Raw genomic sequence first — 57,148 nt, forward strand, 5'->3', positions numbered from 1 at the left:
TTCAGCAGACGAACCTCTACACCGAAATTGCGCACGCGCTCCTTGAACGTAAGATAATGCTGCTGTGCCAGTACAGTTGTCGGCGCCAGCACCGCCACCTGCTTGCCGTCAAGCACAGCCTTAAAGGCAGCACGCAGTGCCACCTCAGTCTTACCATAACCGACATCACCGCACAGCAAACGCTCCATAGGCTGCGGCTTTTCCATATCAGCCTTGATTTCCGCAATCGCCTTCAGCTGGTCAGGCGTTTCCTCATAGGGAAACGCTGCTTCAAAGTCCTTTTGCAGCTGGCAATCAGGCGAAAAAGCGTGACCTGGCATAATCTGCCGCTGAGCGTACAAACGCAGCAGCTCCTCAGCCAGCTCTGTAATCGCCTTCGCCGCCTTAGCTGTAGTACGCTTCCAATCTGTACCGCCCATTTTAGAAAGACGCGGTACACTGCCTTCACTGCCGACATATTTATGCAACATGCCAACCTGCTCCACTGGAACATACAGCTTATCATCACCGGCATAGGCCAAAAGCAGATAATCACGGTGGATACCGTCAAGAACAACGTTTTCTACGCCTATATAACGACCGATGCCATGTACCTTATGAACAACATAATCGCCTGCCTTAATATCTGAAAAATACTGCAGCTGCTGCCCCTGGTTTTTGGTATGCAGACGTTTGCGCTTTTGCATGCCGAAAATATCATTTTCCGTCAGCAGCAGCCATTCTTCATCCCAAAAACGGAAGCCATGGTCCAGATCACCATAAGTAACATTGACTACTCCCGGCTCAAAGCTCTTTTGGGCAAAATGTCCCTTCAGCCCATAGTTATGCAGATTATCAGCAAAGCCGCGAGCCTTAACGCTGCTGGAAAGCATAATCAACGGTGTAATTCCCTCTGCCAGCCAGCTCTGCAAATCTTCTACCAGCAAGTTTGTATTTTTATTATAGGGAGCTACTGCACGTACAGGTATATTCAACGTCGGCAGCTGCTGTAAATAGCTGTGTCCTAACGCCGATACCAGCATCACTCCATTAACAGCCAATCGTTCTATAATCTCCTGCTTGCCGAAAAGCTCGGCAGAATGCAGCTTATTTTCCTTATCAAGCTTTTCCAGCATGCTGAAAACATGCACCGGCTCGTCAACAACTACCAGCGTATCAGCAGCACAGTATTCGAAAATATCAGCATCATAGCTGAAGCTTTCATCCACCTTCAGCGGTGCAATCTTAACGCTGCGGAGAGTCTGCAGACTGCGCTGTGTATCAACATCAAAGCTGCGCATAGCGTCAAGCTCATTGTCAAACCATTCGATGCGTATAGGTGCGCTGGCGTTAATGGGGTACACATCCAGAATATCGCCGCGTAAGCAGAACTGTCCTAATGCATCAACCTGCTCCGTACGCTCATAACCCAAATCCAGCAACGTAGCTGCTACAGAGCGCTGTTCATATACCTCGCCTACAGCAAGCTGCAGCGCCTTACCGGACATACCGCTCGGACGCAGCTGCTTTTGCTGCAGCGCCTCCGCTGTGATAAAGACAATACCGCGCTCCTCGCCACTCAAAAAGCGTAGTGCGGCAGCACGTCCTGCCTGCAGCTCCAGGCTCTGCGTATCCGCCTGCACACGCGGTAAGCTTACAGGATAAAGCTCCTGCATCGGTAACTCAGGGTACAGATAGTTCAGCTCGCGCCTGTAGGCACGGATTTCTTCGCGTGATGCAGTAATAAAGGCCATACTTCCCTTGCTGCCTGCCAGCTTGTCGATGGCAGCCAAAAAGACCGGCTTGCTGCTTCCAGCCAACCCGGTTAAAATACAGGCCTGTTTTTTCTTTTGATATTCGGCAACCTGCTGTACTTCCTTAACAGCGGCAACCTTATTGACTAATAAATTTTCCATAGGCAATCTAATTGATAAATAGGGCTGTTACAAACGTAACAGCCCTATAACCGGTTTTAAAATTAAAGCTTAACAGCAAGCACCTTGCGGTCCAGGCTGTGAATAGCATCAACAAAACGTACAGTGCCGGTTTTATAACGGGCAGAAATAGTATGGGTACGTACACCATCGCCGAAGTAACGCAGACCATTCAACATGTTGCAGTTGGTAATAGCGGTAGCAGTAAACATGCAGTCATCGCCTTTTACCAGGTCATCCAGAGTCAGCACCTTATTAACATCGGTAATACCCATTTGCAGGCAACGTTGAGCTTGAGCTTCATCTTCGGGAACCAGACGAGCTTGCATATCGCCGCCCAGGCATTTAACAGCAGCAGCACCCAGAACGCCTTCCGGAGCGCCACCCTTACCAACGTACATATGCACGCCGCTGCCTTCGATACAGCATTCAACAATCGGGTTAACGTCGCCGTCAGTAATCAGGGAGATACGTGCGCCAGCCTTGCGGATTTCGTCCATCAGACCATAATGACGCTCGCGGTCCAGCAGAACTACGTTCAGGTCGCTTACTTTACGGTCCATAGCCTTAGCAACACGTGCCAGGTTTTCGCTCATCGGAGCATTGATATCGATGCAGCCTTTAGCACGGGGGCCGACAGCGATTTTATCCATGTACATATCAGGAGCATGCAGCAGGCAGCCACGCGGAGCGATAGCAATAACTGCGATAGCGCCGTTTTGTCCTTTAGCAACCAGGTTGGTACCCTCAATCGGGTCAACAGCAATATCAACCTCAGGTCCGCCAGCACCTACTTCTTCGCCGATATACAGCATCGGTGCTTCATCCATTTCGCCTTCGCCGATAACAACGGTACCTTTAATGTTTACGGTATCAAAGGCTGCACGCATAGCGTCAACAGCCAGGCCGTCAGCACCATTCTTATCGCCTCTGCCTACAAGATGACCGCAGGCAATAGCTGCCGCCTCGGTTACACGTACAAATTCCAAAGAAAGCTCTCTGTTCATTCTTCACAACACTCCTTAATATAATTTCATATGGTAATAGCACTGCTTGTGCAGCGCAAGAGAATTAACTCTATGTCCAACCTTTATTATGACACGTTTATTCTGATTAATCAATCTAAATTTTATTTATAGCAGAAGCATCAGGCAAACCTGCCACGGTAAAATGAAGACGATATACAGTAAAAACAGGCTGAATACTACGGTTACGCCCGCGCGAAAGGCATCGACAAGATATACAGCCTCCAGCGACCGCACCAGAAGATACAGCATCCACAGACAGCCGACGAGGAACAAGAAGCCTAAAAGCGGTAAGCCGTTCAGTCCCATCCTGCCTGCCAGCAATGCACCCGGCGTGAGCAGCAGAAACGGCAGCGTTGTATATCCCAAAAGACAGATGAGCCCGACAGGGTCGCCTGCCAGCGCACCGAAGGTTTCCATAATGCCGTGCAGCAAAAAGCCGTAAAGCGTTAAAGCTGTTCCCGCAATCAGCACCGTAGCAATAATAATGCCGAAGCGCACCTCCAGCGGCGAATCCAGCAGCCAGCAGTTTGTTGCTACGCCAAAAAAGCTAAAGCTGAGGGTAAAGTAAAAAGCACTGCGCCAAAGAGACGGCTGCTTAGCAATCGCAGCCATGCCTGCACCAGGCTCAAAAAGTACCTCAAAGGTTTTGCGCCTCATAGCTCATCACCTCGTCATACCGCCAGCCGGAGCACTGCTTTGCTGCAGACTGCCCGTCAGCTGGTTCACAAGCTCCGCTTTAATCAGCTCCGCAACATGAGCGCTAAGCAAAAATTCCCAAGGCTGTTGTTTTTCCTTAACCTTAACTGGCGGCAAGCCGTCAGCACCAGGCTTAATTTTTCCCAATTCACCTGCAGCAGCCAGTGCATCATAATAATCGCCGATTTCATCTACCAGGCCTAGGTTTTTAGCCTGCAGACCGGTATAAACACGACCGTCAGCCAAGGTTTTCACCTTGCTTTCTTCCATTTTACGACCAACAGCAACCGTTGTCACAAACTGCTCGTAAATTTCGTTGACAATGTTCTGCAAAATAGCCTGTTCTTCAGGCGTCATCGGTCTGTCGCTGCTCATGATATCCTTATAGGGCCCGCTTTTAATCTTGTTGCTGGTGATGCCGATTTTTTTGAACAGCTCTTCCGTATTCATATACGGCATATAAACACCAATACTGCCGGTAAGTGTAGTAGCATTAGCATAAACCTTATCGCTGGCGCAGGCTGCAATCCAATAAGCAGCACTCGCACCGGTATTACCCATAGTTGCCACAATCGGCTTTTTGGTTTTCTCCTTAAAGCGCTTCAGTTCACGTCCAACCTCTTCAGCAGCCGTAGCACTGCCGCCGCCGCTATCAATACGCAGCACCAACGCCTTTACGCTGTCGTCAGCAGCTGCCTCGCGAATCTGCTTCATAATACTTCCGCTTGTTATACCTTCAGCCTGGCTGAAAATATTATCCCTGCTGCCAGCACCGCTTGCAATCGTACCGGAAATATTAATTACAGCTACGCGGTCAGGCACAGTAACGGATTTCTCATTGTTGTTATTGCCCTTGAGCAATGAAACAACAAAGCTCAGCACAGCCAAAAGCAGCACTGCGCTGATAAAAATTTTCTTAAGCATTTAGTCACTCTCCTCCCTAATAAACTTATCGTCTGACACAAGCAAGAACTCCCCTCAGGCGAATGACTTACGGCAATTGCGCCTAAGGTGCCAAAGGGGAGTATTCTTATTTTGTCACAGCTGAGCCCAAAGCAGCATAGCGACTTCACCTAGAGAAAAGCTGAAGCACCTGACATTTTAAGCTCAACCTTTATTGATGGTGCTTTACAGCTGCACCTACAAAATCTCTGAACAACGGATGTGGATTTGTCGGACGTGATTTGAATTCCGGATGGAACTGCGCACCGAGGAACCACGGATGCTCGCTCTCAGGCAATTCCACAATCTCTACCAGGCGACCATTAGGCAGTGTGCCGCCAAGAACTAAGCCCTTGTCCACAATTTTCTCACGGAAAGCATTATTAAACTCATAGCGATGACGATGACGTTCGTAAATCAGCTCTGCATTGTAAGCCTTGCTGGTCAGCGTATCGGGATAAACCTTACACGGATACAGTCCCAGACGCATAGTACCGCCCAAATCCTCAACATCAATCTGTTCAGGCATCAGGTCGATAACAGGATGCGCACTGTTCGGATTGAACTCCGAGCTGTTGGCATCAGCCATACCGCAAACGTGACGCGCAAATTCAATTACTGCACACTGCATGCCCAGGCAGATACCGAAGAACGGAATCTTGTGCTCACGTGCATATTGAATAGCTTTAATCTTGCCTTCGATACCACGGTTGCCGAAGCCGCCAGGTACCAGAATGCCGTCAACGCCGGCCATCACCTTATCCATATCCGTATCATCTGCTTCAATTTCTTCTGCATTTACCCAATGGATATCAAGCTCGGTTTCATTGGCAACTGCTGCATGACGCAAGGATTCCGTAATAGAAATATAAGCATCCTGCAAAGCAACATATTTGCCGACTACGGCGATAGTTACCTTCTTGTTATATTTTTTCAGAATGCGGGCCACCATATCATGCCAGCCCTGCATATCCTTCGGCTTGTCCTCCATTGCCAGCTTGCGCAAAACAATGGTATCAAGTCCCTGTTCCTCCATGAGCATCGGTACTTCGTAAATGCTTCTTGCAGTAAGGTTTTGGATAACTGCATCCGGATCTACGTCACAGAACATAGCCATTTTCTCACGCATTTCCTTGGAAATAGGCTTTTCACTGCGGCAAACCAGGATATCCGGTGAAATACCGATACTGCGCAGCTCTTTGACGCTATGCTGAGTCGGTTTGGTTTTCAGCTCACCGGCTGCGGAAATATAAGGCACCAGCGTAACGTGAATATAAAGCACATCGTTCTTGCCGACATCCTTTTTTACCTGACGGATGGCTTCCAAAAACGGCAGGCTTTCAATATCACCTACAGTGCCGCCAATTTCCGTAATAACAAAGTCGGCATTATCCTGTTGGCCTACGCGGAAAACACGCTCTTTGATTTCATTTGTGATATGCGGAATGACCTGTACGGTACCACCAAGATAATCGCCACGGCGTTCTTTATTTATTACACTCTGGTAAATCTTGCCTGTGGTCGTATTGGAGTTTTTGGACAGGTTGATATCAATAAAGCGTTCGTAATGTCCCAAGTCAAGATCAGTTTCCGCACCGTCGTCAGTAACAAAAACCTCGCCATGCTGATACGGGCTCATTGTGCCCGGGTCAATATTGATATACGGGTCGAACTTCTGGATAGTAACCCTATAGCCGCGGCTTTTCAGCAAACGTCCCAGGGACGCAGCAGTGATGCCCTTGCCCAAAGAAGAAACAACGCCGCCTGTCACAAAAATGTACTTAGTATTAGTAGTCATGATTTTTAACCCCCTCAGATTTCATAAAATGCTACAAAAATATTAAATTGTATCTAAACTCACTGCAGGCGGCAAAGCCCAAGGACTCTGCCACCTGCAAAAGAATTTCTTAAATTACATTCTTTCCGGAGCAGAAACGCCCAGAATGCCCAAAGCATGACGGATGGTGTGACCAACTGCCTTCACCAAAGCAATGCGGGCTTGTTGTAAATCTGTATCTACGCCCAGAATACGGCATTGGTTATAGAAGGAGTGGAACAAAGTTGCCAGCTCGTAGGTATAGGTTGCCACATGATGTACAGCGCGTTCGCGGGCTGCACGGGCAAGCAGTTCCGGATATTCGCCCAGCTTTTTAACCAGCGCCAGCTCTTCGGGAGCCTGCAGAGTATCCAGCTTCAGCTCATCAAGAGCTACAGCCTCAATGCCTGCTTCGGCAAGCTGACGGGCAATGCTGCAGATACGCGCATGTGCATATTGGATATAGTAAACCGGGTTCTCGTTGGATTTTTCGGTAGCCAGAGTCATATCAAAATCCAGCTGGCTGTCTAAGGAGCGCATGCAGAAGAAGTAACGTGCCGCATCAACGCCAACCTCATCCATCAGCTCGCGCAGAGTGATGGTTTCGCCGGTACGCTTGGACAGCTTAACGATATCGCCGTTGCGGTACAGGCGTACCATTTGCAGCAGCAGCACCTCCAGCTTATCGGCATCAAAGCCCAAAGCACTTACAGCAGCCTTCACGCGGGCAATATAGCCGTGGTGGTCAGCGCCCCACAGGTTGATGATGCGGTCGAAGCCGCGCTCGAATTTGTTGCGGTGATATGCAATATCGGCAGCAAAGTAGGTGGAAACGCCGTTGTCACGGATAACAACGCGGTCCTTATCATCGCCGTAAGCAGTGGAATTAAACCATTTTGCGCCGTCCTTTTCATAAACGCAACCTTTTTCCTCAAGGAATTTGCAGGCCTCGCGGATTTTGTCGGCATCATGCAATGATTGCTCGCTAAACCATACATCGAAGGTTACGCCAAAGGCTTCCAGATCCTCTTTCAGGCCTGCCAGCTTTTCTTTATAAGCAATTTCCAGGAATTTTGCCAGACGCTCTTTTTCCTCTAAAGCAACGAATTCCTTGCCATAGATACGGATAATGCGCTGAGCGGTTTCAATGATATCATAGCCATGGTAGCCGTTTTCCGGGAAAGGAATGCCGGTCGGCATTTCGTCCAGCTGCTTAACAGTAAGGTCAGCAGGAACGCCGCCCATTTCCTCCAGCTTCAACAGCTGCAGGTAACGTGCATTGACAGAAGCTGCCAGATTGTTCATCTGATTGCCGGCATCATTGATATAGTATTCGCTTTCAACATCATAACCTGCAGCACGCAACAGGTTAACCATAGCACTGCCGACTGCGGCACCGCGGGCATGGCCTACATGCAGCGGGCCGGTGGGGTTAGCGCTTACATATTCAACCTGAACGCGGCCCAAGCCGTTAGCAGGCAGGTTGCCGTAGTTTTCACCGGCAGCCAGAATGCCTGCCAGCAAATCAGCGGTCCAGTTTTGTTTCAGATAGAAATTGATGAAGCCGGGACCGGCAATTTCCATTTTATCTACGGAAGCACAGTCCAGATTATCAACAACAGCCTGTGCAATCTGACGCGGTGCACAATGCAGGCTGCGGGCAGACTGCATAGCAAAGTTGGTTGCAAAATCGCCGAATTCCTTTTGCGGCGGAACCTCCAGCATAACCTCGGGCAAAGTACCCGGTTTCAAAGTGCCATTATCGACAGCTTTTTGCGCTGCATCTTTAATGGCAGCGGCTAATAAATCCTTTATATCCAAAGCAAAATCTCTCCTTCTCTTTATTTATTGCTTATTTTGTTTCGTAAATAGGGTCATTAGTCAGTTCAACGCCCAGCTTTTTGAATACCTTGAAATCGCCCTCTGTCAGCATAACGGTAGAGTGAGCCTGACAGCCCTTCAGCTCCGGCAGCTTTTCCAGCGCCAGCTTAGCCAAACTGTCCGTTGCGGCACACATGGAAAGCGCTATCAGCACCTCATCCATATGCAGACGCGGATTGCTGCTGCCAAGGTAGCGTGTTTTCAGATTCTGAATCGGGTTAATATAGGTCGGCGAAATCAGGTGCATTTCATCCGCAATACCGCCAAGTTCCTTAATAGCGTTCAACAGCACGGCACTGGCAGGTCCCAGCAAATCCGTAGTTTTGCCGGTAACAATTCTGCCATCAGCAAGCTCCAGCGCAATAACAGCGCACTTGCGTTCTTCCGCAACCTGCTTGGCTACGGTAACAACGCGGCGGTCATTTACGCTGACCTTAGCCTGCTTCATCAGCAGCTCCAGCGTATAAACCTCCTGCTTGCTGGCCTCATCCAATGCCAGACGGTTCAGGGACTGATAATAGCGGCGGATAATTTCCTGACGGGAAGCCTCACAGCAGACCTCATCATCACAGATGCAGTTGCCTGCCATATTAACACCCATATCGGTAGGCGATTTGTACGGGCAATAGCCGTAAATACCTTCAAAGATTGCTGCAAGTACGGGATAAATTTCAACGTCACGATTATAATTTACCGTGGTTACGCCATAAGCCTCCAAATGGAAGGGGTCAATCATATTAACGTCCTGCAAATCTGCCGTAGCAGCCTCATAAGCCATGTTTACAGGATGCTTCAAAGGCAGATTCCAGATGGGGAAGGTTTCGAATTTAGCATAACCGGCCTTAATGCCGCGTTTGTTTTCATGATACAGCTGCGACAGACAGGTAGCCATCTTGCCGCTGCCAGGACCGGGAGCAGTTACAACTACCAGCGGACGTGTAGTTTCTACATAATCGTTCTGTCCATAGCCCGCATCGCTGACAATATGCTCCACATTATGCGGATAGCCTTCAATCGGATAATGGTAATAAACCTTGATATCCAAAGCCTCCAGCTTATTCTTGAAGCTTTCGATGGATTTCTGCCCCTTATATTGCGTAATAACAACGCTGCTGACATAAAGTCCCTTAGAACGGTAAACCTTTACCAGACGCAGTACGTCCAAATCGTAGGTCAGGCCTAAATCGTGACGCACCTTGTTATTTTCGATATCATCGGCATTGATGGAAATAATCATCTCTGCCTGATCCGCCAGCTGCAGGAGCATCTGCAGCTTACTGTCCGGAGCAAAGCCCGGCAGTACGCGGGAAGCATGGTAATCATCGAACAGCTTGCCGCCGAATTCCAAATAAAGCTTATCGCCGAATTTACTGATGCGCTCTCTGATATGCTCAGATTGCATGGTCAAATATTTTTGATTATCAAAACCTATTTTCATATTAAATTTCCTCAACCTCAATTAAAATCTTCATCTCGCCGTAAGGCTTCTCATCGTGATACAGTGTATATTCCATTTCCAGCTCCCACATGCCGTTGCGGAAATGGGTATATACATAGCTTGTTTCCGTCGTCAGAGGAATTTTCATATAAGGTGTCTGATAAAGGCTTTTATCTACATATCCACGGCGGAATTCCTGTCTGTGGTCTACGCTGCCGCTACGCATGACTATAACGTGCTCATCATCCCATTTCAGCGTTGTCTTGGTATTATCCAGACCGGACTGTTCATCCTCCTTATAGATTACGTAGTATTTGCCGCCTTTTTCCGTCATCATACCCGTATACTTTTGTTCAGAAGCCTGAGCCTCACTGCCCTCATCCTTCGTTGTACTCAAAATACGAATTTTTACCGGCTGCATAGTACGTGCCTCCATAAACAAGATAGAGCCTGCACCGTTTCGCCACACCATTATGATCGAAAGGTCGCAAGCCCTACAAGATTTTTGTCAATCTAATGCCATTAAACTTTTCTGCACTAAAAGACCTCTTATATTCTTCAATATTATATAACAGCTATAAAGCACAGTCAAGAAATAGCATAAGGAAGTGCGCCATTTCCCCTAGCAACAGATCTAAAAATTCAACCAAAAACGACAGAGTATACTGCCATAGTATAGCTCTGTCGTCAGTTTTTATCTGAAATTTTATTTTTTAGCTTCTTCCTTAGCTGCTTCTTTTTGTTGCGGGAGCATTACACTGAAATCATGCAACAAAGGCTTCTCGCCGTTCAGCTTAAAGAGATATACGAAGCGGGCAGCAGGTTTTTTCTCTGCAACAACCTGATACAGCAGCACGTCTGCACCATTGTGTTTTTCAACAACAAGCAGTTGATTGGTAGTCAGCTTACCAAAATCCTTAGCCAGCTGTGCCTGCAGGTTAGTATAAGCCTTTTCATCCCAGTTCTTTTGCATATCCTCTGTCATCATAGAGGTAATGGCCTTATAATTGCCGCCACTGATAAACTTAGCTGCAATTGCCTCCTCGGAGTCCAGCACCTTGCCGTTAGATGCGCTGCAAACTGCGCTGAAAGCCAACATCATAACCATTGTAACCAGCATTAATATTTTTTTCATGGAAATCTCTCCTCCCATATGCTTAATATGTGTTTAATTATAGTCTTTCGCGCCTGCAAGTGCAAGCACCGCCATAAAAACTTTACAATCTTATTTGCATTGTTTCACAAAGCCAAAGCAATTACAGATTTTTATTCTTCCACTCCGTCAGCTGACTGCTGAAGGCTTCCCACTGCTGCGGCAACGCTTCCAGCGCCGCATCAGCCTTGGCCTGTTCCCAACCGCTGAACAAGGCCGCCTCATAACGCAGCTCCTTAATCTTGGGATTCGCCGCCACCAGACGTTCCACCATCAACGTGTTGATATAATCATCATGCAGCAGTCCCAGCATATCCTGCAGATACTTCAGACTGCGCAAGAGGCGTGCTTCCGGAGCCAGCTCCGGCACGCTCTGCAGCGCATAGCGGAAGCGCTTGAGCTTGATGCGGATGCGATGCAGCTGCTCCATATTATGCAGGTCAGGATATTTTTCCGGCAGCTCCAGCAGCTTATCATACCAATTACCGAAACGACGCGATAAAAACTCGGCCAATGCAGGCTCCTTTTCAGGCGCAGGCGCACTATACAGCCATAAAAGCAACTGAGCCAGCTCCAGCGTCAGGCGGTTCAGTCTCAGTCCGCGCAGTGCTTTAGCTGCCGCCGTACCGCGCAACTGCGTCAATAGCGCCGTAAGCTGCGGCAACACTACCTCCGCCTGCTCCCGGCTACGCTGCAGGCGCGCGCAGATCTGTAGTGCCACATCATACTCCCGCACATCACCCAAAAGGTTGGTGCGTGCCTTCAGCACTCCCTGCCAATGCACCGCCTCCTCCTCAGGCAGCAGCGGCTTGCACAGCGTCAGCAGCGAGCGCAAGCGCCTGAGCTTGACGCGCAGCTGACGCATCAGGCTGCGTTCCGGGCCGCGGCTCAAAACCTCCTGCCACAGCTTGCTTACATAATAAACCTGCCACGGAAGATGGCAATACAAAAGACTCATAGCACTGTCCGCATCGTAGGCTGCCAGCTGCTTTTGGTCAAAGCAGCCTCGCAGCTGGTCAAGACGCTGTGAAAAGTCCGGCTCTTCCAACACAAATTTTGTTTTGGAAGCCAGCAGCTTCTGCAGCAGGCCGTCAACAGCTTTTGCCGCTTCTGCATTATGACATTCAAATTCAATAATAATATCCGCTATCGCCAACAGCTTGTCGCTAACCAGCAGTGTACCCCAGGCACAATACAAGCGCACACCGTCAATATTTTCCGGCGTAAAACGCGTCAGGCGATATTTGTACATATCATTATCATTAAAATATTTTTCTTTGATTTTTACCTTGACGGTACTGCCAGGCAGCAGCCTTTTCGCAAGATTAAGCAGCTGCGCCTGGTTTTTTACTTCCAGCCCATGCAGACACAGCTTTTGTTTCATGTCATCTACCTCCCGGACCTTAACGCTTATTTATGCGCTTATTTGTTCTTCGGTACAATTTCCAGCCAATAATTATCGGGATCGGTAATAAAGTAAATTCCCATAGCAGGATTTTCATAGCAAATGCAGCCCATTTCCTTATGCTTAGCATGCGCAGCTTCGTAATCATCTACCAAAAATGCCAGATGGAATTCATTTTCGCCCAAATTATAAGCCTCCTTGCGGTCACGCAGCCAGGTAAGCTCCAACAGATGCGGAGTTTTGCCGTCCGTCAGATATACCAGCATAAAGCTGCCGTCCGCAGCCTCCTTGCGGTGGTCTTCCTTCAGCCCCAAAGCCTCTTCGTAAAACTTCAGGCTTTTTTCCAAATCCAATACGTTAAAGTTATTATGTGCAAAAGTAAATTCCATAATGTACACCTCTCAGTGAATTATATATTTTAAAAAAACACTACCTGCTTCAAAAGCAGTGCAGCTAAAGCAATACCTGCTGCCAGCTTTCCCATAATCGCTAAAAAGCGCATCTTTGCTGCCGTCCAGGCCAAATGCATAGCATCAGCAGAAATACCTGTACGCGCCAGCTCATAGGCAAACGCAGCCGCAAAGGCACCTGCCATACCGCCGAGCAACGAGCCTAATATCGGAAAAATCAATGTACCGAGCAGAGTGCCGGCAAAGCTTCCCAAGGCAATGAAAATAACCGCGAACCAAGACACTTTACTGCGTTTGATGCCGAAAAGGCCGACGCAGAACTCCCAAAATTCACCCAAGGCATAAATGAGCACCATAGCAGACAGCAGTCTGCCGTTAAAATAAAGTACCTCATCAAAAAAAGCAAACATCAACGATGTCAGTAAAAGCAAAGTATTTCCCGGAAGGTCGAATATTGTCAGTATCGGTCCCGATATAGCTATGAAGATTGCAAATGTACGCTCAACCAGCAGTTCCATAACATGCCTCCGTCTATTTATATTGTATTAATTATACCACATCCATAAACATACAAGTTTACTAAAGTGTCACGAGAATTAGAAATAAATGTAAAATCGTTGTGCGGTATCGCAGAAAATGCTAAAATTAGTTATGCTGAAAAACTCTTAACCAAGGAGGTTCCCTCGTGAACGATATATTGCTTACTCTTAAACCCTGGTACCCTTCCATAAGTGCCTTTCTTTTCTTTACCGTTGTCCGCTACATCTATAAAAACTTTTTCATCCGCCTTTTACGCCGTCTGAATAACAAGGTATCCTTCGGCTACGGCGAGGATTTTCTTAACGCCTTTGAAACACCTATCAACATTGCACTCTTTATTATCGCATTCTATGCGGCAATCAACCTGTCGCCGTTGGCATCAGTACACGATTTCAGCTTTACCGATCGCATTCTGCGCACAATCATTGTCACCAACTTTTTTTGGGGCCTGTATAACCTGATTAATACAACGCACGGCGTTTTCTTCGATTTGCTGGAAAGATTCGGTATCCAGACCGATGAAGCTATCGCCAACATTCTAGCGACTGTTTTCCGTATGATTATTATCATGCTGGGCTTTGTAACCGTAGCCCGCGAATGGAATTACGATATCAGCGCCTTTATCGCCTCCCTCAGTATCGGCTCTTTGGCTGTTGCATTTGCAGCCAAGGATGCGTTGGCCAATGTTTTCGGCAGTATGATAATCCTGCTCGACAAGCCCTTTAAAATCGGCGACTGGATTAAAGCCAACGGCATCGAGGGCATCGTTGAAAGCGTTTCCTTCCGCAGCACCTGTATCCGCACCTTTCCGCAGGAGCTTGTTTATATTCCGAACTCTCTCCTCAGCAACACGCCGATTACCAACTATACGTTGCGCGAACGCCGCCGCATCGACTTTACGCTTGGCCTGACCTACGGTACAACGGCTGCCCAAATCGAGGAATTTATCTTCAAGCTGAAAAATTATCTGGAGGATCTCACGCTTATTGACGAAAATGATGTACGCGTTCATTTTCTCACCTATAACAGCAGTAGCCTTGATATCCGTGTTGTCTGCTACGCCAAAACAGGCAAGCACCTCGAATACCTCAACATTATGCAGGAAATCAACCTGCATACCTTGGAGCTGCTGGAAGAAGTGGGCGTAAGCTGCGCCTTCCCCAGCACCAGTCTTTATTTTGAAACTCCGCTGCAGGAAAATGTTACCGAACAGCCTGCCAAAGCACACGCCGAAGCTGATAAGCCAAAAGATAACAGCACCTCTGCCGGCTGCTAATTCACTATTATTTTGCAGAAAAATTTTGCAAACTGAGTTATAATAAAATAAAGAATAATTTTCCATTTTATCTCAGTTTACATTGACAGGAGGCTGCCTATGACTAACAACATTAAGCAAGCGATTATTATCGGCGGCGGTCCCGCCGGAGTAAGTGCCGCTCTTTATCTGGCGCGCGCCGGTCAAAAGGTATGCATCATTGAAAACGGACCCGGCGCACTGGCCAAGGCACATAAAATCGACAACTATTACGGCATTGCCGCTTCCGGAGCCAAGCTCTATGCAGCAGGACTGGAACAGGCACGCTCGCTGGGCGTAGAAATTTTGCAGGATGAGGTTCTCGGCGTTGAATACACTGACCGCTTCACACTTAGCTTAAAGAATACGGCCGAGCAGCTGCAGCCAGAAGCACTTATTCTGGCTACCGGCAGCAAGAATATTACGCTCAACCTTCCCGGACTTATCGAGCTGGAGGGCAAGGGCATAAGCTACTGCGCCGTCTGCGACGGCTTCTTCTTCCGCAAAAAGCGGGTGGCGGTTTTAGGCAACGGTGCCTACGCTCTGCATGAGGCAGCTTATCTTAAACAGCTGGCAGGCAGCGTCACCATCCTGACCAACGGACAAAGCGGCGACACAGCCAAGGCTGCAGGCTTTGAGGTAACCACCTCTGTGCTGCAGGCAGTAGAAGGCAACGGCAAGCTCAGCAGCATCCGCTTTACCGACGGCAGCACGCTTGCCGTCGACGGCTTGTTCATCGCTCTTGGCACAGCAGACAGCACCGATATGGCGCGCAAGCTCGGCGCAGAGCTGAACGGACGCTTCATCCGTATCGACGGCGACGGAGCGACTAACATCCCCGGACTTTTCGCTGCCGGCGACTGCACGGGAGGCTTGATGCAGGTGGCTAAGGCAGTACACGAGGGCGCACGTGCCGGCCTGACAGCGTTAAAGTTTTTGCGCCAACATAAGACAGAAGAAAAATAACTAAAATTTTTACCGAAACACCTAAGGAGTGATAATTATGGCATTAGAAATTACTACAGCAAACTTTGAGCAGGAGGTTACCAATTCTACCCAAACAGTTCTCGTTGATTTTTGGGCATCCTGGTGCGGCCCCTGCCGTATGCAAGCTCCGATTTTGGAAGCCTTTGCCGAGGAGCACAGCGATATCAAGATTACAAAATGCAACGTTGATGATAACCCGGAGCTGGCAGAAAAATTTGCTATTATGAGCATCCCCAGCCTGCTTGTTTTCAAAAGCGGCAAGCTGGTAAAATCCGCAGTCGGCCTGCACGATAAGGAAGCGCTGGCAGCACTGGTAAAATAATTTCTTGACGAAAAAATCCCGGTTATGGTTTTTGAATAAGCCATGCCGGGATTTTCTTTGTTTTTAAGCATAAAAAGAACTCCCTACGAAGCACTGCATGAACAGAGCACATAGAGAGTTCTTTATTTTTCTTTTTGCCATGCCGCTTACGCAGCACGGCTTATTTTTTAATTAAGCAAGAATTTTATTCCTTGCCTGCCAGCTTTTTGTAGCCGTCCAGACGAGTCATAGCGTCCTTCTCGGTCTTTTCGAACAATGCTTCCGCAGTATCCGGGAACATCTTTTGCAGAGAGCTGAAACGAACCTCGCCCATGAGGAAGTCACGGAAGTTTGCGGTAGGCTCTTTGCTGTCCAGAATGAACGGATTCTTGCCTTGCTCCTTCAGTTCCGGATTGAAGCGGTAGGTTGCCCAGTAACCGCAGTCAACAGCACGTTTTTCTTCGAGCTGGCTGCAGCCCATGCCAACCTTCAGGCCGTGGTTGATGCAAGGTGCGTAAGCAATAATCAGGGACGGGCCGTCATAAGCCTCTGCTTCGGCAATAGCCTTAAGAGTCTGGTTCTTGTCGGCGCCCATAGCAACCTGCGCAACATATACATAGCCGTAGCTCATAGCCATCATGCCAAGGTCTTTCTTCTTGGTCTTTTTGCCGCTGGCAGCAAATTTAGCGATTGCCGCAGTCGGAGTAGATTTGGAGGATTGACCGCCGGTGTTGGAATATACCTCGGTATCGAATACCATAACATTGACATTCTCGCCGGATGCCAGTACATGGTCCAGACCGCCGTAGCCGATATCATAAGCCCAGCCGTCGCCGCCGAAGATCCAGTGGCTGCGTTTAACAAAGAATTGCTTCTCGTCATACAGAGCAGCGCATTTATCGCAGTTGTCTTTGTATTTTTCCAGTACAGCAGTCAGCGCTTCGGCACGCTCACGGGTGCCTTCGCTGTCGTTGACATGCTCCAGCCAATCGGTCAGCGCAGCCTTGAGATCCTCAGGCAGCTCGCCTTCCAGCATAGCTTTTACCATGTCTTCTACACGCTCACGGGATTGTTTAACGCCCAGGAACATACCTAAGCCATATTCAGCGTTATCCTCGAACAGGGAGTTTGCCCAGCTCGGACCATGACCCTTGCAGTTTTTGGTGTACGGCATGGACGGAGCGGATGCACCCCAGATAGAGGTACAACCGGTTGCATTGGCAATCATCATACGGTCGCCAACCAGCTGGGTTACGAGCTTAGCATACGGAGTTTCGCCGCAGCCTGCGCACGCACCGCTGAACTCAAGCAGCGGCTGCTCGAACTGAATACCCTTCATGGTCTTCTTGTTGAGCGGATTTGCCTTCGGAGCAACCTCCTTCTGGCTGTATTCCCATGCAGCAGCTTTATCAAGCTGAGTATCGAGCGGTTTCATAACGAGAGCTTTGGCTTTCGGAGCCGGGCATACCTGAGCGCAGTTGCCGCAGCCGGTGCAATCCAGCGGGGATATGCTCATGCTGAACATCAGGCCTTTAGCGCCGATAGCAGGCTTGCTAGGCAGAGTTGCCGGAGCCTTGGCAGCTTCTTCCTCGGTCATGAGAACCGGACGGATAGCAGCATGCGGGCAAACGAAGGCGCACTGGTTACATTGGATACAGGTGTCCATCTGCCATTCCGGTACGTCGATAGCGATGCCGCGTTTTTCGTAAGCAGCAGTACCGCTCGGGAAGGTGCCGTCTGCATAATCAGCAAAAGCGCTTACCGGCAGCTTGTCGCCTTCCAGCTTGTTCATCGGAACGAGCAGCTTGTCAATGAACTCGTTGCCGGTTGCAGCTTCGGCAGCAGTATCGCCGGCCTCAGCCCAGCTTGTGGGAACATCAACGGCAACAATAGCATCAATGCCTTTGTCGATAGCAGCATTGTTCATGTCGACAATGTTCTGGCCCTTCTTGCCGTAGGAATGCTCAACAGCATCCTTCAGGTATTTCACAGCGTCAGCCAGAGGAATAATATCAGCCAGCTTGAAGAAAGCAGACTGCATAATCATGTTGATGCGGCCGCCCAGACCGATTTCCTGAGCAATCTTAACAGCATCAATGATGTAGAATTTGATATCGTTTTTAGCGATGTAGCGTTTGAGCTGACCGGGCAGCTGTGCGTCGAGCTCCTCAGCGCTCCAGTTGCAGTTCAGCAGGAAGGTGCCGCCTTTTTTCAGGCCTGCGGTTACATCATATTTATGAACATAGGACTGATTGTGTACTGCAACAAAATCGGCAGCATCAATCAGGTACGGTGCCATAATCGGGGTATGACCGAAGCGCAGATGGGAAACAGTTACGCCGCCGGATTTTTTACTGTCATAGGAGAAGTAGCCTTGAGCGTACATATCGGTGTGGTCACCGATGATTTTGATAGCACTCTTGTTGGCGCCGACAGTACCATCACTGCCCAGGCCCCAGAATTTGCAGCCCTTAGTGCCTGCTGGAGTTACGTCAATGCCTGCGACGCACGGCAGAGAGGTGTTGGTTACGTCATCAGTAATGCTGATGGTGAAGTTGTTTTTCGGTTCTGCACTTGCCAGATTATCGAACACAGCTACGATATCGCCTGGCAGCAGGTCTTTGGAGCCCAAGCCGTAACGGCCGCCGATAATCATAGGCTTGCGGTCGCTTGCATAGAAGGCAGCACGTACATCAAGATACAGCGGTTCGCCGAAAGCGCCCGGTTCTTTGGTGCGGTCCAATACAGCGATACGTTTTACGCTTTGCGGAATTGCGCCCATGAAGTGCTCGATGCTGAACGGACGATACAGGTGAACTACGAGTACGCCAACCTTTTTGCCCTCTGCGTTGAGCTTTTCAACAACAGTGCGGACAGTTTCGGAAGCAGAGCCCATGATGATGATGATATTTTCTGCATCCTCAGCGCCGTAATAGTTGAACAGATGATATTCACGGCCGGTCAGCTTACTGATTTCGCCCATGTAATTCTCTACGATTTCCGGCAGAGCATTGTAATAGGTGTTAACAGCCTCGCGAGTCTGGAAGTAAATATCCGGGTTTTGTGCGGTGCCGCGGATAACAGGATTATCCGGGTTCAGGCCGCGTTTACGGAATGCATCTACCGCATCCTTATCCAGCAGCTTTTCAAGATCAGCATAATCCATAACCTCAATCTTCTGGATTTCGTGGGAGGTACGGAAGCCGTCGAAGAAGTTCAGGAACGGTACACGGCCTTTGATAGCACTCAAATGTGCTACGCCTGCCAGATCCATAACCTCCTGTACGCTGCCTTCAGCCAGCAATGCAAAGCCGGTCTGACGGGTAGCCATAACGTCCTGATGGTCACCAAAGATAGACAGAGAGCTGGTTGCCAGTGCACGTGCTGAAACGTGGAAAACTGCGGGCAGCAGCTCGCCGGCCATTTTATACATATTAGGAATCATCAAAAGCAAGCCTTGAGATGCGGTGTAGGTAGTAGTCAGCGCACCTGCCTGCAGAGAGCCGTGAACCGCGCCGGAGGCACCTGCCTCGGACTGCATTTCCATCAGCTTAACGGTTTGCCCGAAAATGTTCTTTTTGCCTTGGGCAGCCCATTCATCGACAACCTCAGCCATCGGTGAGGACGGAGTAATAGGATAAATTGCAGCAACATCGGTAAATGCGTAGGAAATATACGCAGCAGCTGTGTTGCCGTCCATTGTTTTCATTTTTACCATTGGATTCCCTTCTTTCTTGAAATCACAAAATTACTTGACCTTAATTTTTACAGGAAAAACTTTCCGGTTCATATAATTAGTATACACTACTCAGCCTTGTTTGTAAAATATCTGCATAAATGTATACAGCATTTTTGCGTAAATAAAATGTGAAAAAAGATGCCGCCAGTTAAGCAGCATCTTGAAAATATTTATGCTTCCAGATAAATCGCACTGTCAAGTTTTTCGGTCACATAGCCGATAATCCGCGTACCCGGAGCGACTGCCTGCAGCTCTGCCAGACAGGACTTAGACTCCTCCGTGGGAACGGCACACAGCAGGCCTCCGCTCGTCTGCGGGTCGTAAAAAATATCCTGCAGCGCACGCGCGACAGCTCCCACAACGCGCACACCTGCTTCGGCAAAATCACGGTTACGATAGGCGCCTGCAGGGATAAAGCCCATATCCGCCATCTCGTATGCTTCCTCGTGATAGGGCACAGCCTGCGCCTTCAGGTGCACGGTAACGCCGCTGCCCTGCGCCATCTCCAGACTGTGTCCCAACAGCGCAAAGCCTGTCACGTCGGTGCAGGCATGCATGCTGTAGTTCACAAGCACATCATGCGCATATTTATTGAGCGTACTCATCTGCACATACAGCTTATCGAGCAGCTCCTGCTCTACTAAGCCGGCCTTTGCCGCCGTCGTCAGAATGCCTACGCCCAAAGGCTTTGTCAGCAGCAGTACGTCACCGGGTTGCGCGCCGCTGTTCGTCCACACATTTTCAGGCTTCACAAAGCCTGTCACCGCCAAGCCGTAAATCGGCTCCGCGCCGTGAATGGTGTGGCCGCCGGTGATAATTGCCCCTGCTTCATAGGCCTTGGCGTAACCGCCGCGCAAAATCTCCTGCACGGTTGCCTTGTCCATTTTCTCGGGAATGCACATGATATTCAGCGCCAGCTTCGGTTCACCGCCCATAGCATAAACATCACTCAAAGCGTTCGTTGCCGCAATCTGTCCGTACATAAAGGGATCATCGACAATCGGCGGAAAGAAATCCGTTGTCTGCACAATCGCCAGCTCGTCGCTCACACGATAAACACTGGCATCATCGCTTTTATCGTAGCCTACCAAAAGATTAGCATCATAATGCGTCTGAAAGCCCTCCAGCAAATTGCACAGCGTACCGGCACCCACCTTGGCACCGCAGCCGGCACAGCTCGCCAGCTTCGTCAGCTTTACTTCGTTTTCCATAGCTCAAACCTCCGCTTATTCGGCAGCAGTATACAAAACCTCGTAGCCATCCTCCCGCTCACGCACTATCTGCTCCAGCTCCGGTGTCTGCAAAGACGCTGCATCCTCCAGTGCCTCCGTTTTAAAAAATACGCAGGTACCGCAGCTGCTGCTCAGGCTGCGCGGCACAGGACGCACCTGCGCCTGCCAGCCGCGCTCCGCGCAAAGATGCTGAAAGCGCACCGCACCGAAGTGCGAAAAGAACGTTGCAATATACTGCATCATTTGCTCAGGGACAGAGTAAATTCTCCGTTCTGCTCCGTCACAGCAACCTTATAGCCCTGATGCTGTGCGTAGCGTGTTACATTTTCCTTGGAGGTATTATTATCCACTATTACCTCATAAGCAGCCTCGCCGCTCATCATCGCCTGACGCGTCAGGATAACTGGTTCGGGACAGGAAAGTCCTCTTGCATCAATAGTTTTCATAGCGTTTCCTCACTTTTTATATGTATTCAGATAAGCGATCACAGTAACAACAACTATACCGATAACAACAGCAATCTGACCGTTGGCAGTGGGACCGTTCCCGCTGGAGGCCAGGCCAAAGTTATGCGCAAAGGCCGCACCCACGATAAAGCCCAGCAGAGTTACTGCGCTGTCGGAGTTGCCTTCGCCGGACAGCACCAGCTGACGCATCGGGCAACCGCCCAAGAGTACGCAGGCAAAACCCGCCAAGAAAAGTCCCAGCACGTTCCACAGCGCATCGGTGTGCGCAATAGGCTGCGCTGCAAAGCCCACCTTGAAAAAGGCACCGCCGGTTACAGAGGTCAGCACAACATTGCAAGCAGCAGCTGCCGCAACAACAGCCACAAAGCCCCACAGCATTTTAGTTTCTCTAAAGAGAATAAAATCGCGGATACCGGCAATCATGCAGAAGCGTGTGCGCTGCGTAAGATAACCGACTGCCACTGCAGCAATCAGGCTCACAGCAACAGCCGCATGTTTGGCACCGGGGCCGCCACCCGCCTTGGTAAAGTGGATGAAGGCCGGTGCGGCAACGAGCAGCACCAACAGTACAACGGCAATCACCGACATAATGCTGCCTTCCGCCGCCGTCATCTTATAAGTACGCTTCAGGCTGTAGCCTCGGTTCAGAAAGAAAATGCCGGCACAAATGCCTGCCGCAAAGCCAACCAGACCGACAACAGCGTTCAAGTCACCGCCGGCGATACGCAGCAGCATTCTGAACGGACAGCCCAAAAACATCAGACAGCCAATCATCGCAAAAAAGCCCAGCACAAAACGTGTCAGCGGAGAGCTGCCGCCCTTCGGCGAAAACTCACCGTGCAGATAAGCTGCAGCCAAGGCGCCCAGCACCAGACCGCTAATTTCCGGACGGATGTACTGCACAGCCTTTGCGGCATGCAAGCCCAAGCCACCAGCAGTATCACGCAAAAAACAGGCAATACACAGGCCCATGTTGGCCGGATTGCCGAAAAACACCAGCATTGCTGCCACCAGGCCGATAATCGCACCGGTTGCAACAATCGTTACTTGTTCATTTTTCATAAAAAGCCTCCTCAAAATATTTCTTCGACAAAAGTATATCATAGCCCACACGCTTATACCAATATCATTTATAGATAAAGCTGATTGATTTATTAGCTTTTCAGATAATTATATGATAGAATAGGCGTAACATGAGGAGGTACGGGAAATGCAGCAAATTTATCTCGACAACGCCAGCACCACCTTTCCCAAGCCACAGGCAGTTGCTGACGCAGTTTATCAATATATTACACATGCAGGCACCAACATCAGCCGCGGTACCTGCGCGACCACTACCGAGGACCTTGTTTTTGCCACTCGCGAGCAGCTTTGCCGCTTTTTCGGCGGCGAGGACAGCAAAAATGTTGTCTTTACGAAGAACATTACCGAAAGCCTGAATATCATCATCAAAGGACTGCTGCACAGCGGCGACCATGTGCTTGTTACCGCAATGGAGCACAACGCCGTCATGCGTCCGCTCCAGCAAATCGGCACAGAGCTTACGACTGACAACGCTCCCACTGATGCCATCACCTTCAGCCGCATTCCCTGCGACGCAGAGGGTACACTGTGCTTAGACGCTTTACCGCAACTTGTGCGCCCCAACACCAAAGCAATCATCATGACGCACGCCAGCAATGTCTGCGGCACGCTGCAGCCCTTGGCGGCAATCGGCAGCTTCTGCCAAAAGCATAACCTGAAATTCATCGTCGACAGTGCGCAAAGTGCCGGCGTCGTTCCCATCAACATGCAGGAAATGCACATCGACGCTCTCACCTTTACGGGCCACAAGGGCCTCATGGCACCGCAGGGCATCGGCGGTTTTGTGCTGCGTGAAAGCATGATTGACGAAATAACACCGCTCATTGTCGGCGGCACCGGCAGCCTCAGCCATACGGAGCACACTCCCCGCTTCATGCCCGATAAATTTGAGGCAGGCACGCTCAACCTGCCGGGCATCGCCGGCCTGCATGCTTCCCTCAGCTGGCTGCAGCAGCAGGGCATTGATAAAATCCGCACGCACGAGCTGACGCTTACGCAGCAGTTTTTAGACGGACTGCAGCAATTAGAAGCGCAAAACTTATTGCGCATCGTCGGCAAAAGGAACTGCAGCGAGCGCGTAGGTGTTGTTTCTATCAGTACAGATATAACAGATATCGCAGAACTGGCCTTCATCCTAGCGGACAGATACGCCATTGCTACGCGCGTAGGCCTGCACTGCGCCCCCAACGCTCACAAAACGCTCGGGACCTATTCCACGGGTACGCTGCGCTTTTCCTTCGGTTGGAACAATACTGCAGAGGAAGTCAATGTTGCCCTGCAAGCATTGAAAGAGGTGCTCGCCCATGGACTTTAAACAGCTGCAAAGCTTTGTCACCGTAGTACAGGAGGAAAGCTTCACGCAGGCTGCAGGCAGGCTCTTCGTATCGCAGTCCACCGTCAGTACGCATATTCACCAGCTGGAAAGCGAGCTTAACACCAAGCTGATTCTGCGTACCACCAAAAGCCTGCAGATAACACCCAAGGGACGCGAGCTTTACGAATACGCGCTGAATATTCTGGAGCTGAAGGAGCGCATGATTCAGGCCTGCTCCATCGAAAGCCGGCGCATCATCCACCTCGGCGCCTCCACCATCCCCTCAGCTTATATTCTGCCGCAGCTTTTAGCAGACTTCGGCAAATTGCATCAGGATATTTACTTCATCATTCACCAGAGCGACAGTCAAGGCATCATCAACGGCCTGAAGGACGGACTGTTCAACCTTGGCTTTATCGGCATGAGCTGCGAGGACAGCGACTTCTGCTGCCAGCCCTTCTGCAAGGACCGCATGGTAGTCATAACCCCGGTCAACGAGCATTTTCTGCAGTATAAGCAGCAAAAGGAAAATGTGCTGCCGGAGCTTTTGCGCGAACCGCTGATTCTGCGCGAAAAGGGAAGCGGCAGCAAAAAAATGGCAGATAACTTTCTTGCCAACAGCGGCATTGCCGAAAGCGAGCTGCAGATTATTGCCCGCGTCAACGATCAGGAAACCATCAAAAACCTTGTCGCCGGCGGCATGGGCATTTCCATTATCTCGGAAAAGGCGGCACACAACTTTCTGCAGGAAAAGCGTTTGCTGGCCTTCGAGCTGCCGCAGGCTTTTTCCGAACGCAGCCTCTATCTCATCTACCGCAAAAATTATCTGCTGCCAAGCTACGTCAAGGAGTTTCTCGGCTTCATCAGCCAAAGCAAATTATAAGCATAACAAAACGAGTACGCACAGGACGAACCCCGGCGTACTCGTTAATTTTTTGCATATTTACTTAACAATTGTCACAGGCACATTAGCGTTTTCCGCAATGACACTGCTGACACTATTGCGGAACAAGCCTTCCAAAACTCCCATGCCTCTGCTGCCCAGCACGATACCGTCACATTCCTGCTCACCTACAGCACGCAGGATGCTTTTGGCAATATCGTTGTCGTTTTCCAGCAAATAGGTGCAGTCAATGTTCTTGCCGCTGAGAATCGCATGTGCGGCATCAAGCACTTCATCACCCATCTGAGCATACAGGCAATCGCTTCCAAATTCCACAATATGCTGTTTCATTCTGCCGGAAACCACCGTCATAATTACCAGCGAACCACGCGTATAGCTTACAAGCTCACAGGCATATTCCAATGCTCTCCAGGAATGCTCCGTACCGTCAATAGGTACAAGAATGCGTTTCAGCATTTTATTTTACAATCAGCACAGGTACATTTGCATATTGAGCAACCTTAGAGCTTACGCTGCCAAGGAAGAATTCAGCAATACCGGAAAGGCCACGACTGCCGATTACGATTGCATCTGCGCCGGTCTTTTTAGCCATAGCAATGATGCGTTCGGACGGATGCCCAACCTCCAGGCTGAATTTGGTTTCGCCTTCGTAGGTGCTCAGACGCTCCTGCGCCATTTCGAGAACCTTGTCACCGATTTTCTCCAGCTCACTGTTGCCCTGGCTTACAGTTGCGTGATCCAGAGGCACTGCCAGCAAAGCAGCATTATTATATGGTTGGATTACATTGATTACATGCAGTTCGCCGCCAAACTTTTTGCCAAGCTCTACAGCAGTATCCAGTGCTCTCCAGGAGCCTTCACTACCATCTACAGGAACAAGAATCTTTTTAAACATAACAACGCACCTCCATAATAATGCACATGTTGTAATTTATTTATTATATTTTCTACAAGAAGAGGCTTTTTTTCTTCTTACGTTATATATTCTGCCTTAGCGCAAAAATTCCTGCTTAAATTACTCGCGACCGCGATTTTTTCTTTTTTCGTGGATGCGGGCAGATTTCTTGCTGAACTTTTTCGGTTCATCAGCCAGCTTTGCCAACTCGGAAGGAGATTGCTCCTTAACCTCGGCAAAGTTTTCGCCCTTCACAAAGCGGAAATAAATCGCAATACCGGCAATCAGCACCAGCGGAATACTGCCGATAACATAACGGTAGCTCTGCGGTGCAGCCATCGTGATAAAGTCATAGATAACGATACATGCAGGCACCAGGATAATCTGTCCCATGCGGGCGAGGAAGCCGTCCTTACCCATAAAGCGCACTACCATGCCATAAGCCAAAAAGGCTACCGCAAAGGAAACGAAAGACATAAATACCAGAAACGCAAAAAACTCAAAATTCATCTAAAAAAGCACCTTCCTTAATTCTTCTGTCCGCAGGCACGGGCACCAATGACGCGCGCCGCCCAGACCCCGCTGGCACTCGCCTGCGATAATCCGCGTGTAATACCGGCACCATCGCCTACCGCAAACATATTCGCAACCTTGGTTTCCAGATTGCTGTCCAGCTCGAGGCGTGCGCTGTAGAATTTTACCTCTACGCCGTAAAGCAGCGTATCCGCATTCGCCATACCGGGAGCAATCTTATCCAAAGCATAAATCATTTCAATAATATCATCAAGATGGCGTTTAGGCAAGACCAAACTTAAATCGCCCGGCGTTGCACTGAGCGTCGGTTTGGTAAAGCTCTTAAGCATACGCTTCTCATTCGTGCGTCTGCCCTTCACCAGATCGCCGAATCGCTGCACCAGCACGCCGCCTCCCAGCATGTTGGAGAACGAAGCGATACGCTTGCCGTACTGCAGCGGCTCATGGAAGGGTTCGGTAAACTTGCTGCTCACCAAAAGCGCAAAGTTGGTATTCTTGCTGTGCATCTTGGGGTCGCGGTAGCTGTGGCCGTTAACAGTAATAATACCATCCGTGTTTTCCGCTACCACATAGCCGTAGGGATTCATGCAGAAGGTACGCACAACGTCATTATAAAGCGAGGTGCGGTACAAAATTTTTGCCTCATACACCTCGTCGGTGATATGCTTGAACACCTCTGCCGGCACCTCCACACGCACGCCGATATCCACCTGATTATTGATAAAATCAAGGCCCATCTTGGCGCACTGCTCAGTGTACCATTCCGCACCAGCGCGACCGGGAGCGGCAATAAGATACTTGCACGGCACCGCCTCGCCCCTGTTGAGCTCCAGCACAAAGGTTCCGTCCTCCTGACGGCAGATTTCTTCAACCGCGGTATTGCAACGGATTTCAATCTTATCCTCCAAAAACTTATGGATGTTTTCCATAATCACCAGATTGTTTTCCGTACCCAGATGGCGCACCTTGGCGTTCAGCAGATGCAAGTCGTATTTCAGCGCCTGCACGCCTATTTTGCTGTTCTTGGTAGAAAAATATTCGCCGGGAGCACCATGACGGCAATTCAGCTCATCAACATAATCAATCAGCTCGATAACCTTGTCCTCCGGCAGATATTCGTTCAGCCAGCCGCCGAATTCCGTCGTAAAATTATATTTGCCGTCCGAAAAAGCACCGGCACCGCCAAAACCGCGCATAATGCTGCAGGGGTTACAGTTAATGCAGTGGTCGACCTTCTTGGCTGCCAGCGGGCAGAAGCGCTTTTCAATCGTATTGCCGGCCTCCAGCATAATAACCTTCAGCTGCGGATACTTCAGTACGAACTCATAGGCGGCAAAAATTGCGGCAGGACCGCCACCAATAATGGCAACATCATACATAAATTCTCCTCCTCGTCATCTCCCATAAAAAAACCGCAGCCTCAATTTTTAACTGCGGTTTATCAGCTTATTGCTGTTGTTCCTTTTGCTTACGCAGGTAGCTTGGCTCCGGCGAGCCGTTGTTGATATCCTTATAGCTCTCTGCCTTGCGCATAAAATCGGTTACCAGGTAATCGGCCTCTCCCATAACCACCAGAGCATGGGTAGCGTTCTTTTCCAGAAACGGCAAAATCTTTTCGAGATTTTCTTTTTTATCTACCAGCTCCACAATAACCGGAAAATTGGCATTGCCGCTGATAAATGTGCTGACAGCACGGCCGACACCGCGCACCTTGCTGGCATAGCCTTCAATACCCTTGATAACAGTACCGCCGGCAAGGCCCAAAGAGCGTGCTTCACGCAGAATTGCTTTATAAAGCGGAATATCCTCAAAGAGAACATCCTCGCCTGTATAAATCTTTAAATACGAGGTTTTGTTAAATTCTAAAGCCATGGTTCTACACCTCCAGCCATCATTTCAATTTTGCTTATATTACTATAATTCGGCGCTAAGCAAACAATTCCTGCAATATACAGGCAAAAAATTCTTATCCTGGCATTTAGGACTTGTCAGCAGAACGATAATACTTTATGATATAAGCGTATGATTTGATTATAGAAAGAGGGTATTAAGCATGACAAATTTACATACCGGACTTACCGGCACCGCTAACGTAACCGTAACCGAGGCTAATATTGCCGCTACTATGAAAAGCGGCTCTTTGGCTGTTTTTGCCACTCCCGCTATGTGCGCACTGATGGAGGAGGCTGCCTGCGCCGCAGTCAACGCTCATCTGGAGGAGGGCAGCGGCACTGTAGGCATCAGCCTGAATATTACGCATGACCGCGCTACCGCTATGGGCGACAGTGTTACCGCTACCGCTAAGCTGACTGCGGTTGACGGACGCAAGCTGACCTTTGAGGTGAGTGCTGCGGACAGCAAGGGGGTTATCGGTAAGGGTACGCACGAGCGTTTTATTATTGATAATGAAAAGTTTATGGCAAAGGTGAATAAATAAGTTTAGCAAGACAAAAAAGAATACTGAAAGCTAAAAAAGCTGTTTCCACTCAAACATGGAAACAGCTTTTTCTTCATCAGACCCTGTCTTTTAGCCGATTCTTAGATTTTTCTAAAATGGGAATATGTATTTTATTCGTAACATGCGTTGAATGCAGGTCTCATTTCTTCAATTTGTCTGCGGGTCAGAGCATATCCGGCGGCGGTTCTTTCCCAGTTATCTCTGACGATTTGCAAAATATCTTCCGCCACCGCCTCAGCATCCGATTTTGAAATGCCAAATTTCACAGCGGTCTGCACTGCAAGATCAATACTGATGCTGTTATCATACTCATCCACATTGAGAGACAACTCATCCCCGTAAGGAACCGGGTTTACATCATACAAAGGTGAAAGGATCCAGCCCTTGTCTGTCAATATAAATGCATGGTTTCTCAGATGATCATCAGTATTAGTAACCGCCATATTAAACACGATACGTTTCCAAAGTTCGATTAGATCCTTCTTAGGCTGCGCACCATAGGACTTGATAAAGGCTGCTATGTCCAGATAGCTACTTCCATCAGCAGCGGATGCGCCATCTTTTTTAACAAGCAACGTCATCGCCGAGGCGAAATGTACTCGCTTACTTCCCAAACGATCAAAACGCTTTATCAGGAAAGTGCTTCCAAGTGGTGAAAACTTCTCAAGCTTAGCCTCCGGGACATTCAGACCGCAGAGCGCTGCAAGATCATGTGCCACAATTTCCCAAGCTCCGGTATCATTTTCATCGTTCTTTGACGGGAACTTTGCAATCCAAAGCTGATTTTTTGTATCTACTACGGTTGCCTTCGGTCTGGCACCACCCAGAGAAGAACCTGGCTTGATCAGCTGATTCAGCCATTTTTCAGTTAAACCGGTCTCATCATTTTCAAAATTTCTGGAGGCTTCCTCCAATGTGCGAAGCGTAGCCCAAGGTGGAGCGGCTGTTTCCTTATCATCGGAAAGAAATGGACCTTCCGGATTTACCTTAAAGCGAATGCCGCCCATTCTGGTTTCATCGTACACACCAAGCAGGTAATCGCTGTCATAAAGCTTAGATGGCTTACGGCCCTCCTTTTCCGCAAGAATTCTTTCACGCTTATTCATAAGCACGCGTCCCCAGCGATCCGGAGAAGCATCTGCAAACAAACCAAAAATGTTCTTACCGGTCGGATACTGTCTACCGGAATACGGCATAAGCTCTGGATCCAGAGTTAGAGTAAGACCCGTTTTTTTCAGCCAGCCTTTATCGTATTCAAACGAATAGGATTCTCCGCCTTTGATAACATTTACATATAAACTTCCCATAAGGACAGGCTGATCTGTACTAAAATCATCATAAACGAAGATTGTTTTATGATTTATTGCCATTATTCAGACCTCCTTGGTGCACGTTTCTTTGTAATCAGATTTAGATCCTGCAGTTGTCTGCCCATCTCATCATCCCTAGCGACAAGAAGCAGGTCTTTATCAAGATTGTTTAAGGCATGCAGGACGGCTGCATATATACCCATAGCTACCGACGGATCTCCCTTTTCAACCTTCCAAAGAGAGGCGCGACTGATTCCGGCACGTTCAGCCACCAGTTCAGCAGATAAACTCCGTCTGAGTCTTGCAAGCTTAATTTGTTCTCCCATAGTCTGCAGGATTTCTTCTGTTCCCGGTAATATATTATACGCAGCTTTCTTCATTTCTAATCACCGCCCTCATTATGTTTATTATTATAAACATAAATGGTTATCTTGTCAATTTTAGAAAACATTATGTATTATGCGATGCTGTTCAAGGATACTGTTCTGGAAGCCACACAAAAAGCCCCCGGACATAAGTCCAGGGGTTCTTCTCTTGGTGATCCCGGCCAGAATCGAACTGGCGACCTACCGCTTAGGAGGCGGTTGCTCTATCCTACTGAGCTACGGAACCATAACAACAGCTCAGGCAGAACTCAAGCCTTTCCGCCCAAGCTGTATTAAATATTATACCGCAAAAACAGTCTACTGGCAATGCGGAAACAGCAAGTTATGCGTCAGCAAGCTTCTCCTCTTTTTCCTTTGCCAAAAACTCCGCCACAGCAGGCAGATTATCAAAAATAAACTGCTGCGCTGCCTGCGGATAAAAGTTAATATAATAAATTTCTCCGGTAGCTTGTCTTACACGCTTTTCGGTAACAATACCCAACTCAGAACCCTTTTCTGTCGGAATTTTATTGCGCCCATCTTCCGGCAACTGCAGATAACCTGCATGTTCCAACCATCTGCCAAGCTCCACCGTGGTAAGATTATGCATTTCCTTATCTGCAAAGGTATCATTAATATATTTTACAAGCTTTGTGATATTGGTAGCTTCAGTCATAGGCTGCAGCCTGCTCAGGTCATCCTGTTCCACAACAAAGCTGCTTTTAACTGCCTTAGAAGTTTTGGGTGCAACCTTAAAGCTCGTGCTCTGCGAAACCAGATTCATAATCTTGCCGTAAACAGCAATAACTTCTGCGGCATCGGTAAGCGCCTCCTGTACCTGCGCGCTCTGTACAGCCTCCAGTGAAAGCTCCTCCTCGGCAAAAGGATGTCTGTTTTGGCTCATACGGTGAATAACATTGTAAGCATTGCGTAATTTGTTGATATCCAGCATCTGCATTTCTCCTATTCTTCACACAATTTTTATAAACAAAAAGGCAGACTCTACTACATAAAGAGTCTGCCCTCAAACAAGCAGCAGTTAATGTGCTTCTGCCAGCACCTCAGCGGCGATATCGTCAGCCATTCCCGGAGGCATGCTCCATTCAACACGCACGCCGGTTTTACCCCAAAGACGGGTAAGCGCTACCTGAAACGCCTCCTTACTGGAAAGCGGCTCCAGCGTTATCGTAGCAAAATCACGGATAGTATCACCCTGCGGTACATCCAGGCTCAACGGAGTTGCCAGATACTTTTCGACAGCAGCCTTAGCTTCGGCAACAGCCTCCGGCAAGGTTACTACGGCAGTCTTATCCGCTTCGTTATATTCTACATAGCCATAATGGCAATTATAATTCAAGGTTACAGCATAATTACTCATTTTAATCCCCCTCTGCTCTTGTTACTAATTATAACAACTTAAGCACATAATATCAATATAAGGATTTAAGTAAGCAATTAAAATATAAGTCTTTCTTAGCCTGTAATCCTTGATAAATATAATGCGGCACTATTATCTGCGGCTGAATACAGGCTGCAGACGTTTTTCCATCGGCAGCTTATCGGCAGTCACCGCCAGCTGTGCCATCTCGTACAAGGTGCTTTGTGCGCTTACAGGCTCCAGCTTGTTGCGTACACGGCGATAGGTACCGTTGGACTGCATCATATGCGCGCCCACGTTATCGCGCAGATACAAATCCAGCAGCGCCTTGATGCGATGGATATGCTCCTCTGTTTCTACCGGGAAGAACAGCTCTACGCGGTCGTTAAGGTTACGCGGCATCCAGTCGGCACTGGACAGATACAGCTGCTCCTCGCCGCCGTTGGCAAACCAGAAGATACGGCTGTGCTCCAGTTGACGGCCGACAATGCTGCGAACCGTGATATTGTCGCTGATGCCCTCGATGCCCGTGCGCAGGCCGCAGATACCGCGCACAATCAGGTCAATATGTACGCCTGCGGCAGAAGCCTCGTACAGCTTCTGGATTACGGGCTGGTCAATCAGCGAGTTCATCTTGGCGATGATATGTCCCTCACGGCCGGCACGCACCATGGCAATTTCATTATCAATCAGCGCATAGATTTTCTCGCGCAGTCCCAGCGGTGCCATAACCAGCTTATTCCAAACCGGTGGCTCGCTGTAGCCGCTGAGCAGATTGAAGAAAGCCGAAGCATCGCTGCCGAACTCATCGTTCGCCGTCATCAGGCCAAGGTCGGTGTATAATTTTGCGGTGCTGTCGTTATAGTTGCCTGTACCCAGATGCAGATAACGCCTGATGCCGTTATCCTCCTTGCGCACAATCAGAATAATTTTGGCATGTGTCTTTAAGCCTACCAAACCGTAGATAACATGGCAGCCTGCTTTTTCCAGACGGCGCGCCCAGAGGATATTATTTTCCTCGTCGAAACGTGCCTTCAGCTCTACCAGAACCGTTACCTGCTTGCCATTTTCCGCAGCACGCGCCAGCGCAGCAACAATCGGGCTGTTGCCGCTCACACGATACAGCGTCTGTTTAATCGCCAGCACCTGCGGATCATCGGCAGCATCGCTCACCAGCTTAACTACCGGGTCAAAGCTTTCATATGGGTGATGCAGCAAAATATCATTTTCACGGATAGCGGCGAACAAATCGCTGTCATCCGGCAGCTCCAGCGGACGCTGTGGCACAAAGGGCTCATACAGCCACGGCCACATGCCCTTCATACCGATAAATTTAAAGAAGCAGGTCGGGTCCAGAGGTCCGTTGATTTCATAGACCTCCATCTCCGTAACATCCAGATTTTCCTCCAGGAACTTTTTGATACGATTATTATTCGTTTTGAAGATTTCCAGACGTACAGCAGCGCCGCGCTTACGCTTACGCAGTGATTCCTCAACCTCCTTCATCAGGTCAACGCTGTCATCCTCTTCCAAGTCAAGGTCACTGTCACGCGTTACTCTGAAGGACACCATATCCAGAATATGGCAGCCCTTGAACAAATCGTGGCAATGGCTGGCGATAATATCCTCCAAAAATACGAAGGTACGCTTGCCCTCAGGCTCAACCTCCACAATGCGGTCCAGCACGCTCGGCACCTGAATCAAGCCCATGCTGTGCTCGCCGTCGACCTTAATCAGTTCAACAGCAAGATTCAGTGTTTTATTGGCCAAAAACGGGAAGGGACGCGAAGCATCTACCGCCATCGGCGTCAATACCGGGAAAACAACCTCACGGTAATATTCCTCCAACCAGTCCTTGCCCAGCTCGCTCAAATCCTTAACGCGGCGGAAATGCAGCTTCACCGCATCCATTTCCGCCATCAGCGCGATCAGCGATTTTGTCTGAGTGCGCACCTGCTCATGCGCTGCCTGCGAAATAGCCACCAGCTGCTCATGCACCGACATGCCGGAGGCATCGCGCTTTTCTACGCCGCTGTCAAAATTGCTCCACAAACTGGCTACGCGCACCATAAAGAATTCATCTAAGTTAGAGGCCGAAATGGCAATAAACTTCAAACGCTCCAGGAGCGGTGTTTCCTTAACCATCGCTTCCTTCAGCACGCGCAGATTAAATTTCAGCCAGCTCAGCTCGCGGTTATAAAAATACTCAGGCTTTGTCAAATCTAATTTTCCCATCACTTATTCACCCGTTCCAAAATCGGTTCAATACCAAAAACTTCCTCAAAGAAAGTTGATTTATCATCAAATGTCCAGATTTCCAACGTTAAATCCTCTTTACTTGCTGCCAGAACCTTCAGCTTATTATCCTTCAGCGTTACAGTGCATCTGTGGATTTTTTGCATATAACTGCGGTCTAAGGCATCGGCCAGACGCACAATAGCAGCCAGCTTGGCTACAACCGGCACCAGCTCCTTTTCCACCTGCGGAGCACGCGTATTGGTCTTGTCAAACAACCTGTTGGCATGATAATACGACGCCAGCGCTACGATTTTCTTATCCTTCTCGCTCAAGCCGATAATATCCGTAGACATAATCAGCTGATAGGTATAGATAGAGTGACTGCGCATGCAGATGTATTTGCCTATATCATGCAAAATGCAGGTTGCACGCAAAAGCAGGCGCTCATGCTCGCCCATGCCGTAAGCCTTGGAAATCTTGTCGAAAATAATCAGCGACAGACGCTCCACCTGCTGGGCATGCTTCTTGTCATACAGATAACGGCTGCCGATAGTATGGAAAAGGCTGATAAGCTCCTGCTCCAGCTCCTTACGCATTACAGGATTCGTTTTATTGCCGATATGCAGCAGCTGAATGCCGTCGATAAAGCGGTCTGACGTAATAATAATTTCCTTGGCGGGAATCAGATGCAGCAGCTGTTCATAAAGCAGCACCGTAGGCAGCACAAGCTCCGCAACATTTTCCGGCAGCTTATATACCTGAATCAGCTGCGGCAAGCTCATCTGACGCATGCTGTCGAAAAAGGCATGGAAATCCGCCGCCTTGATGCGATGCACCAGTTGCTTTTCATCCAGACCCAGCATGCGCAGTAAAAGCTCGGTCTCTGTACCGGACAGCACCAGATATCGCACCTTGCTGTCACCCAGCTCGTTTCTTACCGGTCCGATTGTACTGCTGAGAAATTCCGTCAGCGCCTTATTGAAATGCATGCTTTCGCGACGGTTGCGCTCAAAGCTTTCCTTAATACGGATAATACCGATGTGGAAATTTCCCTGATAGCAGATTTTTTCATCACGCACCAGCGTTACACCCAAACCGCCGGAGGAAATATCCATCATCAGCATGCCTTCACGCTCTGTAGAAATTTTTTCTGCCTTCAGCGTATTGCGGATAGCCACAAACTTGGTGTAAATTTCTCGCGGCATATCAACAACATCGACAACAAGGCCCGTCTTGTTATAAATCTGATCCAGCAGAAAAACCTGATTGCTGGCCTCACGCACGGCAGTGGTCGCCTGCATAACATATTCCTCTACCCCGTATTCTTTCATCAGGCGCTTGAAACCTATCAGAATTTCGCAGATTTCGGAAACAAGCGGAAAAGGAATTATTTTATTTTTAAAAGTTGCCTCACCCAAACGGATGCGTCGATTGCAGCATTCGACAACCTTGTACCTTTCGGTATTATGATATTCGGTAATCTGCATACTGAGCATCTCCGAGCCTAGATGAATCGCAGCAAAGGTTGTATAATTTTTACGCTTCATTAGCTAAGCCTCCAAAACAGTATATTATTGATATAATTCGTTTTTCTTAACAAAAATCCTGCGAAGAAATCGAGATTATACATTAATTTAACAAATTAACACGAATTTTACTTTTTTACGCAGGATTTTTTCCGCTTATGGGTAATATAATAAATATATCGTTAAAATAGAATAATCGGAGTTTAGAGGAACACCCCACAAGGAGAAAAGAAAAATGCAACGAATCGCAATTATCGACATCGGCTCCAACTCGGCCCGGCTTGTTATCAGCCATATTTATAAGAATGGTGCTTATAATATGGTCTATAACCAAAAAGAAGCACTGCGCCTGAGTCAGAAGGTCGACGAAAAAAACATGCTTACAGAAGTAGCCTTCAGCAGCACCATCGAAACCATGAAAAGCTTTGCCTATATGTGCAAAATTTATCAGGCTGACAAGACCATTGCCGTTGCCACCGCAGCCATCCGTAACGCTGCCAACGGCGCCGAGCTTGTTGCGCGCGTTGCCGAAGAAACAGGCATCCAGCTGCACATCATCTCCGGCAATACCGAAGCCTACATCAGCTACCTTGGCGTTATCAACACCCTCAACGTCAAGGACGGCATCATTTTCGATTTAGGCGGCGGCAGTACCGAGCTGATTCTGTTCAAGAACCGTAAAATTTTGGAAAGCGTGTCCCTGCCCATCGGCGCGGTCAATACCACCTCCATGTTCAACACCCGTAACGTCATGCCCGCCAATGTTTTCAGTGATGTCAGCTTCTTTATCATGAGCCGTCTGGAAAAGTACCCCTGGCTCAAGCAGAACGGGCTGCCTCTCATCGGCGTTGGCGGTACAGCGCGTACCGTAGCCAAAATCATCCAGCGCGAAAAGAAATACCCGGCGACTAAAATCCATAATTATTCCTATACAGCGCAAACCTATCGCAGCTTTTTCAACAGACTGCGCAACACAAATCTGGAGCAGCGCAAAAAGATTTCCGGTCTCAGCAGCGAGCGCAGTGATATCATTCTGGCCGGCAGCAGCATTATCAGCTGCCTTTTGGAGGCCACCGGTGCCAAAAAGCTCATCACCTCCGGCTGCGGCCTGCGCGAAGGCCTGTTCTTCGATTATTATTCCAAAGAAAATCACGTGCCCATTATAGCGAAGGATATCCTTAAAATGAGCAGGGAAAATGTGTTAAACCTATATGAACCCGACCAGCAGCATTCCAGACACATCACCCATTTGGTGTTATCAATGTTTGACGGCTGGAGTAAGCTGCACGGCTTACGCAAAAATTATCGCCGTCTGCTGGAAACCGCTGCACTGCTGCATGACATCGGCATCACCATCAATTTCTACAGTCACGCACGTCACAGTGCCTATATGATTTTAAATGCCAAGCTCTTCGGACTGACGCACAAAGAGCAGGTTATCACGGCAGCTATCGCCGGCTGGCACAACGGTGTTTCCAAAAACTATTTCAAGGACCGTTTCTACAAGGAACTGCTTAGCGACGCCAACTGGAAAACCATCAACAAGCTGGCACTGCTGCTGGCATTAGCCGAAAGCCTAGATTATACGGAAACCTCCCAGATTCACGTTATTGAACCTGGCATCAACAAAAAGACTGCTACCTTAAAGCTCTATGCTCAAGGTATTCCCAGTATCGAAATGCATCAGATTCAGGAGCATCTGTCATGGTTCAAAAAGATCTTCGGCGTAGAGCTGAAGGTACAGCTGGCAACAGCAGCAGAAGAATAAAAATTCAGCAGCCTCAGTATACGCTTGCGTATGCCAAGGCTGCTGTTTTTATTTCATTAGTAATATTATTTTTGAGGTTTATAAGAATTTTTCGCTTCTTTAAGCATAGCCTTTATTTCTTCTTTATCATTACGTAAAATTTCATCAACTTCATGTTGTAATTTTTCCTCATTATTAAAATCTATTCTTTTTCTAGCCATTAAAGTAATAGCCTTTATATACACATAAGCTGATACTATTGTAATAGCATATGCAATCCCACTTTCAATAGCAGCACCAACAAAAGAGCCAAATACAGGTATAAATTTTAAAAGCTCGCCAGCACCTAGCAAAACTACATATCCTCCCAAGTTGGCTACTACTCCAGACGCAACAGTTTTTAAAATATTTTTAGAAAATGTTATTCCTATGTCAGAATTAATTCTCGCATACATTGCCCAAATATTAGCAACATTAGCTGCCGCACTTGCACCAGGGACAGGTATAAAAGAACTTCCTGCAGCAATAAATGCATGAGTCGTAATATCACCCTGTATTTTTTCCGGTAAGCCACCAATAGTATTTTTTTCAAGTGCCTTAAGGCAATCCATGATTACTTTTATCTCATGAGCTTCGTTACTCATAAAGTCCACACCCTTTCATAAACTTTCGCTACGAGCTGAAAATTTTTAGTCCTTGCGCTCATTATACTACGTTGTCCCCCCCGTCAACCATATGTACATATAAAAAGAATTTTCTCTTCTATCTGCTTCAAAGTTAGGACAAAAAAAGGTCTGCATACGCATAAGTATACAGACCTCAAGACAGCATTATAAAATTTTCTATGTTTAGTGGTTTATCATTCCTATATATTTAGTTCAGGATATTTTTCCATAAACATTTTTATAGCTTCTTCGGCAGGAATTACCCTTCCTGCTTCAATATCACTTAAGCCTTCTAGCAAGGCATTATACAATTCCATGCGAGCTTTTTGTTGTTCATCAGTTTCCATATCCATCAGAATAAACCTCCGCCAAAATAATAGCTTTTTATTTTACCGCAGCCTTCAAAATACCATGTACAATCAACGCGGTATTATACAAATCCTCTTCCTTAATGTATTCGTCAACAGTATGCACATGAGCCATGCCAGTGCCCAAAATTACGCTAGGCAGACCGTAAGCATTCAGGAAGTTGGCATCACTGCCGCCGCCGGTTACCGTAATATCCGGAGTAAAGCCATGCATTGCGCAGGCATCCTTTGCCAGCGTTACAACATCGCTGTCCTCGGCAACAGCAAAGGAATCATACTTATTATCCACAAAGACTTCTGCCTTAGCACCGTATTTTTCAGCACTGGTTGCAATGGTTTCTACGATTTCCTTGCAGATAGCCTCCAGCTTTTCCTTGTTACGGCTGCGCGCATCGCCTTCAATGGTTACCAGGTCGGGCACAATATTGGTTGCCTTACCGCCGCCGATAATGCCGATATTGCAGGTAGTTTCCTCATCAATACGGCCGTAGCGTTTAACATCGGCAAGAGCCTTAGCAGCAATCATAATAGAGTTGATGCCCTTTTCCGGCTCCAGTCCGCCATGCGCGGTTCTGCCGATAATGTCGATTTTATATTTCTTCTGGCCGGGAGCGCCGACAACAATCTCGCCCGGAGCGCCTTCACCATCCAGTGCATAGCCAACGTCGGAACGCAGCTTGGAGCGGTCGAGGCAACGGGAGCCGTTAACGCCGCCCTCCTCGCAAACTGTAAAGAGTATCTGGATATCACCATGCGGAGCGCCTTCCTCCAGCAGCAGGCGAATACCCTCTAAAATACCCTCAACGCCGGATTTATCGTCACCGCCGAGAATAGTAGTGCCGTCGCTGTATAAAACGCCGTCCTTTTGGATAACGGTAGTGCCGCCGCAAGGTTCAACACCGTCCATATGTGCAGAAAGCAGCACGCGTACCGCACCTTCAACTCCTGCGCTGGCAGGCAAAAATGCCCACATATTACCACAGTTGCCACCCAGCTTTTCACCGGCGTCATCCTCTTCCACCGTAAAGCCGAGAGCCTCCAATTTGCCTTTGAGCAGTTCGAATACCGGACGCTCCTGCAGGCTATGACAAGGCAGAGCAACAATTTCCTTAAATTCTGCGAGCATACGCTCCTTATTTACTTGCGTCATGTGTATCTTCCTTTCTATGATATAAATTAAGCTCAGCGTGCCTAAAGGGGTAGCAAATCCGCTAAACTTTTATTCCTTAAATTATTCCTGTATGTTCCAGCAAAATTTTGACACCGATAAAAATCAGCACCAAGCCGCCGGCAACATCAGCTCTCTTGCCGGCCATAGCTCCCAGCTTAAAGCCAGCCAGACCGCCAAAGGCTGCGATAGCAAAGGTCACCACGCCAATCAGTATGGAAGCGGACCAGATATCTGTATTCAAAAAAGCCAGACTAATACCTACTGCCAAAGCGTCAATACTGGTGGCAATCGCCAGCCCCGCCATCTCCTTCACGCTATAATCTTTTTTGACATGGCAGGCTTCGTTTGCTTCACGAATCATGTTGATTCCCAGATAAAGCAATAAGAAAAAGGCAAGCCAATGGTCATATTCCGTAATATAATCACGAAACGATACAGCGCCGAAATAGCCTATCACCGGCATCAAAAACTGAAATGCTCCGAACCAGCTGCCGAAGCGCAAAGCTCCGCGTAGTCTGTTATCCGGTGTCAGCACCATACTGCCGCAAACGGAAACAGCAAAGGCATCCATCGCCAAGCCAACCGCCAACAGCAACAGCTCTGCTAAACCCATATTTTCATTCCCTCACTCACTATAAATAACTTTATTGCTTATTTTCCTTATGCAACAGCTGCAGCAAGCGTTTATGATCCTTGCTTATCTTAATTACGCGGAATACGCTTGTCATAAGCATCATCCCCAAGGCAATAGCACTTGCATCCATGCCGGTGGTTATAAGGATGTTCATACCCGTTTCGTAATTATTTTCTATAATTGCCGCCATACCGCGATACATGCCGAGTCCCGGCACAATCGGGATAATACCCGGAATAACAAAAATCGTTACCGGCTGTTTGAAGACACGCGCCGCCAGCTCGCTCAAAAGCGAAAGCGCAACCGTGGCAAAAAACATGGCATAAAAAGAATCATACGCTAAATCCTTGCGGATATAGCAATAAACTACCCAGCCTACCGCACCGATAAAGCCGCTGATAGGCAGACTTTTACGCGGTGCCTGAAACAGAATACCGAAGGCAGCAGTAGCAATGAATGCAAAGCCAAAGGCTGTAAAATAATTTATGCCCACAGCTTCCACCCCCAGTGATACCATACAAGCAGGCTAAATGCCAGACCAATCGCAATGGATGTAGCGAAAAGCATCGCCTCGGCAATACGCGAATTACCGGAAATCAAATCACCGGCCATATAATCGCGCAGACCGTTGGTAAAGGCTACACCCGGCAGGAACGGCATCAGCGCACCTACGATGATGTTGGTACGCGTGCATTCGCCGTCCATCTCACAGCAAAAAATAGCCAAAGCGCCGATTGCCGCACCGGAAAGCGCATTCTCCCAAAAGGCGCTGGGGCGATAACCACCCAACTGCTTTAACAGCACCATGGATAATCCTCCGGTAATAAAGGCCGCGATAAAGTCATGGCTGTTGCCGCCAAGCATTGCCGCAAAGGCTGCCGAGCTGATTGCCGACGCCATGCAGACACGCCATTCGCCATAGGGCGGTGCCTTATGACGCAGCTCTTCCAGATACGCCAGCGTTTCTTCGTAATTCATAGGCCAGCGTTTCAGGTTATAGGAAAAATCGTTCACCGCGCTGATGACGCTCAAATTGGTGCTGCGATAACGGATACGGCTGATAATCGTCGCACCCTCGCTTTCCTCATCGCCTAAAATAATAACCGTCGGCGTAACAAAAACATGAATATCATGATAGCCGTGCGTATGACAGAAGCGGGAAATAGTGTCCTCCACCCTGGAGGTTTCCGCACCGTTTTTCAAAAGTGCCTTGCCCATGCCGAGAGCAATATGCAGTGTCTGCTCACGGCTTAAGGGAACAGCTTCCAATCCCATTACATCTCACCGCCTAACAGCTGCGCTACTGCCTCTCTAAAGCGGTTGGCCCCGCCCATAGAAGGATGCGGCACAGACATACATTCAACACCGTAACGTGACAGCGTTGTCGCCGCCTTCTGACCGATGGCAACAATTTTCATCCCCGAACGCAGCTCCAGCAGCATCCGCGCGTACTCAATGCCTACATCAAGCTCGCTCGGTGAGGGCGTACGGTTAGTCAACAGATTGCCTGCTTTATACGGATGAAACGGGAAAATATTCCAAAGAATAACATCAAAGGACGCAAGTCCATGACTGTTCAGCGCGTTCCAGACAACAGTATCCGTGGGCTCGTTAAAGCCCTTCAGGCGCTGTGTATTATTCAGCATTGCGCTGCCTGCATCACTCGTGCGGCGGTAATCCCATTCGCCCAGCACGCTTTTCGGCTCTACATCAGGATGATGCCCCAGCAGAATACGCTCCGAAGTAATAGCAATACCGCTGAAATGACCGCCCTGATAGCCTAAGGCCTCGGCAATAAACAAATAATGCGCATCAGGACGCAGCTCCAGATAACGGCGCAGATTGGCACTACGGATAACGGGAGCCTGAGGACCTATATCACAGCTTGTATCAAAATCACGCCAGGGATTAAAAACCTGCTCGCTGTGATAGCTTTGTAATTTATCAAGAAAAGTATTAATCTCCATAATTCCCTCCATGCATTATTATACCGCATAGAGGCAAGTCGTCGCAATAAAAATGGATGCGAAGCAATAGTTCCGCATCCATTTTATACTTTAAAAACATCAGATTTTAGAACAGCAGCAGTATCATTCCCACTACCAGCGCCAGGGTAATACCCAAAGCATTACGCTTGCAAACCTCCATCGGGTCTACACCGGCAATGCCTGCGCAGATAATAGTAGCGCCGGCAATCGGGGAAATAGTACGGCCGAGAGTACCGCCCAAAGCTGCAATAGAGCCCATGTTCATGGTTTCCAGACCAAACTGTGCCGCATGCGGAGTAACTGCTTCGTTGAACGCAACGGTTGCAGCGTCACCGGAGCCGGAAATAAGTGCCAGCACAAACGGACCAAAGGTAGCAGCAATTTTAACAATACCGGTAGAATTCAGCATCCAGTTAATCAGCGCCTTAATCAGTCCCAAAGCATTCAGGCCTGCTACGAAAACGCCAACGGAAATGATGATACCGATGATGTTGGCATAAGCATCGCCCATGCCGTCAAAGAAGCTCTTAGTCAGCTCAACAGGATTTTTACGGGTTACTGCCAAGGACAGGATTGCACCGATAACCATAGCGTGAGGTACGCCCATCTTCAGTACAGGCACCAGCTTGGTGCTGCCAAGCAGCAGAATGATAACCGGAACCAGCGGCATGACAGCGAAAAGCGGATTAATGCCGAAGTTCTCGTCAACACCGGCTTCGCCTTCCGGCGCAAAGCCCCTGTTTTCCTTCAAAACAACAGCCAGAACGGTCAATACAGCTGCAGCAACGATTACACCGGCTACGGTTGCCAGCATATGATTGGCAATTACATCGGTAATCTGCACGCCTGCCAGCTTAGCGATAACGGCGTTATGTACCAGACCGGGGTTCAGCATACTGCCGTAGGTACCGGATTTAACGGCAGCTGCGGCCATTGCCGGATGAATGCCTGCAGACATCATAATCGGAATAAAAATTACGCCTACCGCAGCACTGCAGCCTGCAGCACTGGGGATAGCAATATTAACGACGAAGGTTGCCAGCGTAGCGCCGGGAATAAGCAAAAAGCCCATTTTTTTCAAAACCTTACCAATAGCAACAACCAAATGCTTGTCGCAGCCCGTATACTTCATGCACCAGGCAAAGCCCATGCAGGAGCAAACAGAAGTAATCAGACCGGCATTAGTCATACTCTTGGCAAAAGCATCAAGAGAAGCCATCGGCTTGCCGGCAATGCAACACATCAGAATACCAGCGGCAATCAATACCATTCTGGATTCATGTCGTTTCAACAAAAGATAAATTACACCGATAACAACGAGTGCACCTATTATCAGAAACATCTTCATTCCCTCCATAAAATTATTTTTTTGCATTAATATTATATGTGATAGAACTGCTTTTGAAAAGTGTATTATCAATTGTATACATAATACTTGTTTTCTTTAGCTAAGTTTATATAGCAAAAGTACAAATACCGTCCCACATTTCTGCGGAACGGTATTTTTTAATAACTTTATTGGTGCCACAAGCCATAATAATGAATAATATAGTTTGTTAAAGCATCCTCATATTCTGTGTCCGGTACAGGCTTATCCATCTGATCGACCAAATGACGCTCATCCGACCAGTAGAACGCCTTACCGCCAAAGTAGCCTAAGGCATAGGGAATATCCGTAGGCTGCAGAAGATTGCGACCCATGAATTTTTCCGGCACATCAATGCCCAGCAGATACAACAGCGTCGGCGCCAGATCAATCTGCGAAGCATATTCATTGGTGCGCAGATTGTTGAGCGGTGCCAGGTTCTTCGATACAAAAATCAGCGGAATAGGTGCAATGCTCTGTTTATCCTCAGCCTTGGTAACAAGCTTCGTATACTCGCCGCCGCTGTGCGGATTATGGTCACTCGTAATGATGAACAGCGTTCTGTCATCCATCAGTCCGCGCTTCTGCGCTTCCTTAAAGAAATGCTCCAGCGTTTTATCAACCCAATAGACGCCGCGCACCGTTATAAAGGTATTGCTGCGCACCTTATCCGGCATTTCGTTCCAGCTGAAGCCGGTATAAGGATAAGGCTGATGCATATCCAGCGTTTTGGTAACCATCACCAGACGGTCATTCTTCGCCTTAGCTTTTTCCAACAGCTTCAGTGTTTCCTCATACATTACGTCATTATGGAAGCCCCAGCCGCTGGCACCTGTATAACCTTGCTTTTCCAGGTATTCCTTGGCATAATATTCGTTCATGCCGAACTGCGTCGGATATTCGCGCAGCTCGTTGGCATAATACTGGCTGGAAGCATTCATGAAAATACCGCGCATTCCCGCTGCCTGCACACTGCGGAACAGCGAGGGAGTATTTTTGCCGGGAATATCCTTATCCATAATCAGATGCGAACGGAAGGTAGCATTCAGCCCCTGCGTTGTCGGCACGGCAGAGGAATAATACCTGTTCATATGCGGATAACGGATAACCAGACTGTTTAAGAACGGTGTAGCCTCTTCGGGAATATCGTTGTTATAGTAGTTGATGTAATCGCGGTGCATGGATTCCAGAATCAGCAGCACAACACGGTCATACTGCGGTTTGATTTTGGCTATTTTTGCTTTAGGCTCATCAATGCCCATTTCCGTCAGACGCGTTTTATCCTTGGCAGTCAGCTCGCGCTGCTCCACATGCTTGCCGCCGGCAATTTTATCCGTATCAAAAATTGCCTTGCTGACGAAGTTCACGTTAACCGGTACGGAAAGCATATTGCGGTAGTTCATACGCGTCTTTTCGTTCTCTACCTCGGCGTACATACCGATAACATTTTCCACGCCGTACATGCCGGCATAGCCAAGCAATCTGTCGGTAAGGTTCAAGCCCAAGGTGAACATGGCCACGCAAAGCAGCGACCAGGCAAAGTTCGGCTTACGCTTTTGCGGCTTCGGTACATAAAACAGCAGTAAAATAACAACTATGCTGATAACAATACCGGCAATCATCGTATTGCTCATCGTCGCAAAAATACCTTTAACAGCATAGATATTCAGGTTTTGGAAGAGAACGCTCTCCACATGCATGGAGGTCTGCCAAAAATAGAAGCCGTCAAAAACCACTGCCAGAGCAGAAAATACATAAACGGCAAAATAAAGGATTTTCATCCCGATGTTGGGCCATTTATGGTAGCACATTGCCATGAGCAGCACAATAAAAATGTTATTGTTAATACCGGCCAGCACGGAAAGGCTTGTCTGCAAACCTTTATCAAGACTAAGCTGGTTTACCATAAAAAAGGCTTCGCCCAGATAAAGAATACCGATAACAATAACGGGAAAATAGCGCTGCAATCTGTCCGGCACACGCTTACGCCGGTAATACAGTACATATGCTATCTCTGCCAAAACGCTGTCACGCAATACATGATCAAAAATCTGAAAGCCAAACTCATTCAGCGGAAAGGGGTGCGTTCCGCCGAAGCTTTGCCAGGCAAAAAATCCTTCTACTATGCAGGCCGCGATAATAAAAATCAGCCAGCCCATTTTTCTGCTTATCCTATTCACCTTACACCATTTCCTTGCTTACGCCAAAAACTTAATCGGCTCGGACTCCATCTCAATTAAAAGCGGAGCCGTTGTTACAGCATCTCCGTCAAGCTCTGCTGCAAAATTCTCTTCATTGCAGCGTATTTCCATCTTCTTCGCGGTACGGATAATAATATCATTATCTAACGTCAGCGCCTCCATAGCAATACAAGCCGCATAACGGATAAAATCGCCGCGCTTATCCCCGGTAAACAGCGCCGCATGTAAAAGAGACGATGACAGCGACGCACCGTTAAAGAGGTTATAACGTCCTGCATAATAGCGGCTCTTGCCTACAATAACAGAGGTTGCATCATACCACTGTTCTTCATCATCAAAGCGCACCTGAAAACGATAGCGCCAGTTGTTGAACAGCAGCTCCTTACGCATAATCTCTGTTCCCTGCCAAACATAAGCAAGCTTGTTGAGCAGCTTTTTCTCCTTTTCGGTCACCTTGTCTACAACAAGGGAATCAAAGCCTATACCGGCAACCGTCAAAAAGACGTTGCCGTTGGCGCGTCCCAGATAAACAGGCACCTCTATACCTTTGGATACTCGTTTAAACCACTTATGCGGGTCCGCCTTAAGCAGCAGCTCCTTAGCCACCAGATTTACCGTACCGGCAGGAAAAACGCTGATATAAGGCACATACTTGCGATTAGCCAGCTGTTCAATCATAGCCCTGATGGTTCCGTCACCGCCGGCAATTATCACCCAGTCAACCTTTTCCTCAACTATTTCCGCAGCAATCTGCGGTATCTGGTCAAAGAAGCGGATATCTCGCATTTCTGCATTTTTAGGTCCTACTAATTCCTTCACCAGCTTATAGGTTTCATTCACCTTAGCCATCATGCTGGCAAAAAGCTGCTTACCGGAATTACGGTTATATAAAAGCACAACCTTTTTAAATTTTTTTACGTCTACATATTCTCCAGGCATATCTAACTCCTAAAAATCCATTTTTTACGTGAGAGATAGTTCCATACAACAACAATACAGCTTGTCAGCACCTTAGACAGCATCGGCTGCCAGTCAAGCAGGCTGACAAAAATATACATCAGCAGCAGGTTAAAGGCCAAGCCTATACAACTTACCAAAAACACCATGCTAAGCTCCTTGCCGCGTTTATAACGGCTGCCGCTGTCAAAAACCAGAACATTGCCCAAGAAATAATGATACAGTGTTGCCAGACAAAAGGATAAGGCTGTTGCCAGCATGGTCAGCAGTGTAAGGCTCAGGCCACTTAAAAGATAGTGGAAGAAAAGGTAGAACAAGGCCCACTCCACCAAGGCCGCCGTACCGCCGACAAACAGATACAGCAAAAGCTTAATCAGCTCGCTGTCCGTATAATCAACACCAAATAATATTTTCCTGCGCATAGCGTACTCCAGTCATAGTATAATAGCATATTATATCACCTTTAAGCGAAGTTTTCAAAGCTTTCCGGTAGGAGATGCTGATGGTGCCAGATTTATATATTTATAAAATTGTTGAAAAAAGATACACTGCCCGCTCCTTTTGTATAGCAGCATGACGCAGTAAAGAGCGTAACCATCATCGAATTCAAAGATGGCAAGCAGGCTTACCGTACAACAGTAAAACCATGATTCCCCTCTCAATATCGGTTCTCCCAGCGGATTTGTGAAAAAAAGTGAGGCTATCATACACTTTTAGTGATAGCCTCACTTTTATTTCAGATACTTAATATAAAAAATTTCTATTTTATCAAAGTGAAATGCATCCATCTTGTAGTACAAATACGATGCACAACACCAGAAATAATCAACAGCTCCTTATTATTGCCTTGTAGCTTTTTAATGGCATCTGAATTTAACTCAAAATCAAGAATATAAATTACAAAAACAGAGCGATGCTTTCGCACCGCTCTAAAAAATTAAAAAAACTTATAGAAAATTATTCTTAAAGGCTGTATTTTACCTCTTTATCCAGCACTACACCAGTTTCCGGATTAACATTCATCTCACCACGCAAACCAGAGGCACTGAATTTCACTTCATATTCATATAATCCATGTTCTCTGTCCAATTTCAGTTCATAAATCGACACGTCACCAACTTCTTTAGCAACAATTGCTTTTACATCATCTTTGGACAAGATTACATTAGCGCTGCCGCCCAACGCTTTTCTTTCCATATTATATTCTTTGATTTTACCATTTATTTGATATACATCAATTTCATATTTTGTCTGAGTAGCAGTATCAAAAAACTCCACTTCATAATATGGTTGCATTTTTTGCATTTCTGCTTCAGTATGCAGGTAAGTACTACCTGAGGGAACTTGTTTTTGCGCAATTGCACGAGCTTCGTCCGCACTAATCAGATTAGCAGCAAATGCTGTAGCAGAAATTGCCAAAACAGTCAGTGAGCCAGTAATAATAGCTGTTAATTTTTTCATGAGATAAACCTCCTTCAATGTGAAAAGTTACACTATATTTAAAGTATACTAAATTTCTAGGATTTGTATTGTGAAGTTTTTGTGACTTTTTTTAGAAGCTCCAACGCACGCCAGCGTGAAAATCCCAGTTCTTTTTGTTTCAAGGCAAGAATATATAAAACAAATGCTGCCCCGTTTTTGTAGTATGTGTTGGGAGTTAACATTCACCACTAAGCTTCCATTTTCCTCTTGACTTATAGTATACTTCAGGTATTAAAATATAAGTAACCAAATTTTAGAAAGAATACAACCAAAAGCCCGACGCTCCTGCAGTACTCGGCTAACGGCATCAAGCTTTTAGCTGACGCTATCAAACGCGCAGGCTCTGTCGAACCGGCTAAGGTTGCCAAGGCGCTGGCTGAAACAAAATCATTCAGTGCTGTTACCGGCTCTCTCGGCCTAAACGAAAAGCATGACGCAGTAAAGAGCGTAACAATCATCGAATTCAAAGATGGCAAACAGGCTTACCGCACAACTGTAAAACCCTGATTTCCCTCTCATATCGGTTCTCCCGGCAGATTCATAAAAAAGTGAGGCTATCACACACTCTGGTGTGATAGCCTCACTTTTTTATTTCAGATACTTCATATAGAAAGCTTCTATTTTATCAAAAGGAATTACGTCCATCTTGTAATATAAATCTGTATGTACTGCCCCCGGAATAATCAAAAGCTCTTTATTATTTCCTTGCAGCTTTTTAAAAGCATCTTCGCTAAAATAACGCGAATGCGCCTTTTCCCCATGAATCATCAGCACAGCACTTTCAATCTCATCACTATAAGAAAGCAGCGGCATATTCATGAATGCAGTTAAGGAACTGAGCGTTGCACCTGTCGTCGAACCAAAGGAACGTGGGCTGTATCCAAGCTTTTCCTGATAATAATCGTGATAATCCTTTACAAACCCCAGAGTTTTCTCATCTACTTCCGTAGGTACGCCGCCTGCCATTTTATAAGTGCCTGTTTTATAGTCGATGGTACGCTGCTCGTTGACCTGCTTACGCAAAGCCTTACGTTCTTTTTTTAGCGCTGATGCATCCTTTTCATAATCAAAATAACCGTTGGCAATCACGCGGCTCATATCATACATCGTCGAAGTCACAGTTGCCTTAATGCGCGTATCCATTGCTGCAGCGTTCAACGCAAAACCTCCCCAGCCGCAGATACCAAGAATACCAATTTTTTCCGCATTAACATTTTCCTGTACAGAAAGAAAATCTACTGCTGCAGAAAAATCTTCCGTATTAATATCCGGTGAAGTAGTATTACGCGGTGCGCCTGCACTTTCACCTGTAAAAGAAGGGTCAAAGGCGATGGTTAAAAAGCCACGTGCAGCCATTTCCTGCGCATAACGGCCGCTAACCTGTTCTTTTACTGCGCCATAAGGACCAGCTACAGCAATGGCAGCTAGCTTATCGCCTTTTTTCATTGTTTTTGGCGTATACATATCGGCCACGAGCGTAATTCCATAACGGTTATGGAACGTTACTTTATGGTGGTTGACATTTTTGTTTTCCGCAAAGGTTTTATCCCAGACATTAGAAAGCTTCTCTGCTTTAATCGTTTCCGCAGGTGCCTTGCTCGGCGCGTTCACATCTTGCGCTGCTAAAGCAGTGCTTCCACAAGTCATAACAGCTCCACAAGCCATAAGCAGCAAAGTATTTTTTAATCGTTTACTTATTTTCATAGGTCTATTCCTCCTTATCTTTCACTGAAAATAATATACTATTGGGAGTTAACTCTAAGTCAAGAACAAAATTTTCGAACTGCAATTTTTTCTTGACTTAGAGCCTGCTCGAAGTATTAAACTAAAAAAGCTTAATTTCTTGTATTATCCAAAGAAGCTTTTTCTCTTGCTGGATTTACAGTTACCTTAATTAGTGCTCTATACTAAAATTTACTTTAAAATCGCTTTGCTGCGTACTCAAAATATCTAGTCCCTGTTCAACGTGTCCCAGATAAACCAAATCATTCGTATATCTGAAATCCTCATAAAACACACTTATATTACCCCATGGAACATAAATACACACATCTCCGGCCTTCGGAGCATGCCCTCTTGGCGCTCCGTCACCAGTAAGCTTATTTTTAAAATAGCCAATCTTTTCGGTATGATTAAAATCACTCATGGTTATCTCTGCGGGAAGCATATCAATTAAACGCTTCGCTGCCGCATTATCCGCAAGTGCTACAACAATATTTTTACTATCAACCTGCAGCTTCAGCTTGATTCCTTGCGCTGCAGCCTGTGACTGCTGCGTTTTATTTTGAGCAGTCTGCACTTTCGGTACAGGATCCTGAACTGCTTTACTATCAGGTGCATCCGCACCGGCGCAGCCGCTTATAAGCAATGTTACAGCTAAAGCTGTAGAAGCCAATAATTTTTTCATAGTAAACCTCCTTGCAGACATCATTATGTAAAACAGGATTTACCCTTCACCGATAATTATACTAACAGTCTAAATACGCGTCCAATACCTATAATAATTGCCGTTGCATGCTTTTTTTGCATAATCAGCAAGGCTACGTTATAATAATGCCAAAAATTACAAGCATATCGATAGAAAGGAGCCGACGCTATGAACTTTCGTATTCTCAACTATTTTCTGACTGTCGCGCACGAAAAAAATATCACTAAAGCAGCTGAAATCCTGCACATCACGCAGCCTACTTTAAGCAGACAGCTCATGCAGCTGGAAACAGCGCTGGGCGTCAAGCTTTTCGACCGTGACAAGCATAAATTTGCGCTCACGCCATCGGGGCAATTCCTCGTTGAACGCGCCCGCGAAATCCTGAATATGGTGGAAAAAACTACGCTCGACATTCAGGAACAGGAACACAACCTCGCTGGCAGCATTGCTATGGGCGCAGGCGAATACCAGGCCACAGAGGTACTCGCCAAGCTTATCGGCGGTTTTCAAAAGCAGTACGCTGCTGTAAGCTTTGAGCTTTTCACAAGCTCTTCTGACCTTTTGCACGATAAGCTTGACAAAGGCCTTTTAGACGTCGCCATCCTGCAGGCTCCTGTCGATACGACGAACTACGACTACCTGCGCCTGCCCATCAGAGAAACCTGGTGCGTACTCATGCGCAGTGATGCGCCTCTCGCCAGCAAGAACGCCATCACTGCCAGCGATTTAAGCGGTCTACCCATAATTTTGCCTGCACGCCTACAGGCACGCAGCGAAATTTTCAACTGGCTCAGCGGTGACATTGCTAAGATGCGTTTTATTGGCAACAGTAATCTTTTAGCCAATACTGCCGTCTTTGTTGAGCAGTGCGGTTATTATGGCATCTCCGTCCAAATGCCTCTGCTCGACGAGAAGCGTTTTACCTATCGCCCACTTACCCCTGCACTGCATAGCGATATTCTGCTTGTTTGGCGTCGTGACAGACAGCAAAGTCTCGCACTGCAAAAATTTCTTCAGTTCGCAAAATGCTTTTTAAGCATAGAACAAGCGCCAATATAAGTATTAGACATTTTCCCTGCAAGCTATATAATTTTAGGCAGATAACAGAGCGTTATCTGCCTTTTCTTTTTATGTTTTTGTGAGGAGGAACTTACCATGAACCGACGAGATTTTATCAAGGTTGCCGTAGCAGGCTTCGGCACTGTACTCTCCAGCGGTGCCGCTATCAATATGCTGAATACAAAGTCTGTACCAGAAACTGCTCCTATAGCAGAGGCAGCTCCGCAGGCTGCTGACGGCAAGCAGAACGTTGTTGTTATCACCGGCAGTCCGCATAAAGCAGGTACCTCTGCCCTGCTGGCTGATAAATTTATTGAAGGAGTGCAGCAAAACGGTCATCATGTCTTCCGTTTCAATGCTGCCTTTGAGGATATTCATCCCTGCCGCGCCTGCAATGCCTGCAACCGTAACGGCAAATGTATTTTAAACGATGCTATTGAGCAAAAGCTCATGCCAGAGCTGCTCAAGGCAGACATCATCGTACTCATCACGCCGCTTTATTATTACGGCATGTCCACGCAGCTCAAAACAGTACTCGACCGCTTCTATTCCCACGTGCGCAGCTTCGACGGCAAAAAATCCTTGCTGCTCACCACCGCCTACAACAGTGCGAACTGGACGTTTGAAGCCCTCGTTGAGCATTATCAGACCTTAGTGAAATATATGCAGTGGCATGATTTAGGCATGGTTCTCGGCTACGGCTGTGGCTCACGCTATAGCATTGAACGCAGTGATTTTCCCAACCAAGCCTTAAAGCTTGGTCAGAGCATCAAATAGGAGGCAGAATATGAATATCGTAGTTTTAACCGGCAGTCCGCATAGAAACGGCACCACCTCTGTTCTTACAGAAGAGTTTATCAAGGGCGCAGAAAGCAAGGGACACAATGTATTGCGCTTCGACGCCGCCTTTCATGACATTCATCCCTGTCAGGGCTGTGACGCCTGCGGCATGAATGGTCCCTGCGTACAGAAGGACGACATCGAAAACGACCTCATCATGCGCCTTGTCGACGCTGATTTAATTGCGCTCATCTCACCTGTTTATTATTGGCACGTTTCTGCCCAGCTCAAAACCTGCATTGACCGCTTCTATGCGCGCACCGGCCGCATCAGCGGCAAGCAGAGCGTGCTGCTCGCCGCAGCAGGCAGCGACGTTCCCTGGGCTATGGACTGCCTAAACAAATATTACGCCACACTCTCGAGCTATATGCGTTGGCAAAACCGTGGCACAGTGTTCGCGCCCAACTGCAAAACGCGCGCAGAAATTCTCAAGACTAATTATCCGCAGGCAGCCTATGACCTTGGCTATAAGCTATAAAAATGCTTGGCCGATAGTTAGATTTCTTTTAACGTTCACTTTTGAACGTTCACTTGATTTGGAGTTCTCTACAACCGTTAAAATAAAAACATATCATTAAAGGAGGTTTTTTCTTATGTTTGGTTTAGGCTTACCCGAATTACTTCTCATTCTCGTTATTGGTTTAATTTTCTTCGGTCCAGGCAAACTGCCGGATATCGGTAAGGCCTTAGGCAAAAGTATGCGTGAGTTCAAGCAGGCCGTAAACGAAGCTGACCCCAACAAGGAAGCGCTCCCCGCAGCCAAGGCAGAAGAACAAAATGATGCTGGACAAGCAAAATAATTATCTGCCTGTCGAAGCGTCGCTCGATAAAGACATGACGCTCACAGAACATCTGGCGGAGCTGCGCAGCTGCCTGCTCAAGGCTCTTGCTGCCCTAGTTATTGGCACTGCTAGCAGCGTCTATTTTTTGCAGGACATCACGGACGTGCTCACAAGCGCTGCGAAGGAGCTGTATTATATGCGCCCTGCCGAAGCCTTCATGATTTATATGAAGGTAGCGCTGCTCAGCGGTCTATTGCTTGCTTCGCCCTTCATGCTTTATGAGCTCTACGCCTTCGTCCGCCCGGCGCTGACATGGCGTGAGCGCAAATTCACGCTCATCTGCCTTCCGCTCGCGCTACTGCTCTTTATCGCAGGCATGTTATTTTCTTACAGCTTCGTCTTTCCGCGCGGTCTGGAATTTTTTCTCGGCTTTGCCGCAGGCAAGGTCAATCCGCTGATTTCTATGGAAAGCTACCTGGACTTTCTGCTTATGCTGGTTGTTCCCTTCGGCTTTGCCTTCACCGTGCCTGTGATTCTCACGCTGCTAGCTTATCTGGGCCTCATAAGCTCCAGGCTCTTGATGAAATTCCAGCGCCACGTTATTCTGGTCGCCTTCATCATCGCCGGAGTTATCACGCCCACGCCTGATATTATCACGCAGACTCTGCTCGCCGTACCGATGATTCTGCTCTATGAGGTGAGCATTGTCATTATCCGCTATCTGCTTAAGCGCTAAGCCTATAGCAGACGTAAGCTATAGTTTTCTAAGACAAGCTTATTGACTTAGAGTTATCTCTAAATATTACACTAACAAAGGAGCGATCACCAATGCAGAATCCGGCTTATAACCTACGGCGCGTCGCTAGTTATCTTCTCGGCTTTGTGCTCTTTTACGAGCCCTTCATGCTGTTCAACCAGCTTGCGAGCACCTTCTTCGTCGATACAAGCTTCAGCTCTATACACGTGCCCTGCGCCCGCATACCACTGGCAAGCATCGTCACCGGCGATTGGCAGTACGCAAGCCCCATTTCGCTTTTCTTCTGTCTGCTGTTGGCTGTAAGCTCGCTGTGGCTCGGCCCGCTGTTCTGCGGCAGGCTCTGTCCTGCTGGCGCCTTCAGCGAATTTTTAGGCAGCCTGCTGCCAGATAAATATAAAATTGACTGGCCAACACTCGTGCCTATTCTGCCACTGCGCTACGGCTTTTTTGTCGGCTTTCTCTTTTCTATCTGGCTCGGCTTCGGCCTGCCCTGCATCTACTGTAATTACTATTCTCTGGAAATTTTCGTCAACCTGTTTATCACAGGGCAGCTGCTCAATAGCCTTGCGTCCCTCTTTGCCACCTTCTTTCTAGCAAACATATTCTTCGGCTTATTCACAAAAGGCGGCCGCGGCTATTGTTTGTTGCTCTGCCCTGTTGGTACATATAATTCTTTCTTCCACCTTTTAGGACGATTCATTCCTGGCGCCTTCAATATGCAGGTACGCAAAGCAGCCTGCGTTGGCTGCACAAAATGTGAGCATGGCTGCCCCATGCGTGCGATAACCATGCACGAACGCCAAGCAACGATTGACAGACGACTTTGCATCATCTGCGGCAAGTGCGCGCACGGCTGTCCGAAACAAGCTATCTGCTATCAAAGCAATCTGGCGAAGGAGAAAGAGTAAGATGAGCACAACTGATAAAGCGCTTCATGACAACAAATTATCTCAGCTCGCTCTCGGCGGCGGTGCTGCTGCCAGCATCCTCCTGCCCCAGGCTGTTACGAAGGCTATGCCACAGCTTTTCGCCAGCATTGCGCCCGTCACGGCACAGACACTGCCCTATTGCACAGGCGTGTGCGGTAGCTGCGGTGGAAGCTGCGTGGGGAGCGTGGGCGTTATGGCTTTTCTTGCTATCTTAGCTAAATATAAACATCAATCATACAAGGAGGATTCAATATGAACAGACGCGACTTTTTAAAACTCGCAGGCGTTAGCCTTCTGAGCCTTGCAGCATTAACTATGGGCTGCGGTTCGTTCAACGCTGCTAAAGCAGACGCACCTGCGCCTAAAGTAAAACAATCCACTAGTGAAGGAGCATCACAAAACATGAATAATGGTAAAAAAATCTTAGTAGCCTATTTTTCCTGGAGCGGCAACACCAAAGCTGTTGCTGAAGAAATCCATAAACAGGTCGGCGGCGACATCGTAGAAATCGTGCCCGCAACTCCGTACTCCGAAACCTATAGCGTCACCGTCGCCAAAGCCAAAGCAGAACAGGCAGCCAACGCCCGTCCTGCCATCAGCACAAAAATTGCTGATTTCGACAAATACGACGTTGTTTTCCTTGGTTATCCCAACTGGTGGGGCAGCTTCCCCATGCCTGTTGCCACCTTCGTAGAAACCTATAAATTGGACGGCAAAACCGTTGCTCCCTTCTTCACCCACGGCGGCGGTGGCGAACAGCGCTGCCTAAGCGATTTGCAGAAGCTGACACCTAATGCCAAATTCACCCAAGATCTTGTTCTCTCCGGCAGCAGCGCCAAGAACGCCCAAGGTCAAATCAAAAGCTGGCTTGACAGCTTGCAATTCTAATTTTTAAAGGAGCGATAACAATGACAGAAGAAAAATTTTTCACCGTATTCCCAACAGGGCCTAAAAACGATGCTTATGCAAAATATTTCGTAGGCCAAAGCTATCTTAATATGCTTTCTCTCGACCAGGTTGTCATCGGCAACGTCACCTTTGAACCGGGCTGCCGCAACAACTGGCATATTCACCACGCCGATAAAGGCGGCGGGCAGATTCTGCTTGTCACCGGCGGTCGTGGCTACTACCAGGAATGGGGCAAGCCTGCCCGTGAGCTGCATACCGGTGATGTAGTCAACATCCCCGCCGGAGTTAAGCATTGGCACGGCGCCGCCCCCACCAGCTGGTTTGCGCACCTCGCCATCGAGGTTCCGGGCGAAAACACCAAAAGCGAATGGTGCGAGCCTGTGGATGCAGAGGAATATAATAAGCTGAAATAAACCCGCTGTCACCTTCAGTGATATCTTCCCTTACAGACAGACAAGTCGCTCAACACTAATTTACTGAAATGAGAATCACCAATGAAAGACATCTCAAAAATTATACTCACTGCATTTCTTTCATGCACTTTACTTTTAGGAGGCACCACCGCTATGGCACAAACACGTGAAACAGCAGCAAATACTGCTGCTCAAAGCTTGTTCACCAAAAATGATCCTACTGATATTAAAAACGAACCGGAGCTTTCCGCTATCAGCAAAAAGTTTATCTATCACGATATCAATAAGCAGATTAAGCTCAGTACCGCCAAACAGGAGCTGCTGACGCTCGTTGTTCTCACTGCCAACAACACACCGGAGGATATTCCTGCCCACGTCGAAGGCGCTCTCAGAGCAGGTGCAACGCCGGAGCAGATACACGAAAGCATTTTCCATTGCACGCCATACGTTGGTCTGCCAAAGGTAAAAACAGCACTGGAACGCGTTAACCAGGTTATGGAAATGCTCAACATCAAGCCCTGCGCTCCTGCCGGAACAACTACCGATGAAACACGCCACGACGCAGGCCTTGCCGTACAGCGTGCCATCTTCGGCGCAGAAAACATTGATAAGATGAACGCTAGTGCTCCTGCTGACCAAAAACACATTAATGACTACCTCAGCGCCAATTGCTTCGGTGATTACTACACCAGAAAAATTATGGATGTCAAAGAGCGTGAGCTGATCACATTTACAGCAATCGTTACTCTCGGCGGATGCGAACCGCAGGCCAAGGCACACGCCGCCGCCAATATCTCCGTCGGCAACTCCCGTCAGGATTTGCTGGATGCGCTCACCATTGCCCTTCCCTACATCGGCTATCCGCGTACCTTAAATGGGCTTGGCTGTGTAAACGCTGTCGCTCCGAGTAAATAAGTCCCCAAAATTTTCTTGACTTAAACCATACTCCAAGTAGTAAAATATTCTTGATTAATTTACTTAGGAGGTAGCACACATGAAAAGACGCGATTTTCTTAAAGCCGCAGGCGTTGCTGCCGTAGGTTTAGCAGCAGGAGGCACATTAAACTTGGATAAAGCATTTGCACAGGCTCCCGTAGTCGGCAGCCAAAGAGTAATCAAAACAGCAGATGGCGCAGGCTCTCACGCCAAAGTATACTTTACCAAACACATTGATGCAGAGCATATCATCCAATTATATGACCTA

At 47.9% G+C, this 57,148-nt stretch carries 60 protein-coding genes and 1 tRNA gene (1 of these 61 running past the window's edge); 18 read left to right on the plus strand and 43 right to left on the minus strand.

Annotated elements, in window-relative coordinates; translation table 11 throughout:
* The 12 genes from BN587_RS11910 to BN587_RS06420 form a co-directional block, all read right to left on the minus strand.
* On the minus strand, positions 1–1,895 hold a 1,895-nt coding region (locus tag BN587_RS11910), incomplete at its 3' end, for a CarD family transcriptional regulator (RefSeq protein ID WP_044484429.1).
* Between the two features lie 62 nt (positions 1,896–1,957).
* Positions 1,958–2,920: a class II fructose-bisphosphatase gene (glpX, locus tag BN587_RS06370; protein ID WP_021720310.1), complete on the minus strand. Its 963-nt coding sequence runs from the start codon at positions 2,918–2,920 to the stop codon at positions 1,958–1,960.
* A gap of 126 nt (positions 2,921–3,046) precedes the next feature.
* The gene (locus BN587_RS06375; protein WP_021720311.1) at positions 3,047–3,598 is read right to left on the minus strand and encodes a YIP1 family protein; all 552 of its coding nucleotides are present in this window, start codon (positions 3,596–3,598) and stop codon (positions 3,047–3,049) included.
* Between the two features lie 6 nt (positions 3,599–3,604).
* The gene (gene sppA / locus BN587_RS06380) at positions 3,605–4,561 is read right to left on the minus strand and encodes a signal peptide peptidase SppA (RefSeq protein WP_021720312.1); all 957 of its coding nucleotides are present in this window, start codon (positions 4,559–4,561) and stop codon (positions 3,605–3,607) included.
* 190 nt (positions 4,562–4,751) lie between these two features.
* A complete protein-coding gene (locus BN587_RS06385) occupies positions 4,752–6,377 on the minus strand; it encodes a CTP synthase (RefSeq protein WP_021720313.1) in 1,626 nt (541 codons plus the stop codon).
* 114 nt (positions 6,378–6,491) lie between these two features.
* On the minus strand, positions 6,492–8,216 hold the full coding sequence (gene argS / locus BN587_RS06390) for an arginine--tRNA ligase (RefSeq protein WP_021720314.1): 1,725 nt from the start codon (positions 8,214–8,216) through the stop codon (positions 6,492–6,494).
* Between the two features lie 31 nt (positions 8,217–8,247).
* Positions 8,248–9,714 (minus strand): DUF1846 domain-containing protein, encoded by a 1,467-nt coding sequence (locus BN587_RS06395; protein ID WP_021720315.1) that lies wholly within the window; start codon positions 9,712–9,714, stop codon positions 8,248–8,250.
* A gap of 1 nt (position 9,715) precedes the next feature.
* Positions 9,716–10,135: a DUF1934 domain-containing protein gene (locus BN587_RS06400; RefSeq protein ID WP_021720316.1), complete on the minus strand. Its 420-nt coding sequence runs from the start codon at positions 10,133–10,135 to the stop codon at positions 9,716–9,718.
* A gap of 285 nt (positions 10,136–10,420) precedes the next feature.
* Complete coding sequence (locus tag BN587_RS06405) at positions 10,421–10,849, minus strand: hypothetical protein (protein WP_021720317.1); 429 nt, start codon at positions 10,847–10,849, stop codon at positions 10,421–10,423.
* A gap of 121 nt (positions 10,850–10,970) precedes the next feature.
* The gene (locus BN587_RS06410; RefSeq protein WP_021720318.1) at positions 10,971–12,251 is read right to left on the minus strand and encodes a CHAD domain-containing protein; all 1,281 of its coding nucleotides are present in this window, start codon (positions 12,249–12,251) and stop codon (positions 10,971–10,973) included.
* Positions 12,252–12,289: 38 nt separating this feature from the next.
* Complete coding sequence (locus tag BN587_RS06415; protein WP_021720319.1) at positions 12,290–12,661, minus strand: VOC family protein; 372 nt, start codon at positions 12,659–12,661, stop codon at positions 12,290–12,292.
* 29 nt (positions 12,662–12,690) lie between these two features.
* Complete coding sequence (locus BN587_RS06420; RefSeq protein WP_021720320.1) at positions 12,691–13,200, minus strand: DUF456 family protein; 510 nt, start codon at positions 13,198–13,200, stop codon at positions 12,691–12,693.
* A 167-nt stretch (positions 13,201–13,367) separates the two neighbouring features.
* Between BN587_RS06420 and BN587_RS06425 the strand changes: the two genes are divergently transcribed.
* The 3 genes from BN587_RS06425 to trxA all read left to right on the plus strand — a co-directional run bounded on the left by BN587_RS06425 (position 13,368) and on the right by trxA (position 15,825).
* The gene (locus BN587_RS06425) at positions 13,368–14,498 is read left to right on the plus strand and encodes a mechanosensitive ion channel family protein (protein ID WP_021720321.1); all 1,131 of its coding nucleotides are present in this window, start codon (positions 13,368–13,370) and stop codon (positions 14,496–14,498) included.
* Positions 14,499–14,597: 99 nt separating this feature from the next.
* A complete protein-coding gene (locus BN587_RS06430; RefSeq protein ID WP_021720322.1) occupies positions 14,598–15,482 on the plus strand; it encodes an NAD(P)/FAD-dependent oxidoreductase in 885 nt (294 codons plus the stop codon).
* Positions 15,483–15,519: 37 nt separating this feature from the next.
* Positions 15,520–15,825: a thioredoxin gene (gene trxA / locus BN587_RS06435; protein WP_021720323.1), complete on the plus strand. Its 306-nt coding sequence runs from the start codon at positions 15,520–15,522 to the stop codon at positions 15,823–15,825.
* Between the two features lie 184 nt (positions 15,826–16,009).
* Here trxA and nifJ read toward each other — a convergent pair whose 3' ends face one another.
* The 5 genes from nifJ to yedE all read right to left on the minus strand — a co-directional run bounded on the left by nifJ (position 16,010) and on the right by yedE (position 22,304).
* Positions 16,010–19,522, minus strand: coding sequence for a pyruvate:ferredoxin (flavodoxin) oxidoreductase (gene nifJ, locus BN587_RS06440; RefSeq protein ID WP_021720324.1), 3,513 nt, complete (start codon positions 19,520–19,522; stop codon positions 16,010–16,012).
* Between the two features lie 191 nt (positions 19,523–19,713).
* Entirely contained in the window at positions 19,714–20,754 is a 1,041-nt protein-coding gene (selD, locus tag BN587_RS06445; protein ID WP_021720325.1) for a selenide, water dikinase SelD, read from the minus strand.
* 15 nt (positions 20,755–20,769) lie between these two features.
* The gene (locus BN587_RS06450) at positions 20,770–21,018 is read right to left on the minus strand and encodes a DUF3343 domain-containing protein (protein ID WP_021720326.1); all 249 of its coding nucleotides are present in this window, start codon (positions 21,016–21,018) and stop codon (positions 20,770–20,772) included.
* The gene (locus tag BN587_RS06455; RefSeq protein WP_021720327.1) at positions 21,015–21,221 is read right to left on the minus strand and encodes a sulfurtransferase TusA family protein; all 207 of its coding nucleotides are present in this window, start codon (positions 21,219–21,221) and stop codon (positions 21,015–21,017) included. Before BN587_RS06455 ends, BN587_RS06450 begins: the two co-directional genes overlap by 4 nt.
* 9 nt (positions 21,222–21,230) lie before the next feature.
* The gene (yedE, locus tag BN587_RS06460; protein ID WP_021720328.1) at positions 21,231–22,304 is read right to left on the minus strand and encodes a YedE family putative selenium transporter; all 1,074 of its coding nucleotides are present in this window, start codon (positions 22,302–22,304) and stop codon (positions 21,231–21,233) included.
* 148 nt (positions 22,305–22,452) lie between these two features.
* On the opposite strand from yedE, the gene BN587_RS06465 reads away from it, so the two are divergent.
* The gene (locus BN587_RS06465) at positions 22,453–23,640 is read left to right on the plus strand and encodes an aminotransferase class V-fold PLP-dependent enzyme (RefSeq protein WP_021720329.1); all 1,188 of its coding nucleotides are present in this window, start codon (positions 22,453–22,455) and stop codon (positions 23,638–23,640) included.
* Positions 23,630–24,523 carry a selenium metabolism-associated LysR family transcriptional regulator gene (locus BN587_RS06470; protein ID WP_021720330.1) on the plus strand — a complete coding sequence of 298 codons (894 nt, stop codon included), beginning with the start codon at positions 23,630–23,632 and terminating at the stop codon, positions 24,521–24,523. Before BN587_RS06465 ends, BN587_RS06470 begins: the two co-directional genes overlap by 11 nt.
* A gap of 60 nt (positions 24,524–24,583) precedes the next feature.
* Here BN587_RS06470 and BN587_RS06475 read toward each other — a convergent pair whose 3' ends face one another.
* The 5 genes from BN587_RS06475 to BN587_RS06495 form a co-directional block, all read right to left on the minus strand.
* The gene (locus BN587_RS06475; protein ID WP_021720331.1) at positions 24,584–25,000 is read right to left on the minus strand and encodes a universal stress protein; all 417 of its coding nucleotides are present in this window, start codon (positions 24,998–25,000) and stop codon (positions 24,584–24,586) included.
* 1 nt (position 25,001) lies between these two features.
* Positions 25,002–25,439 (minus strand): universal stress protein, encoded by a 438-nt coding sequence (locus BN587_RS06480; RefSeq protein WP_009146008.1) that lies wholly within the window; start codon positions 25,437–25,439, stop codon positions 25,002–25,004.
* A 120-nt stretch (positions 25,440–25,559) separates the two neighbouring features.
* Positions 25,560–25,949 carry a hypothetical protein gene (locus BN587_RS06485; protein WP_021720332.1) on the minus strand — a complete coding sequence of 130 codons (390 nt, stop codon included), beginning with the start codon at positions 25,947–25,949 and terminating at the stop codon, positions 25,560–25,562.
* A 17-nt stretch (positions 25,950–25,966) separates the two neighbouring features.
* On the minus strand, positions 25,967–27,352 hold the full coding sequence (locus BN587_RS06490; RefSeq protein WP_021720333.1) for an NAD(P)/FAD-dependent oxidoreductase: 1,386 nt from the start codon (positions 27,350–27,352) through the stop codon (positions 25,967–25,969).
* Positions 27,353–27,419: 67 nt separating this feature from the next.
* Complete coding sequence (locus tag BN587_RS06495; protein ID WP_021720334.1) at positions 27,420–27,845, minus strand: DUF190 domain-containing protein; 426 nt, start codon at positions 27,843–27,845, stop codon at positions 27,420–27,422.
* Between the two features lie 181 nt (positions 27,846–28,026).
* Between BN587_RS06495 and BN587_RS06500 the strand changes: the two genes are divergently transcribed.
* The gene (locus BN587_RS06500; RefSeq protein ID WP_021720335.1) at positions 28,027–28,410 is read left to right on the plus strand and encodes a thioesterase family protein; all 384 of its coding nucleotides are present in this window, start codon (positions 28,027–28,029) and stop codon (positions 28,408–28,410) included.
* Between the two features lie 131 nt (positions 28,411–28,541).
* Here BN587_RS06500 and BN587_RS06505 read toward each other — a convergent pair whose 3' ends face one another.
* From BN587_RS06505 to BN587_RS06535, 7 genes are all read right to left on the minus strand, one after another.
* Entirely contained in the window at positions 28,542–29,801 is a 1,260-nt protein-coding gene (locus BN587_RS06505) for a type II toxin-antitoxin system HipA family toxin (protein WP_021720336.1), read from the minus strand.
* On the minus strand, positions 29,801–30,121 hold the full coding sequence (locus BN587_RS06510; RefSeq protein WP_021720337.1) for a helix-turn-helix domain-containing protein: 321 nt from the start codon (positions 30,119–30,121) through the stop codon (positions 29,801–29,803). The genes BN587_RS06505 and BN587_RS06510 overlap by 1 nt, the downstream gene beginning before the upstream one ends.
* Before the next feature lie 155 nt (positions 30,122–30,276).
* Positions 30,277–30,353 (minus strand) — tRNA-Arg (locus tag BN587_RS06515).
* Between the two features lie 96 nt (positions 30,354–30,449).
* Complete coding sequence (locus BN587_RS06520; RefSeq protein WP_021720338.1) at positions 30,450–31,058, minus strand: hypothetical protein; 609 nt, start codon at positions 31,056–31,058, stop codon at positions 30,450–30,452.
* Between the two features lie 87 nt (positions 31,059–31,145).
* Positions 31,146–31,484: a hypothetical protein gene (locus BN587_RS06525; protein ID WP_009146478.1), complete on the minus strand. Its 339-nt coding sequence runs from the start codon at positions 31,482–31,484 to the stop codon at positions 31,146–31,148.
* Positions 31,485–31,616: 132 nt separating this feature from the next.
* On the minus strand, positions 31,617–33,719 hold the full coding sequence (locus BN587_RS06530) for an RNA degradosome polyphosphate kinase (RefSeq protein ID WP_021720339.1): 2,103 nt from the start codon (positions 33,717–33,719) through the stop codon (positions 31,617–31,619).
* On the minus strand, positions 33,719–35,269 hold the full coding sequence (locus BN587_RS06535) for a Ppx/GppA phosphatase family protein (protein ID WP_021720340.1): 1,551 nt from the start codon (positions 35,267–35,269) through the stop codon (positions 33,719–33,721). The genes BN587_RS06530 and BN587_RS06535 overlap by 1 nt, the downstream gene beginning before the upstream one ends.
* A 214-nt stretch (positions 35,270–35,483) precedes the next feature.
* Here BN587_RS06535 and BN587_RS06540 point away from each other — a divergent pair, with 214 nt between their 5' ends.
* Positions 35,484–37,016 carry a Ppx/GppA phosphatase family protein gene (locus tag BN587_RS06540; RefSeq protein ID WP_021720341.1) on the plus strand — a complete coding sequence of 511 codons (1,533 nt, stop codon included), beginning with the start codon at positions 35,484–35,486 and terminating at the stop codon, positions 37,014–37,016.
* Positions 37,017–37,081: 65 nt separating this feature from the next.
* Here BN587_RS06540 and BN587_RS06545 read toward each other — a convergent pair whose 3' ends face one another.
* The 14 genes from BN587_RS06545 to BN587_RS06610 all read right to left on the minus strand — a co-directional run bounded on the left by BN587_RS06545 (position 37,082) and on the right by BN587_RS06610 (position 50,234).
* Positions 37,082–37,639, minus strand: coding sequence for a hypothetical protein (locus tag BN587_RS06545; RefSeq protein WP_021720342.1), 558 nt, complete (start codon positions 37,637–37,639; stop codon positions 37,082–37,084).
* Between the two features lie 221 nt (positions 37,640–37,860).
* Entirely contained in the window at positions 37,861–38,013 is a 153-nt protein-coding gene (locus tag BN587_RS11915) for a hypothetical protein (protein WP_021720343.1), read from the minus strand.
* A gap of 31 nt (positions 38,014–38,044) precedes the next feature.
* Positions 38,045–39,178, minus strand: a complete 1,134-nt coding sequence (locus tag BN587_RS06555) for a M20/M25/M40 family metallo-hydrolase (RefSeq protein ID WP_021720344.1) — start codon at positions 39,176–39,178, stop codon at positions 38,045–38,047.
* 76 nt (positions 39,179–39,254) lie between these two features.
* The gene (locus BN587_RS06560) at positions 39,255–39,812 is read right to left on the minus strand and encodes a manganese efflux pump MntP (protein ID WP_021720345.1); all 558 of its coding nucleotides are present in this window, start codon (positions 39,810–39,812) and stop codon (positions 39,255–39,257) included.
* Between the two features lie 31 nt (positions 39,813–39,843).
* Positions 39,844–40,326, minus strand: coding sequence for a threonine/serine exporter family protein (locus tag BN587_RS06565; protein ID WP_049897194.1), 483 nt, complete (start codon positions 40,324–40,326; stop codon positions 39,844–39,846).
* Positions 40,317–41,108 (minus strand): threonine/serine exporter family protein, encoded by a 792-nt coding sequence (locus tag BN587_RS06570; protein ID WP_021720347.1) that lies wholly within the window; start codon positions 41,106–41,108, stop codon positions 40,317–40,319. The genes BN587_RS06565 and BN587_RS06570 overlap by 10 nt, the downstream gene beginning before the upstream one ends.
* Complete coding sequence (locus BN587_RS06575; RefSeq protein WP_021720348.1) at positions 41,108–41,800, minus strand: uracil-DNA glycosylase; 693 nt, start codon at positions 41,798–41,800, stop codon at positions 41,108–41,110. Before BN587_RS06575 ends, BN587_RS06570 begins: the two co-directional genes overlap by 1 nt.
* A gap of 106 nt (positions 41,801–41,906) precedes the next feature.
* On the minus strand, positions 41,907–43,163 hold the full coding sequence (gene dcuC, locus BN587_RS06580; RefSeq protein ID WP_021720349.1) for a C4-dicarboxylate transporter DcuC: 1,257 nt from the start codon (positions 43,161–43,163) through the stop codon (positions 41,907–41,909).
* Positions 43,164–43,336: 173 nt separating this feature from the next.
* Positions 43,337–45,346 carry an LTA synthase family protein gene (locus BN587_RS06585; protein ID WP_021720350.1) on the minus strand — a complete coding sequence of 670 codons (2,010 nt, stop codon included), beginning with the start codon at positions 45,344–45,346 and terminating at the stop codon, positions 43,337–43,339.
* Positions 45,347–45,385: 39 nt separating this feature from the next.
* Positions 45,386–46,327: a diacylglycerol/lipid kinase family protein gene (locus tag BN587_RS06590; protein WP_021720351.1), complete on the minus strand. Its 942-nt coding sequence runs from the start codon at positions 46,325–46,327 to the stop codon at positions 45,386–45,388.
* Positions 46,328–46,329: 2 nt separating this feature from the next.
* Positions 46,330–46,767: a GtrA family protein gene (locus tag BN587_RS06595; protein ID WP_021720352.1), complete on the minus strand. Its 438-nt coding sequence runs from the start codon at positions 46,765–46,767 to the stop codon at positions 46,330–46,332.
* Between the two features lie 541 nt (positions 46,768–47,308).
* On the minus strand, positions 47,309–47,806 hold the full coding sequence (locus BN587_RS06600; RefSeq protein WP_021720353.1) for a PepSY domain-containing protein: 498 nt from the start codon (positions 47,804–47,806) through the stop codon (positions 47,309–47,311).
* 609 nt (positions 47,807–48,415) lie between these two features.
* The gene (locus BN587_RS06605) at positions 48,416–49,492 is read right to left on the minus strand and encodes an alpha/beta hydrolase (protein WP_438356936.1); all 1,077 of its coding nucleotides are present in this window, start codon (positions 49,490–49,492) and stop codon (positions 48,416–48,418) included.
* 229 nt (positions 49,493–49,721) lie between these two features.
* On the minus strand, positions 49,722–50,234 hold the full coding sequence (locus BN587_RS06610) for a cyclophilin-like fold protein (protein ID WP_021720355.1): 513 nt from the start codon (positions 50,232–50,234) through the stop codon (positions 49,722–49,724).
* A 189-nt stretch (positions 50,235–50,423) separates the two neighbouring features.
* Between BN587_RS06610 and BN587_RS06615 the strand changes: the two genes are divergently transcribed.
* From BN587_RS06615 to BN587_RS06665, 11 genes are all read left to right on the plus strand, one after another.
* Positions 50,424–51,314 (plus strand): LysR family transcriptional regulator, encoded by an 891-nt coding sequence (locus BN587_RS06615; RefSeq protein ID WP_021720356.1) that lies wholly within the window; start codon positions 50,424–50,426, stop codon positions 51,312–51,314.
* A gap of 96 nt (positions 51,315–51,410) precedes the next feature.
* On the plus strand, positions 51,411–52,091 hold the full coding sequence (locus tag BN587_RS06620) for a flavodoxin family protein (protein WP_021720357.1): 681 nt from the start codon (positions 51,411–51,413) through the stop codon (positions 52,089–52,091).
* A 10-nt stretch (positions 52,092–52,101) separates the two neighbouring features.
* Positions 52,102–52,632 (plus strand): flavodoxin family protein, encoded by a 531-nt coding sequence (locus BN587_RS06625; protein WP_021720358.1) that lies wholly within the window; start codon positions 52,102–52,104, stop codon positions 52,630–52,632.
* 115 nt (positions 52,633–52,747) lie between these two features.
* Complete coding sequence (tatA, locus tag BN587_RS06630; RefSeq protein WP_021720359.1) at positions 52,748–52,954, plus strand: twin-arginine translocase TatA/TatE family subunit; 207 nt, start codon at positions 52,748–52,750, stop codon at positions 52,952–52,954.
* The gene (gene tatC / locus BN587_RS06635) at positions 52,935–53,672 is read left to right on the plus strand and encodes a twin-arginine translocase subunit TatC (RefSeq protein WP_303684885.1); all 738 of its coding nucleotides are present in this window, start codon (positions 52,935–52,937) and stop codon (positions 53,670–53,672) included. The genes tatA and tatC overlap by 20 nt, the downstream gene beginning before the upstream one ends.
* 92 nt (positions 53,673–53,764) lie before the next feature.
* Positions 53,765–54,601, plus strand: a complete 837-nt coding sequence (locus tag BN587_RS06640; RefSeq protein WP_021720361.1) for a 4Fe-4S binding protein — start codon at positions 53,765–53,767, stop codon at positions 54,599–54,601.
* 1 nt (position 54,602) lies between these two features.
* Entirely contained in the window at positions 54,603–54,878 is a 276-nt protein-coding gene (locus tag BN587_RS06645) for a hypothetical protein (RefSeq protein ID WP_021720362.1), read from the plus strand.
* Entirely contained in the window at positions 54,875–55,510 is a 636-nt protein-coding gene (locus BN587_RS06650) for a flavodoxin (protein WP_021720363.1), read from the plus strand. The genes BN587_RS06645 and BN587_RS06650 overlap by 4 nt, the downstream gene beginning before the upstream one ends.
* 20 nt (positions 55,511–55,530) lie before the next feature.
* Complete coding sequence (locus BN587_RS06655; protein ID WP_021720364.1) at positions 55,531–55,944, plus strand: cupin domain-containing protein; 414 nt, start codon at positions 55,531–55,533, stop codon at positions 55,942–55,944.
* Positions 55,945–56,097: 153 nt separating this feature from the next.
* A complete protein-coding gene (locus BN587_RS06660; RefSeq protein ID WP_021720365.1) occupies positions 56,098–56,859 on the plus strand; it encodes a carboxymuconolactone decarboxylase family protein in 762 nt (253 codons plus the stop codon).
* A gap of 79 nt (positions 56,860–56,938) precedes the next feature.
* Positions 56,939–57,148 carry the beginning of a DUF362 domain-containing protein gene (locus BN587_RS06665; RefSeq protein WP_021720366.1) on the plus strand. It continues 810 nt past the right edge of the window, so the window shows 210 of its 1,020 coding nt (coding positions 1–210); it begins with the start codon at positions 56,939–56,941; the stop codon falls past the right edge of the window.

Source organism: Phascolarctobacterium succinatutens CAG:287, assembly GCF_000434895.1.
GTDB lineage: Bacteria > Bacillota > Negativicutes > Acidaminococcales > Acidaminococcaceae > Phascolarctobacterium_A > Phascolarctobacterium_A succinatutens_A.

What these genes read in the sequence shown, in the direction of transcription:
- glpX (WP_021720310.1), bottom strand. Translation starts at nt 2,920, where the DNA reads ATGAACAGAGAGCTTTCTTTGGAATTTGTACGTGTAACCGAGGCGGCA.
- BN587_RS06375 (WP_021720311.1), bottom strand. Translation starts at nt 3,598, where the DNA reads ATGAGGCGCAAAACCTTTGAGGTACTTTTTGAGCCTGGTGCAGGCATG.
- sppA (WP_021720312.1), bottom strand. Translation starts at nt 4,561, where the DNA reads ATGCTTAAGAAAATTTTTATCAGCGCAGTGCTGCTTTTGGCTGTGCTG.
- BN587_RS06385 (WP_021720313.1), bottom strand. Translation starts at nt 6,377, where the DNA reads ATGACTACTAATACTAAGTACATTTTTGTGACAGGCGGCGTTGTTTCT.
- BN587_RS06395 (WP_021720315.1), bottom strand. Translation starts at nt 9,714, where the DNA reads ATGAAAATAGGTTTTGATAATCAAAAATATTTGACCATGCAATCTGAG.
- BN587_RS06400 (WP_021720316.1), bottom strand. Translation starts at nt 10,135, where the DNA reads ATGCAGCCGGTAAAAATTCGTATTTTGAGTACAACGAAGGATGAGGGC.
- BN587_RS06405 (WP_021720317.1), bottom strand. Translation starts at nt 10,849, where the DNA reads ATGAAAAAAATATTAATGCTGGTTACAATGGTTATGATGTTGGCTTTC.
- BN587_RS06410 (WP_021720318.1), bottom strand. Translation starts at nt 12,251, where the DNA reads ATGAAACAAAAGCTGTGTCTGCATGGGCTGGAAGTAAAAAACCAGGCG.
- BN587_RS06415 (WP_021720319.1), bottom strand. Translation starts at nt 12,661, where the DNA reads ATGGAATTTACTTTTGCACATAATAACTTTAACGTATTGGATTTGGAA.
- BN587_RS06420 (WP_021720320.1), bottom strand. Translation starts at nt 13,200, where the DNA reads ATGGAACTGCTGGTTGAGCGTACATTTGCAATCTTCATAGCTATATCG.
- BN587_RS06430 (WP_021720322.1), top strand. Translation starts at nt 14,598, where the DNA reads ATGACTAACAACATTAAGCAAGCGATTATTATCGGCGGCGGTCCCGCC.
- trxA (WP_021720323.1), top strand. Translation starts at nt 15,520, where the DNA reads ATGGCATTAGAAATTACTACAGCAAACTTTGAGCAGGAGGTTACCAAT.
- nifJ (WP_021720324.1), bottom strand. Translation starts at nt 19,522, where the DNA reads ATGGTAAAAATGAAAACAATGGACGGCAACACAGCTGCTGCGTATATT.
- selD (WP_021720325.1), bottom strand. Translation starts at nt 20,754, where the DNA reads ATGGAAAACGAAGTAAAGCTGACGAAGCTGGCGAGCTGTGCCGGCTGC.
- BN587_RS06450 (WP_021720326.1), bottom strand. Translation starts at nt 21,018, where the DNA reads ATGATGCAGTATATTGCAACGTTCTTTTCGCACTTCGGTGCGGTGCGC.
- BN587_RS06455 (WP_021720327.1), bottom strand. Translation starts at nt 21,221, where the DNA reads ATGAAAACTATTGATGCAAGAGGACTTTCCTGTCCCGAACCAGTTATC.
- yedE (WP_021720328.1), bottom strand. Translation starts at nt 22,304, where the DNA reads ATGAAAAATGAACAAGTAACGATTGTTGCAACCGGTGCGATTATCGGC.
- BN587_RS06465 (WP_021720329.1), top strand. Translation starts at nt 22,453, where the DNA reads ATGCAGCAAATTTATCTCGACAACGCCAGCACCACCTTTCCCAAGCCA.
- BN587_RS06470 (WP_021720330.1), top strand. Translation starts at nt 23,630, where the DNA reads ATGGACTTTAAACAGCTGCAAAGCTTTGTCACCGTAGTACAGGAGGAA.
- BN587_RS06475 (WP_021720331.1), bottom strand. Translation starts at nt 25,000, where the DNA reads ATGCTGAAACGCATTCTTGTACCTATTGACGGTACGGAGCATTCCTGG.
- BN587_RS06480 (WP_009146008.1), bottom strand. Translation starts at nt 25,439, where the DNA reads ATGTTTAAAAAGATTCTTGTTCCTGTAGATGGTAGTGAAGGCTCCTGG.
- BN587_RS06485 (WP_021720332.1), bottom strand. Translation starts at nt 25,949, where the DNA reads ATGAATTTTGAGTTTTTTGCGTTTCTGGTATTTATGTCTTTCGTTTCC.
- BN587_RS06490 (WP_021720333.1), bottom strand. Translation starts at nt 27,352, where the DNA reads ATGTATGATGTTGCCATTATTGGTGGCGGTCCTGCCGCAATTTTTGCC.
- BN587_RS06495 (WP_021720334.1), bottom strand. Translation starts at nt 27,845, where the DNA reads ATGGCTTTAGAATTTAACAAAACCTCGTATTTAAAGATTTATACAGGC.
- BN587_RS06500 (WP_021720335.1), top strand. Translation starts at nt 28,027, where the DNA reads ATGACAAATTTACATACCGGACTTACCGGCACCGCTAACGTAACCGTA.
- BN587_RS06505 (WP_021720336.1), bottom strand. Translation starts at nt 29,801, where the DNA reads ATGGCAATAAATCATAAAACAATCTTCGTTTATGATGATTTTAGTACA.
- BN587_RS06510 (WP_021720337.1), bottom strand. Translation starts at nt 30,121, where the DNA reads ATGAAGAAAGCTGCGTATAATATATTACCGGGAACAGAAGAAATCCTG.
- BN587_RS06520 (WP_021720338.1), bottom strand. Translation starts at nt 31,058, where the DNA reads ATGCTGGATATCAACAAATTACGCAATGCTTACAATGTTATTCACCGT.
- BN587_RS06525 (WP_009146478.1), bottom strand. Translation starts at nt 31,484, where the DNA reads ATGAGTAATTATGCTGTAACCTTGAATTATAATTGCCATTATGGCTAT.
- BN587_RS06530 (WP_021720339.1), bottom strand. Translation starts at nt 33,719, where the DNA reads ATGGGAAAATTAGATTTGACAAAGCCTGAGTATTTTTATAACCGCGAG.
- BN587_RS06535 (WP_021720340.1), bottom strand. Translation starts at nt 35,269, where the DNA reads ATGAAGCGTAAAAATTATACAACCTTTGCTGCGATTCATCTAGGCTCG.
- BN587_RS06540 (WP_021720341.1), top strand. Translation starts at nt 35,484, where the DNA reads ATGCAACGAATCGCAATTATCGACATCGGCTCCAACTCGGCCCGGCTT.
- BN587_RS06545 (WP_021720342.1), bottom strand. Translation starts at nt 37,639, where the DNA reads ATGAGTAACGAAGCTCATGAGATAAAAGTAATCATGGATTGCCTTAAG.
- BN587_RS11915 (WP_021720343.1), bottom strand. Translation starts at nt 38,013, where the DNA reads ATGGATATGGAAACTGATGAACAACAAAAAGCTCGCATGGAATTGTAT.
- BN587_RS06555 (WP_021720344.1), bottom strand. Translation starts at nt 39,178, where the DNA reads ATGACGCAAGTAAATAAGGAGCGTATGCTCGCAGAATTTAAGGAAATT.
- BN587_RS06560 (WP_021720345.1), bottom strand. Translation starts at nt 39,812, where the DNA reads ATGGGTTTAGCAGAGCTGTTGCTGTTGGCGGTTGGCTTGGCGATGGAT.
- BN587_RS06570 (WP_021720347.1), bottom strand. Translation starts at nt 41,108, where the DNA reads ATGGGATTGGAAGCTGTTCCCTTAAGCCGTGAGCAGACACTGCATATT.
- BN587_RS06575 (WP_021720348.1), bottom strand. Translation starts at nt 41,800, where the DNA reads ATGGAGATTAATACTTTTCTTGATAAATTACAAAGCTATCACAGCGAG.
- dcuC (WP_021720349.1), bottom strand. Translation starts at nt 43,163, where the DNA reads ATGTTTCTGATAATAGGTGCACTCGTTGTTATCGGTGTAATTTATCTT.
- BN587_RS06585 (WP_021720350.1), bottom strand. Translation starts at nt 45,346, where the DNA reads ATGGGCTGGCTGATTTTTATTATCGCGGCCTGCATAGTAGAAGGATTT.
- BN587_RS06590 (WP_021720351.1), bottom strand. Translation starts at nt 46,327, where the DNA reads ATGCCTGGAGAATATGTAGACGTAAAAAAATTTAAAAAGGTTGTGCTT.
- BN587_RS06595 (WP_021720352.1), bottom strand. Translation starts at nt 46,767, where the DNA reads ATGCGCAGGAAAATATTATTTGGTGTTGATTATACGGACAGCGAGCTG.
- BN587_RS06600 (WP_021720353.1), bottom strand. Translation starts at nt 47,806, where the DNA reads ATGAAAAAATTAACAGCTATTATTACTGGCTCACTGACTGTTTTGGCA.
- BN587_RS06605 (WP_438356936.1), bottom strand. Translation starts at nt 49,492, where the DNA reads ATGGCTTGTGGAGCTGTTATGACTTGTGGAAGCACTGCTTTAGCAGCG.
- BN587_RS06610 (WP_021720355.1), bottom strand. Translation starts at nt 50,234, where the DNA reads ATGAAAAAATTATTGGCTTCTACAGCTTTAGCTGTAACATTGCTTATA.
- BN587_RS06615 (WP_021720356.1), top strand. Translation starts at nt 50,424, where the DNA reads ATGAACTTTCGTATTCTCAACTATTTTCTGACTGTCGCGCACGAAAAA.
- BN587_RS06620 (WP_021720357.1), top strand. Translation starts at nt 51,411, where the DNA reads ATGAACCGACGAGATTTTATCAAGGTTGCCGTAGCAGGCTTCGGCACT.
- BN587_RS06625 (WP_021720358.1), top strand. Translation starts at nt 52,102, where the DNA reads ATGAATATCGTAGTTTTAACCGGCAGTCCGCATAGAAACGGCACCACC.
- tatA (WP_021720359.1), top strand. Translation starts at nt 52,748, where the DNA reads ATGTTTGGTTTAGGCTTACCCGAATTACTTCTCATTCTCGTTATTGGT.
- tatC (WP_303684885.1), top strand. Translation starts at nt 52,935, where the DNA reads ATGCTGGACAAGCAAAATAATTATCTGCCTGTCGAAGCGTCGCTCGAT.
- BN587_RS06640 (WP_021720361.1), top strand. Translation starts at nt 53,765, where the DNA reads ATGCAGAATCCGGCTTATAACCTACGGCGCGTCGCTAGTTATCTTCTC.
- BN587_RS06645 (WP_021720362.1), top strand. Translation starts at nt 54,603, where the DNA reads ATGAGCACAACTGATAAAGCGCTTCATGACAACAAATTATCTCAGCTC.
- BN587_RS06650 (WP_021720363.1), top strand. Translation starts at nt 54,875, where the DNA reads ATGAACAGACGCGACTTTTTAAAACTCGCAGGCGTTAGCCTTCTGAGC.
- BN587_RS06655 (WP_021720364.1), top strand. Translation starts at nt 55,531, where the DNA reads ATGACAGAAGAAAAATTTTTCACCGTATTCCCAACAGGGCCTAAAAAC.
- BN587_RS06660 (WP_021720365.1), top strand. Translation starts at nt 56,098, where the DNA reads ATGGCACAAACACGTGAAACAGCAGCAAATACTGCTGCTCAAAGCTTG.